The sequence below is a fragment of the Maricaulis sp. genome (genome assembly GCF_030149515.1).
GTDB lineage: Bacteria > Pseudomonadota > Alphaproteobacteria > Caulobacterales > Maricaulaceae > Maricaulis.
The window spans coordinates 111,109-168,779 of sequence record NZ_JASBRI010000001.1 but is presented as its reverse complement, the minus strand read 5'-3'; the positions used below and the strand labels follow the sequence as shown (position 1 = coordinate 168,779).

Sequence of the window (57,671 nt, the reverse complement as noted above, 5' to 3'; positions counted from 1 at the left end):
AGCCTGTGGCGAGACCCGGGCCCCGACCACGTCGACGACGCTGATGATGGCACTGGGCGATGCGCTGGCCGTGGCTCTTCTGGAATCGCGCGGCTTCACAGCAGCCGATTTCCGCACCTTCCATCCCGGCGGCGCGCTGGGCGCTGCGCTCGCTTCGGTGGGCGATGTGATGCATTCCGGTGAGGAGGTCCCTGTGATCGGCCAGGATGCGCTTATGAGCGAAGTGCTCATCGAAATGACCACCAAGAGCTTCGGTTGCGTTGGCCTGCTCGACGAGGCCGGCGTACTGGCCGGGATCATCACGGACGGCGATTTGCGCCGGCACATGGGGTCCGGTCTCGTCGAACGCCCGGCTCGAGATGTCATGACGCACGACCCGAAGACCGGGCGCCGTGATATGCTGGCCGCCGATGCCTTGCGGGAAATGACCGCCGGCCATCCCAAGATTACGCAGCTGTTCATTGTCGACGGTGACCGGCGTCCCGTCGGCATTCTCCATCTGCACGATCTTCTGCGCGTCGGCCTGACCTGAATCGCACAATCCGGCGGAACGCTCTGGTCGATGGCCCAGCTCGCAGCTATGTTTCCCGGGAGCCGGAGGCCTATGTACTGCCGGGCCGCAACGATCTCGAACCGGAGGCACGCGCGGCGGAGAGCCGGCGGGCTGGAGTGAGTATGCAGACACCCCTGACCCTGCAGGCGAGACGGCGGCTGCGGCCTTATCTGGTGACGCTGGCCGGGTTTTCACTCGCCTCCAGCCTGCTTCTCCTGGTGGCGCCGCTTTACATGCTGCAGGTCTATGATCGTGTCCTGTCGTCGGGCTCGCACGACACACTTATCTGGCTGACGGTACTCGCGGTCTTCCTGCTGGGTGTATACGGTGCGGCAGAGGCCGGCCGTCGCCGCGTCTGCGCGCTGGCAGGCGAGGAAATCGAGGCGCTGCTGTGCCCGAAGATCTTTGCCCGGTTCGAGCATGACACATCGGCTGTGCCTTCGCTGGGCAGGGATCTTGGCGCCGTCGGGCGCATTCAGACAGCGCTCCAAAACGGGTCGCCGCTTCCCTTCATCGATCTTCCCTTCACCCCGCTCTTTCTGATTGTCCTGTTCCTGATCCATCCGCTGCTGGGCGCGCTGGGGCTGGCGGGCGGCATCATCGTGTTCGGTGTGGCCGTCGCGGCCGAGCTGACCACGCGCCAGTCCTCCCAGGTTTCGCAGGCGGCGCTCGGCCAGGCGTCGGAATTTGCGGGCGGCCTGGAACGGCAACGCTCGGCAATGGCGGCGATGGGCCTGGTTCCGGCGGCCTATCAGCGCTGGAAGGTGCAGCAGCGGATAGGCCGGAGCCTGTCGATGGATGCGGCCAAGTCGGACGGCAAGTTCACCGCCATTTCCCGTTCTTCGCGCCAGGTCCTGCAGATCTTCGTGCTTGGCGTTGGTGCGGCTTTGGCGCTGAGCCAGCAAATTTCGCCCGGTGCGATCGTCGCCGCATCGATCATTCTGGCGCGCACACTCGGCCCCATCGACCAGATCGTCGGCGGCTGGCGCAGTTCGGTCCTGGCCTGGTCGGCCTGGATCCAACTGCGCGAGCGCCTGGACGGGATCGCCGACGATACCGCTTTCACCCCCTTGCCGAAGCCCGCGCCGGAGCTTGCGATGGACCGGGTCTCGGTCGTGGTGCCGGGTGGCGAGGAACCACTGATCCGGCCGTTCTCCTGGTCGGTATGCGGCGGCCAGCTCGTCGCCATTGCCGGAGCCAATGGCGCGGGCAAGACGACGCTGCTCCAGACCCTGTCCGGGGCCTGGTCTCCGGGGTCGGGCAGTGTGCGCCTGGGCGGGCGAAACCTGCATGAATGGATGTCTGCCGATCGTGGACAGCATATCGGCTATGTGCCCCAGGATGTCGAACTACTGCCTGCCTCCGTCGCCGAGAATATTGCCCGGCTGAAGGACGACGATCCGGAGGCCGTCATAGCGGCGGCCAGGACGGCAGGGGCGCACGAAGTGATCCTGTCCCTGCCAGACGGCTACGATACACGTGTCGGTCCGGGCGGCGTGCATGTGTCCGCCGGACAGCGTCAGCTGATCGGTTTGGCAAGAGCTATGTTCGGAACGCCGACCCTCCTGTTGCTCGACGAGCCCACAGCCAATCTCGACTCCGCCGCAGCGCCGCGCCTGATCCAGGCTCTCGCCAGGTCGGCGGAATCGGACACCATCGTCCTGGCCGCGACCCATGACCGGCGTCTGATCGAGCGCGCCAGGACGGTGCTCCTGGTGCGGAACGGTGATGTGATGGCCGCTCCGTCGGATCAATTTATCAAACTGGCGACCGGACCCGGCAGTTCAGCCCCTCCAGCCGGCCGGGGAGCGGCGGGATGACGGCAGGCACGGATCTTCCCCGCGGACCGTTGCGCGACCCGTTTGTCAGGCATGCGGCGGTGGCCTGCGCAATCGGTCTCGGCGGTTTCCTGGCCTGGGCCGGGCTGGCGCCACTGGCTGAAGGTGTGCCCGCGGCCGGGCAGATCGTGGTCGAAAACGACCGCCAGGTGGTACAGCACCTGGAAGGGGGGATCATCCAGGACCTCATGGTTCGCGACGGCGACCGCGTCGAGGCCGGCCAGCCCCTGTTGAGCCTGCAGGAAACGGCTTCGCAGGCGGCGCGCGACGAGGTGTTGCAGGAAATTGCCTCGCTGACCGGCTCGCTGGTGCGGCTTGATGCCCTGCGTGGCGGTGCGGAAGCTCCGGATTTCTCCGCGCTCGACGCGTTTGATCTCGGTGCGTCCGAACGGGCCGATATCGTGGCGCGGCAGCGCGACCTCTTCGAGCAGCAAAGACAGGCGTTTGAGGCCGATACTTCGGTACTGATCGCGCGGCGCGACGGGGCCCGGTCGTCGCAGCGCCTGCGCACCCAGCAAATCGTGGTCACCGAGCGTGCCCTCGCCGCGGCAGAAGACCAGCTGTCGCTGCTGCGGGAACGCTATGAGCGGCAGATGGCGCGGCTGGACGAATTGCGTGAACTGGAGCGGGAGGTGGCTGCGCTGGAGGCGGATATCGGCCGGCTTCGCACCGAAGTGGAAGACGCGGCCACGCTGGAGCGCGACCTGGATGGTCAGATCGAGCAGGTGGAGGCCGCCTTTTTCCGCCAGATCTCGGCGGATCAGCTTGAAGTGCGGACCCGTCTGGCGCAGGCCCAGGAACGGTTCAACGCCGCCCAGGACGTGCTCAACCGTTCGGTGATCCATGCTCCGCAATCGGGCGAAGTGCTCAATCTGCGCTTTGCGACCGAAGGCGGCGTGGTCCGTCCGGGTGAGCCGATTTTGGAGATCGTGCCCGACGCCGGGGAATTGACCGCGTCGGTGCGCATTCAGCCCGCAGACCGGGCAGCGGTCTATGAGGGGCAAGCCGTGCGTACACGGATGACCGCGTACAAGAGCTGGACGACACCGCGGCTGGATGGCGAAGTGGTGTCGGTGTCGGCGGACCTCAAGACGGATCAGGTCACCGGTGCGCCGTACTACGAGGTTCGGGTGCGCATTCCGGCTGAAGAAGCGGAACGTCTGGCCGGCCTCGATGTCACACCGGGCATGCCGGTGGAGGTGTTCATCTTTTCGGGCTCGCACAGGACCACGCTGGACTATCTGTTCGAACCGATCAGCGAGTCGCTGTTTCGCGGCGCTCGAACCGGTTGAGGCGTGTTCATGGGAGCTGGATATCGCGTTCTGGGCGTTGCCGCCGCCGTCTGTATTGCGACTGGCAGTCCGGCCTTTGCGCAGACGGATCCGGCTTGTCTCGGGTTTGCGGAGGCCATGCGTCTTTCCGCCCTGCGGGCGCCGGAAGTAGCTGCAGCCGAGGCGCGGCTCGACGAGGCAGAGGCCGAACGTCGCGAAGTGCGGGCCTTGCGCCGGCCCCAGGTTTCGACATTCGGACGCACGGCAAGCGGTGACAATGGCCTGACCAGCAACCGGCTGGAAAACCAGGTCGGTCTGCAGGTTTCCCAGCGCCTCTTTGACTTTGGCGATGCCCGGCTGGCCGAGACGGCGGCCGAGAACACGGTCGACCAGCGTGGGCACGAAATCGCGTCGCAACGCACCGATGCCGCATACACGCTCGCACAGGCCTATCTCACGCGGCTGGAAACGCTGGCGGTGCTCGAGGTGATTGCGGAGCGGCGCGACTATTTCGCCCGGCAGCGCGATGCCGTGACAGATCTGTTGAGCCGGGGCGGAGCCACCCGGGCGGACCGGGCACAGATCGAGGCGCAACTGGCCGGTGCGCAGGCCGATGCGATGGACCTGCACTTCGGTGCGGAGCGCGCGGCAACCCGGATCCGGGAATATACGGGCCGCCCGGCGGACACGTTGTGCGCCGGCGAGGCGGTTGCGGCGGATCTGGACGCGGCCCTCGCCGGGCTGGACACGCTGGACGCGGCGGTTGGCGATGCGCTCGCCGACAATCCGCAGGTGTCGGCCCGCCTGAGTGCGATCCGCAGCCTGGAAGCCCGTCTAGACCGGGAACGCCGGAGCCGTCTGCCTGTCATCGAGGCCGTGGGTATCGTATCCTATGTGTACGACGACCAGCGGGAAGACTGGGAGGGCCGCGACCGTATCGGTGTCGATGTTTCGGTTCCCCTCTATGCCGGCAATGCGCTCGGCGCCCGGCGGGACCGGGCTGCGGCGCGCCTGGCGCTGGAGGAAAGCGGATTGCGCGCCGTACAACGGGAATTGCGGGAACGGGCGGAAATCGCTTTCCGCCGCGCTATATCCCTTGAGGCACAGCTGGTCAGGCGCGAAGCCGTCGCACGAAGCCAGGCGGAGTATTTCGACGCCATTGCCGGCGAGTTCGAATACGGCTTGGGTACGCTGCCCGATCTTGTCGATGCGCGGCTGGATTTCGAACAGGCCCAGGTCGACGTCATATCGGCGCGCTATGAACTGTTGCGGCAGAAACTGGAATTGCTGCGCCTGACCGGGCGCATGCCGGGTGTGGACGGACGTCTTGGCCGTGAGTCCGCTCCGGGAATGGAAGGGGAGTGACATGAGCACGAACACCGATGCCCGCCGGCGCAATCTGCGCGGCAAGACGTTTTCTGCTGTTGCGCTGGCAACGGGCGGTGCGGCCATAATGGCCGGCGGGGCCCGTGCCCAAAGTGGCGAGGGCGGTGTTCCGGACGGCTACAGCGCGGCCGCCGAACTTCCCAATGTGTCGGAAATCGAACGCCTCGCCGACGGATCGGTGCGGATCACGCTGACCGACGGACGCACGCTGGTTTTCGAAGCCGCCGATGTCGCGATTGTGGATGGATATGTCTATCTCGCGGACCCGGCGATCGCCGCGGCCGACTTTGCCGTAGCAGGCGCGGCGGCGGGCGCCGGCGGGGGCGGTGCAGCGCTCGGTCTGCTCGGCGGCGCCGCCCTTCTGGGGGCGGCCGCCGGCGGAGGTGGCGGAGGTGGCGGTTCCAGCCCGCCCCCCCCGACCACGCCGCCGCCCGACCCGAACGAGGCGCCGTCCTTCACGTCGGGCAGTAGTGCCAGTGTCCCGGAAAACACGACCGGCACCGTCTACACGGCCACAGCGGACGATCCCGATGGCGACAGCCTCACCTTCTCCATTGTCGGCGGTGCCGATTCGAGCCTGTTTTCGATCAATTCATCGACGGGCGAGCTGACATTCAATACGCCGCCCGATTTCGAAAATCCCGGCGATGAAGATGGCGACAATGTCTACGAAGTCACTATCCGGGCTTCGGACGGCAGCGCATCGGTCGACCAGACTGTCTCAATCACGGTGACCGACGAGGACGAAGCGCCGGAATTCACGTCCGCATCGTCTGCGTCCGTGGATGAAGGCACGACCGGTACGGTCTATACGGCGGTCGCTGACGACCCCGAAGGCGAGACGGTGACCTATGCCCTGTCCGGCACGGATGCGGCGCACTTCGATATCGATTCCTCGACCGGCGCAGTCAGCTTCGTCACGCCGCCGGACTTCGAAAATCCGGACGATGCCGATTCGGACAACGTCTACGAGATCGTCGTCGAGGCCAGTGACGGGTCCAACACGTCCAGCCGGGCGGTTTCCATTACGGTGAATGATGTGGCCAGCGCCGGCACGCCGAGCTTCGTCTCCGGCTCGACATCGTCTGTCTCCGAAGGCCAGACCTCGGCCTATGTGGCTCTGGCGGAAGACCCGAACGACGATACGCTGAGCTATTCGATCGGCGGAGCGGATGCGGGCCTGTTCAGCATCGACAGCGAGACCGGCGAGATATCCTTCAACGCGACACCCGATTTCGAAGCGCCGGGCGATGCCGATGCGGACAATGTATACACCATCACGGTGACGGCCTCGAACGGGGCAAATACCGCCTCCCAGACCGTGAACGTGAGCGTGACGAATGTGTCTGACGAGGCCGGCGATGTGCCCGACAATGACACGACCGAGATTCACATGGTCTCCGGTGGGGCCTATGTGGGCGAGCTTGAGACGCCGGGTGACGAGGACTGGATCAGGGTCGAGCTGACCGCCGGGCAGCGCTATCAGTTCGATCTTTACGGATCGGGCTCGGAGGAAGTGGAAGACCCCTATATCCGTCTGTACGATGCCTCCGGCAATCTGATCGCCGAGAATGACGACATCTCCCTGGGGAGTATCCGGGATTCACGGCTGGGCTATACCGCCGAAACCAGCGGCGTCTACTACATTGAAGTGGATTCCTGGGAAGACGGTAGCGATGATGAGCGGACCGGCGAGTACACGCTGGAAGTCTCCCACACCGATCCGTTGCGGAACTGGTCCTACCAGGAAATCGCCGACTATCTGCAGACAGGGTTTGGCGGATTGCAGTGGGATGTCTCCTCCGGCGACACGATGACTGTGAATATCACCGGCCTGACCTCCGCAGGCCAGACCCTGGCGCGCGCGGCCCTGGAAATGTGGTCGGATGTTACGGGGCTGATTTTCAGCGAAGTGTCCGGTTCCGCGGACATTACCTTCGACGATGAGGAAGAAGGTGCCTTTGCCGGACCGGACTCGACGGCCGGCGGTTTCATTACCGCGGCAAGCGTCAATGTCGGGACGGAATGGCTCGATACCTACGGCACGTCGCTGGATACCTATTCCTTCCAGACATACATCCACGAAATCGGCCACGCGCTGGGCCTCGGGCATGCCGGTCCCTATGACGGATCGGCGACTTACGGAATCGAGAATATCTATCTCAACGATTCCTGGCAGGCGACGGTGATGTCCTATTTCTCCCAGAACGAGAACACGGAGGTCGATGCCTCGCTCGCTTTCGTGGTCGGTCTTCAGGTCGCCGATATCATCGCGGCGCATGAGATGTACGGCGCCTCGACCACGACCCGTGCCGGCGATACGACCTACGGGTTCAATTCCAATGCCGGAAATACGATCTTCAACGCCAATAACGGTTTCTCGAACGCCACGACCTTCACCATCTTCGACGCAGGCGGAACAGACACGCTCGACTATTCCGGCTCGGGCAGCGACCAGACGCTGGATCTGCGTGAGCAGGCCTATTCCAGCGTTCTGGGCCTGACCGGCAATGTCGGCATTGCCGCCGGAACGGTGATCGAGAACGGTATCGGCGGGTCCGGCGACGACAATCTGATCGGCAATGATGCCGACAACAGGCTGACCGGAAATGGCGGCAATGACCGCTTTTTCGCCTCCGGCGGCGATGACGTGTTCGTCGGCGGCACCGGTTCTGATACGGCCGTATTCTCCGGCTCGGCCGGCGACTACACCGTCACGACCAACGGGTCCGGCAATACCGTCGTCACGGATAACCGGGCCGGCTCACCGGACGGTGCCGTGGAACTGATCGGTGTGGAGACCATTGAGTATGACGGGCTGGACAACTATCCGGACTTCTTCGGCGACGCCGGACCGGACACGTCGGGCGAGGCCGTCGATATCGCTTCGCTTCCCATGGCCGGCAGCGATGCACCGGTGATGAGGCCTCTGGGCTCCGGCGCGCTCCAGGACCTGGTGTCGAACGATGCGGTGTACATCGAATTGCCGTTCGATCTGTCTCCGGCGATCTGGCCGGCCGGCGGACGGCCGGTCATGGAATGGCTCGGCGACGACGATCATACGGATCTGACTGACGGTCACGGCAAGCATGACGATCACCGGCATGTCTACCCGCATCTCGATCCGGCAGACCGGGCAGCCTTCGGGTTGGCGGATGTAGGGGATGGTATCGGGGATGTGGTCCTGGACGATGCCATCGCCTCGAACGGCCGCGATACCTGGCTGCACCTGACCCACGATGCTGACGGTTCGGCCCATGGACCGGCCGCCGCAGCGGTGCCGTACGCTCCGGCCAGCGCCTCGCATTTGCCGCCGGTCGAAATGGCGATCATTGCCGATGAAGGCGACATGCCGCCGAGTGTCGAAGAGGGCTGGCTCTAGCCGGTCTTTGCCCAGTCGCGCAGATCCCGGGCTATTGCGGCCTCGAACGATGGACGTTCGAGGCCGTAGGCATCGGCGATGGCCCGGCAGTCGAGCACGGAATAGGCGGGGCGGGGTGTGTCGGGATCGAATTCGGCCGACGTTGTTTGCCCGACTTGGTGTATGGCCGCCGGACCGCCGACATGCGCAAATATGCGTTCGGCAAATCCGTGCCAGGTGATCGCAGTGTTGCCGCAATAGTGGAACAGGCCACGCACCAGGTCCCGCGTGCCGGCGCGGCGTGCAATCGCCAGAAGGACATCGGCAAGATCGAGCGCGCTTGTCGGACAGCTGATCTGGTCGGTGACGACGCGCGGCGAGCGGCCTTCGGCGGCCATGCGTGCCATCGTCTTCAGGAAATTGTGCCCGAACGGAGAGAACAGGCCCGAGGTCCGCACGATCACATGGTCGTGCAGGCTTGCGCGGATCCGGTTCTCGCCATTCAGTTTGGTCTGGCCATAGACCGTAGCCGGCGCGGCGCGGTCGCTCTCCCTGTAGGGGCGGTCGGCGCGGCCGGAGAACACATAGTCGGTCGAGATATGAATCATCGTGACGCCACAGTCGGTGCATAGCCGGGCAAGCTCGCCCGGGGCGTCGGCATTGAGACGGCGGGCGGTATCGGGGTCGCGTTCGGCGCCCGAGACGTCGGTGAAGGCGGCGGTGTTCACAAGGACCGGTTCGGCCCCGGCTTCGCGGGCGCGATCGAATTCGCGCGTCAGGACTGCCCGGTCGGTGCGAGCGGCGAGGTCGAATTCCGGGCGTCCGAGACTGTGACAATCGATGCCTTCGCCAGCCGCACGAAGCGCCAGTGACCGGGCCAGCTGACCCGACCGGCCGACAATGATCACGACCGGTTTGGTCATGGTGTTGCCAGCCCGCGCCTGGCCAGGCGTTGCTCGTCCGGCAGGCGCGCCAGCGAGGCCTCGACCCAGACCTCATTCTCCAGATACCAGCGAACGGTTTGTGCCAGCCCGGACTCCAGGGACGCGGAGGGAGACCAGCCCAGCTCGCCGTGCAGTTTCGAGGCGTTTATCGCATAGCGGAAATCGTGACCGGGCCGGTCGGTGACAAACTCGATCAGGCGCTCGTGCGGAGCGCGGTCCGGCAGCAGGGCGTCCATTTCCCGGCAAATGGCCCGGACCAGTTCGATGTTGGAGCGTTCCGCATTGCCCCCGACATTATAGGTCTCGCCGAGCCGGCCGCGTTCGAGGATCGTGAACAGGGCGTCTGCATGATCGTCGACATGCAGCCAGTCGCGCACATTCGATCCGTCGCCGTAAACCGGTATCGCGCGGCCCCTCAGCGCATTGAGCGTCACCGTGGGGATCAGTTTTTCGGGGTTCTGGAAGGGGCCGTAATTGTTCGAGCAGTTCGAGATCAGAGTGGGCAGGCCGTAGGTCTTGTTCCACGCGCGCACCATCATGTCGGCCGACGCCTTGGAGGCCGCGTACGGGGAGTTCGGGCGGTAGGCATTGTCTTCGGTAAAGCCTGAATCTTCCGGTTCCAGCGAGCCGTATACTTCATCCGTCGAGACGTGCAGGACACGAAACCTCTCCGCCCGGGCGGCATTGCCATCGGCGAGAAACCTGCGGGCTGCCGCCAGAAGATTGGCAGTACCCTCGACATTGGTCTCGATGAAGACGCCCGGCTCGTCGATGGAACGGTCGACATGTGTTTCCGCAGCCAGATGGATGACCGCGTCCGGCGCATGGTCGGCGAAGACCTGGTTCACGGCCTCGCGATCGACCAGATCGGCGTGCACGAACGTGTAGGCGTTCGACGTCTCGACCGATGCCAGATTGGCCCGGTTGGCGGCATAGGTCAGCGCATCGAGATTGATGACGCGATGGCCACGGGAAATGGCAGTCCGCACCACTGCTGACCCGATAAAACCGTATCCTCCCGTCACCAGCAGTTTCATTGTTTCGCGGTCCCGTTGCTTCGGCCTCGGCCGGTCAATCCTGATAGCTGAAGGGCGAAGCGAAGTCCGCCCAGCTGCCGGCAGCCCGATCCTTGTCCGACAGGACCGCTTCACCGGCGGAGATGCCCCAGTCGATATTCAGGTCGGGATCGTTCCAGACTAGGCTGCGGTCATGCCCCGGAGCGTAATCATTGTCGACCTTGTAGAGAACCACGGTATCGGGTTCACGGGTGACGAAGCCGTGCAGGAAACCGCGCGGCACGAAGACCTGGGTCCCGTCCTCGGCGTCGAGCTCGATGGCACAGTGCTGCCCATAGGTCGGTGAACCGGTGCGGGCATCCACCATGACGTCGAGTATGCGTCCGGTGAGAACACGGACAAGCTTGGCCTGTTGGAAGGGAGGCAGCTGGTAGTGAAGGCCGCGCACCGTGCCGGTCTCTCGCGAAAGCGACTGGTTGTCCTGGATGAAATCCGTCGACAGGCCGGCGGCCGCCAAGTCCCTGCGGTTGTATGCAACCTCGAAATACCCCCGCGCGTCGGAAAAGCGAGGGGCCAGAATGCGAAATGCGCCCGGAAGGGCCAGCGGGTCCAGATGCAGGCTGCGTTTTGTCATGGGCCTGCTATGTCGTCATTTGGCGCTGGGCTCAAGATGAATTGCGGTATCGCGATCACACAGGGGGAGGCCCTTGAGGAGGAATGAGTTTGGGGCTTGCCCTCGTTTCTGGTCCTGTCCAAGTTCCTCCACCGGATTAACGGTGAGCCGGAACGGCTTGCCCGCCGAGTGGGAGCTTCGTTGTGAAGGGAATTATTCTGGCTGGGGGCAGCGGTACACGCCTTGGTCCGTTGACCGTCAGCACCTCGAAACAGCTCCTGCCTGTTTATGACAAGCCGATGGTTTACTACCCGCTGTCGGTGCTCATGCTGGCGGGTATCCGCGAAATCCTCATCATTACCACGCCGAAGGACCAGTCGCGTTTTCAGGAATTGCTGGGCGATGGCAGCCAGTACGGCATTTCGATCTCCTATGCCGAGCAGGCAGAACCGCGGGGCCTCGCGGAGGCCTTCCTGATCGGGCGGGATTTTGTCGGCGACGACCGGGTGACACTGATCCTGGGCGACAATCTCTTTTACGGCCACGGCCTGACGGACACTTTGAGGTCCGCGGTTGCGGAGCCCGGACCGGGGGCGACGATTTTCGCCTATCATGTCAACAAGCCGCAGCGCTATGGCGTGGTCACGATGGACAAGTCGGGGCGGGCAGTGGAGATCGAGGAAAAGCCCGAAAATCCGAAGTCCAACCGCGCTGTGACCGGGCTCTATATCTATGACAACAGCGTGTTGGATATCGCTCGGGAGATCCGGCCCTCATCCCGGGGCGAGCTCGAGATCACGGATGTGAACCGGACGTATCTGGAACGGGGCGAGCTGAAGGTGATCGAGCTTGGGCGCGGAATTGCGTGGCTCGACACCGGTACTTGTCAGGCCCTCCTTGAGGCCTCCGAATTCGTCCGGTCCCTGCAACGCCGGCAGGGTCTGCAGATCGCCTGTCTCGAAGAAATCGCCTTCCTCAACCGGTGGATTTCGCGTTCAGCCCTGGAACAGGTGGAGACCCGCTTTCGCAATTCCGAATATGGCAGGTATATCGGTCAGTTGTTGAGACGGAACCGGCCCTAATCGGATCGGTGCCGGTATTCCGGCAGCCTCAGGGAGATCGCATCTTGTCCGTATTGGTGACCGGTGCTGCCGGCTTCATAGGCTTTCACGCCGCCCGGGCGTTGCTGGAGGCGGGAGAGCGTGTCGTCGGCCTGGACAATCTCAACGCCTACTACGATCCCGTTCTGAAAAAGGCGCGTCTGGCCCAGCTGTCTGCCTGTCCCGATTTCCTGTTCGAAGCAGTGGACCTGGCCGACCATGACGCCGTTCTCGACCTTGTCCTTTCGGAAGCTCCGTCGCGGATCCTCCATCTTGGTGCCCAGGCCGGAGTGAGATATTCGCTCGAACATCCTTTCGCTTACGCCCAGTCCAACCTTGTTGGCCACCTGTCCGTACTCGAAGCGGCACGTGCGCTCGGAGAGCGCCTGGACCATCTGGTCTATGCGTCATCCAGTTCTGTTTATGGAGAGCGGTCGGCGGTGCCGTTCAATGAAACGGACTGTGCCGGCACGCCGGCCTCGCTCTATGCCGCCACCAAACGCGCCGACGAACTGATGTCGTCGGCCTACAGCTCGCTGTATGGAATTCCGGCTACGGGCTTGAGGTTCTTTACCGTTTACGGGCCGTGGGGCCGGCCGGACATGGCCTACTGGCTGTTTGCCGAACGCATGCTTGAAGGCCGGCCGATCGAGGTCTTCAACAATGGCGATATGGAACGCGACTTCACCTATATCGACGATGTCGTGGAGCCGCTGGACCGTGTGTTGAAGGACAATCCGGAGCGGGGGCGGCATGCCGTCTACAATATCGGGGGATCTTCACCGGTCCGCCTCATGGACATGATCGAGGCGCTGGAACGTGCCATCGGTGTTAAGGCCGAGAAAGTCATGCTGCCGATGCAGCCCGGCGATGTGACGCGAACCTATGCGGATACAAGTCGGTTGCAGGCCGACTATGGCTATGAACCCAAGGTGGGACTGGATGAGGGGCTTGCCTTGTTCGCGCGCTGGTTCCGGGCCTGGCGGGATGGCAAGGCGGGCTGAGGCCGGTCACGACGGCCCGGCGAATTCCCGGACCAGTTCAGCCGCCGCCGGGCCATGCTCCGGGTCGATGAGCGCATAGGCCATATTGGCACGCAGATAGCCCAGCTTGCTGCCGCAGTCGTAGGACTGGCCGGCATATTCCAGCGCATGGAAATCCTGGGACGCCATCAGGCGGACCATGGCGTCGGTGAGCTGGATTTCGCCGCCGGCGCCGGCGCCCTGATCGGCCAGCAGGTCGAAGATGTCCGGTTGCAGGATATAGCGCCCGGTGATGAAGAGATTGGACGGGGCACTCTCGCGCGGGGGCTTTTCCACCATGCCTTTCATCTTCATCAGTGGGCCGGAGCGGTCGACCGGATCGATAATGCCGTAGCCGGACGGATCTTCGCAGGGTTCGACGGCGATCAGATTGCCGCCGACCCGGTCGTACGCCTCGACCATCTGTGCCAGGCAGCTGGGCTGTGCCTGGACCAGCATGTCGGGCAGGAGAATGGCGAAGGCTTCATCGCCGACAATGTCGCGGGCACACCAGATCGCGTGGCCAAGGCCCAGCGGAGCCTGCTGGCGAACGAAGCTCATTGAACCGGGAACCGGCTTGTTGCGCTCCAGCTCGGCCAGGATCGCCGACTTGTTCTTGCCTTGCAGAGTGGATTCGAGTTCGTAGGCGGTGTCGAAATAATCCTCGATCGCACTTTTGTTGCGGCCGGTTACGAAGACGAAATGCTCGATTCCGGCTGCGCGGGCCTCGTCGACGACGTACTGGATGGCCGGACGGTCAAAAACGGGGAGCATCTCCTTGGGGATCGATTTGGTGGCGGGCAACACTCGTGTGCCCAGTCCTGCCACCGGGAGAACCGCTTTGCGTATTGGCTTCATCCTCAACCCCCTCGCTCAGAGAACCGAACGCCTACCCGATCGCTCCCCGAGCGTCCACCGCCGCGATTCACTTCGCGTAAGCCGATGAGTCGTATATAGGGATGCGGATCCAAAGCGGGTGTGGAAATGGGCAAGAAATACTTCGGCACGGACGGCGTCCGCGGGCTGACCAACAGCTTTCCGATGACTGCGGAAACGGCGCTTCGTCTGGGAATGGCGGCCGGCAAGCATTTCGTGCGGCACTCCGGTCGTCATTCCGTCGTGATCGGCAAGGATACCCGGCTGTCCGGCTACATGATCGAATCCGCCCTTGTGGCCGGGTTCACATCGGTTGGCATGGACGTGTTCCAGTTCGGCCCGCTGCCGACACCGGCCGTCGCCCTGATGACACGATCCCTGCGTGCCGATCTCGGGGTGATGATTACGGCGTCGCACAATCCCTATCATGACAATGGCATCAAACTCTTTGGTCCGGACGGCAAGAAGCTGGACGACAAGACCGAACTGAAGATCGAAAAGCGCATGGACGGCGGTCTGACCGAGAAACTCGCCGCGCCCGCGGATCTCGGACGGGCCAAGCGGATCGACGATGCCCAGGCGCGCTATGTCGAGATCGTCAAATCCACCTTTCCCCGCAGTCAGCGCCTTTCGGGGCTCAGGATCGTGGTCGATTGCGCCAATGGCGCTGCCTACAAGGTAGCGCCCACCGTGTTCTGGGAGTTGGGGGCCGATGTCATCCCGATCGGCGTCGAGCCCAATGGATTCAATGTGAACGAGGAGTGCGGATCCACGGCGCCGGGCCGCATGTGCAAGGAAGTGGTTAAATACCGGGCCGATCTGGGCATTGCGCTGGATGGCGATGGCGACCGGCTGGTCCTCTGCGACGAGAAGGGACGCGTGATCGATGGTGACCAGATCCTCGCCCTGCTGGCGCAGCACTGGAAGAAGACCGGTGAATTGCGGCACGATGCGATCGTCGGGACCGTCATGTCCAATCTGGGCCTGGAACAATTCCTGGATAGCCAGGGTATCGGGCTCGAACGCACCAAGGTCGGCGATCGCTATGTTTCCGAACGCATGACGGAGACGGGCATCAATCTCGGAGGAGAATCGTCCGGACATGTTGTGATGCCGGATTTCGCGCCGACGGGCGATGGCCTGATCGCCGCGCTGCAGGTGCTTCGTGTGCTCGGCGATCGCCGCAAGCCGGCGAGCGATGTGCTCCAGGTTTTCCAACCGGCGCCGCAATTGCTGGAAAATGTCCGTATCAAGCGTGGTGTTGCCCCGCTTGAAACCGAGGCAGTCCGTTCGGCCATTTGTGCGGGGGAAAAACAACTGGGTGATGCGGGCCGCCTGGTCGTGCGGGCATCGGGGACCGAACCCGTCATTCGCGTGATGGCCGAGGGCGACCGGAAAGTGATCAGCGCCGTGGTTGGCAGCATACGCTCGGCCATTGAAGCCACAGTGGCCTGACCGGCTGTCTTTCAGTGCGCCGGCGTGCTTTTGTTCCTGTGACCGGAAATGACAGGCCTCGCCCGGCGCGTCGCCGCATGCCGGGTGGCGCACTGTCATCCACTGTAGCAAACGCCCGCCGGGTCTTGCGTCGGGGCACAGCCTCGGCGATACCGGGCCGATCCATGGATGGGAGTGTCGGGCGATGCGCGTCGCAATGATCGGAACCGGTTACGTTGGGCTTGTCTCGGGAGCCTGTTTCGCAGACTTCGGTCATGAGGTGATTTGCGTCGACAAGGATGCCGGCAAGGTCGAGACGCTGAATTCGGGCGGCATCCCGATCTACGAGCCCGGTCTTGATCTTCTGGTCAATCGCAATGTTCGCGAAGGCCGTCTCAGCTTTACCCAGGACCTCGCCGAAGCGGTACGTACGGCCGAAGCCGTGTTCATCGCCGTGGGCACGCCTTCGCGCCGGGGCGACGGCTATGCGGATCTGTCCTACGTGTATGCCGCGGCCAAGGAAGTGGCCGAGGTGATGGATGGCTATACGGTGGTGGTGACCAAATCGACCGTGCCGGTTGGCACGGGCGACGAGGTCGAACGCATCATCCGCGATGCGCGGCCGAACGCCGAATTCGCCGTTGTGTCGAACCCGGAATTCCTGAGGGAAGGGGCCGCGATCGATGACTTCAAGCGTCCCGACCGGGTCGTCGTGGGAACCGATGATGACCGCGCCCGCACCGTGATGAGCGAGCTTTACCGCCCGCTTTTCCTGAACGAGACGCCGATCGTGTTTACCTCGCGTCGCACGTCAGAACTCATCAAGTACGCCGCCAATGCCTTTCTCGCCATGAAGATCACCTTCATCAACGAGATCGCCGATCTCTGCGAGAAGGTGGGCGCGAATGTGCAGGAAGTGGCTCGCGGCGTCGGTCTTGACAACCGGATCGGCGGCAAGTTCCTGCACGCCGGGCCGGGCTATGGCGGCTCCTGTTTTCCGAAGGATACGCTGGCGCTGACGCGCACTGCCCAGGATGCCGGCTCGCCGCTGCGCCTGATCGAGACGGTTGTTGATGTGAACGATACGCGTAAGCGGGCCATGGCCGACAAAGTGATCGAAGCATGCGATGGTGATGTCGGCGGCAAGACGATCGCCGTGTTGGGCGTAACCTTCAAGCCGAACACGGATGACATGCGCGAAGCGCCGAGTTTGCAAATTATTCCAGCGCTGCAGAAGGCAGGTGCGAAAATTCGCGCTTTCGATCCCGCCGGGACTGTCGAGGCGGAGAAATTGTTGGAGAATGTCGAGTTCGTGTCGGGCCCCTATCTGTGTGCCGAGAAGGCCGACGCTGTAGTGATCATCACCGAGTGGAACGAATTTCGGGCGTTGGACTTGAAACGGCTCAAGCAGCTAATGAGCCGGCCCGTGCTAATCGACCTTCGCAACATCTATACGCCCGAAGAAGCTCGTAATGTGGGCTTCTCTTATACCAGTGTGGGCCGTAGTGATGCCTAGGGACGGTGGTCCGAACGCTGATGTCCGCATCTACTCCAGGGGACGATATGACCAAGCCGCATGCAACGCTCCACCCCAACACTTGGATGTTCGAAAATGAAGCCCTAATCAAGCCGACAGGGTTTCGCGAGTACGATGCACGCTGGTGGTTCGGCCATTCCGGCTCGGACGTGCCGCCCGACCTCAACCTCTACGGCGTACAGGCTCTGGGCCTGGGGCTAGGCACTCTGATCCATGAACTCGGTGTCGAGCCGAAAATCGTGACTGGTCATGATTTTCGCAGCTATTCGCTGGGGGTCAAACAGGCGCTGGAAGTCGGACTGATGGCGGCGGGTGTCGAAGTGCACGATATCGGGCTGGCCTTGTCTCCTGTGGCCTATTTCGCGCAGTTTGATCTCGACATTCCGTGCGTCGCCATGGTCACGGCCAGCCATAATTCCAACGGCTGGACGGGAGTGAAGATGGGCGTGGAGCGACCGCTTACGTTTGGGCCTGCCGAGATGGGCCGGCTGCGCGAGATCGTGCTTGGCGGCGAGGGTCGGGCGCGCAGTGGTGGCGGTTACGTGCGCGAGGCGGGCGTCGCCGAACGTTATCTCGCTGACGTAGCGAAAGATGTGGATCTGAAGCGGCCGCTGAAAGTAGTGGCGGCTTGCGGCAACGGCACGGCGGGGGCCTTCGCGCCACAAGCGCTGCGGGCAATGGGTGCCGAGGTGATCGAGATGGATTGCGGTCTTGATCACACATTTCCGCGCTACAACCCCAATCCGGAAGACATGAAAATGTTGCACGCAATGCGTGATGCGGTGCTCGAGCATGGAGCCGATGTCGGGCTGGGCTTCGACGGTGATGGCGACCGTTGCGGCGTGATCGACAATGAGGGGCAGGAGATCTTCGCGGACAAGATCGGCCTCATGCTGGCGCGCGATCTGGCACCGTTGCACCCGGGTTCAACTTTCGTGGTCGACGTAAAGTCCACCGGTCTATTCACCATCGATCCGGTGCTGGCGGAACACGGATGCAAGACCGACTATTTCAAGACCGGCCATTCCTACATCAAGCGACGCTCGCGTGAGCTGGGAGCGCTGGCCGGTTTCGAGAAGTCTGGCCATTTCTTCCTGCAACCGCCGATCGGTCGCGGTTATGACGACGGGCTCGTGGCGGGGCGTGCCATTATGCAAATGCTCGACCGCAACCCGGAAAAGTCGATGGCCGATTTGCGCCGCGACTTGCCTGTCAGCTACGGCTCCCCAACCATGTCGCCGGCTTGTGCCGATGAGGAGAAATATGACGTGGTCGAGCAGATCGCCTCCACCTACAAGGCCAAGGCAGAACGGGGCGATCGTGTCGCCGGACGTCATATCGTTGCGGTGAACACGGTGAATGGTGTGCGCTTCGCTCTAGAAGACGGATCGTGGGGGTTGGTGCGTGCGTCCTCGAACACGCCCAATCTTGTTGTGGTTGTGGAAAGCTCTTCTAGCGCAGAAGACGTGAAATCCATCTTCCGCGAAATCAAGGCCGAGTTAGACAACTACCCGGAAATCGGGGCCTTCGATCAAGAAGTCTGAGGCCGGTGCGCGCTTTGGCAGCATGAAACGTCCGGCAGGATTTGTTGAGCGCCGAGCGAACAAACGAGGCGTGCGTCACTTCGCCATTATGGTTAGCTTCGCTTAACTCGGGTTGGCGCAAAGTTTCGCTACCCATCGGACAGGAGCCAGGAATGTGCGGGATCGTTGGCATCGTTGGAGCGAATCAGGTTGCGACCAGACTCGTTGATGGGCTGCGGCGGCTGGAATACCGGGGCTATGACTCTGCTGGTGTAGCGGTCTTAACGGAGACGGGGGACCTCAAGCGACGACGCGCCCGTGGGAAAATCGCTGAACTGGAAGCCCGACTGGCCGCGGATCCGCTCGACGGGGGTGTAGGCATTGCCCACACCCGCTGGGCGACCCACGGGGCCCCTACAGAAGACAACGCGCATCCACATGCGTCGGGCCCGGTGGCAATAGTCCACAACGGCATCATCGAGAACTACCAGATTTTGCGAGATGAGCTGCTTGCCGCGGGTTTCATCTTTCAAAGCCAAACTGATTCTGAGGTCATTGCCCATCTGATTGCGTCCGGCATCAAATCGGGCCTGAATATGGATGAGGCCTTCTCTGCAGCAGTGGAGCGTTTGCGCGGGGCCTACGCCTTGGCGGCGGTCAATGCCGAAGAACCCGGTCGAATCTGGGCAGCCCGTGCCGGTAGCCCGTTGGTCGTCGGTATCGGTGATGGGGAGGGGTTTGTTGGCTCCGACTCTCTTGCACTTGCAGGATGGACCAACAGGGTGATCTATCTTGAGGAGGGAGACCGGGCGGTCGTGACCTCCCAGGGCGCCCGGGTATTCGACTCGGATGGCAGGGAAGTAGTTCGGCCGGTTCAGATTTCGCGCGCTGTGGCGGGTTTTGCGGACAAAGGCGAATACCGGCACTTCATGGAAAAAGAAATCCATGAACAGCCGGACGCGGTGGCTCGAACGCTTGCGCGGTATGTTGACATTGATGCTGGCCGGTTCCGGACAGACGCACTGTTGGACTGGGCCAATGTCGATCGGCTTGTGGCAACCGCTTGCGGTACAGCCTACTACGCGACCGCCGTCGCGAAGTTCTGGTTCGAACGGCAGGCCCGGCTTGCGGTGGAAATCGATGTGGCTTCGGAGTTCCGCTATCGCGATCCTGTGATTTCGAAACGCGATGCCGCATTGCTCGTGTCGCAATCAGGCGAGACAGCCGATACGCTGGCCGCTTTGCGTTACTGTCGGCAGATGGGGTCCCGCACACTGGCGGTCGTCAATGTGGCAGAATCCTCCATCGCGCGTGAAGCGGATGCGGTCGCCATGACCGAGGCTGGGCCGGAGATCGGCGTGGCGTCCACCAAGGCCTTCACGGCTCAACTCGCTGCGCTCGTCTGTTTGGCTGTAGGAGCTGGCAGGGCGCGGGGTGTTTTGGACGAGCGGGCCGAACGGGAGCTGGCCCGTGTCGTGCTTGAGACGCCACGCCTGATCAATATGGCGCTAGCCGCCGAGCCGGAAATCGAGCGGATCGCGCATCGGCTTACAGCGGCCCGGGACGTGCTCTATGTCGGGCGTGGAGTTTTCCATCCGCTTGCGCTGGAAGGCGCGCTCAAGCTTAAGGAGATCAGCTATATCCATGCCGAAGGCTACGCTGCAGGCGAACTCAAGCATGGCCCCATAGCGTTGATCGAGGAAGGAACACCGGTGGTCGTTACAGCGCCCTATGACGGCCTTTTTTCCAAGACCCTGTCGAACATCCAAGAGGTATCCGCGCGAGGTGCTGAGGTTATACTGATCACTGATTCAAGAGGGGCTGAAGAAGCGGACAATACGGCGGCGCAGACGGTGATGATGCCGGAATGCCCTGAAATTGTCCGTCCGTTGGTGGCGGCCGTTCCGGTCCAGATGCTTGCGTATCACATCGCCGCCCTGAAGGGGACGGATGTGGACCAACCCCGCAATCTTGCCAAGTCTGTCACCGTGGAATGACTTGGCAACGCCGGGCGACGTTAAGTGTGGGCGAAGTGTCTGCAGTGGTGGAAACGCTCGGTCCGTTGCGGCCGTTTGCGGCACGCGTTCCGCACGAGGCTGGCAAATCAGCAAGATACCGTGCAACAGGATGGACACTCAGAAGCGGCTCATTTACCCCAACGTCGACCCTTTCCGAACCCAGAGACCGTAATCAGCTGTCATGACAAACCAGATCCGACAGTATGACCCACATGCGGCGCAAGGCGTCCGTGGCTTCTGGAATGATATTTGGACCGGTCTCACAATGGTGGAGTTGTGGCGTACCTTCGCCTGGGATGAGATTAAGCAGCGCTATCGCCGAAGCGTCTTGGGCGTATCCTGGATCGTCGTCTCCTTTCTGATGTTCGTAGCCGGCGTTTCGTTTTTCTTTTCGGGGTTTTCGGGCCGTGAGTTAGACAGCTTTATTGTCTATGTAGCGCTCGGCTATGCGGCCTTTATTTTTATAACTGGCAATTTTATTGACGGATGCCAGGTCTTTACGTCGTCCCACGTCTGGATCAAGGCGATGCCATTGCCGTATTCGGTTCATGTCTACCGCAGTCTGTTTAGGTCGTTTCTGATCTTTGCCCTGCAGATGGCGGTGGTGGTCCCCATTATGATGTGGATGGGATGGCGACCTAGTTTCCTGTCCCTACTGGCTGTTCCGGCCTTGTTGGTCTACGTGCTCAATGCGGTGGCGGTTCAATACATGCTGGGACTGGTTTCAGCGCGATTTGAGGATGTCGGTCATTTGGTAACATCTATCACGCGCCTACTGATTTTTGTCACGCCTATCCTATGGGTGCGCGAGGGACTGGACGGAACGCGCGCATTTGCGGCGGACCTGAACCCGTTGACGCACTATGTTGAAATTTTCAGATCTCCCCTCTTGGGAGAAATGCCGAGAACGACGAGCTGGCTGGTCGTATGTATCTTGACCCTGGCGGTTTGGGGAGCAGCAACCGGTTTTGCCGCTGCGTTCCGTCGCCGATTGCCATACTGGTTGTAAGACTCGGTCATGTCTCGAATCCTCGTACAGCAACTCGCCGTTACTTACCCGATATTCAATCGGGCGCGCAGCTCGCTCGATACGCAGACTGCAGCGCTCGATCCCGGGGAAGATTTCGGGGGCATTCAGAGACTGGTGCGCGACAAGCACGGTTACATCAAAGGTGTTCGGGCGTTGGAAGATGTGTCGTTCGAGGTAAACGAAGGCGAGCGCATCGGGCTGGTTGGAGCCAACGGTTCCGGCAAGACCACATTGTTGCAGGTCCTCGCGGGTATATATCCACCGGACAATGGATGTGTTCTTGTAGATGGGCGGACAACCAGCCTGGTAAACATTAATCTGGGCATGCGCAGTGAGGCGACAGGCAACCAGAACATCACTCTAAGGGGGCTCGCGTCCGGACGGACCCGGGCGGAAATCGAGGAACGCCGGAGCGAAATTGCAGCTTTTGCAGGGCTGGGCGAGTTCATCGACCTCCCGGTGGAGACCTATTCGGCCGGTATGCGTATGCGCCTGAATTTTGCGATCGCGACAGCATTTGAACCGGATATTCTTATTCTGGACGAATGGCTGTCGGCGGGCGATGCAAAGTTCCGTAAATTGGCGAGCGAACGGATGGCAACATTTGTTGGTCAGGCCGGCATTCTAGTTCTCGCTTCTCACAGCCAGAGCCTGCTGCTCAGCAATTGCACCCGTGGTCTGTGGCTTCATGACGGACGAATTCGGATGGACGCACCGATGAATGAGGTGCTGTCCGCCTATGAGGAGAGTGGTCACAAGCTGTCCCTAACGCGGCAGTGAGGGCGGAGCGGCGAATAGATGTGGCGGCACCCCGTCGGGATAGGAAACTTGTCGGAGCACATGTGATCGCCAAGTTACGTGATTTTATTCAAAAGCTCACGGCCCTCATGAAACGGCTTGGTCGACAGTGGCGACGTGGCGGGCGAGCGCGCTCGCCCAAGAAGCTGGAAGCGTTTCGGATCTTAAAGAAGCGAGGCGTGGCGGTCGGTGCGGTGATTGATGTCGGCGTCCTTCAAGGCACGCCCGAATTGATCGACAATTTTCGCGACGTTCATCATTTCCTGTTCGAGCCGGTCGATGAGTGCGCCCGGCCGATCCGGCGGGCGTATGAAGGGCTGAATTTCACGCTGATCCAGAAAGCAGTTGGGTGTAGCGACGGGGAAGCGTCTTTGCGGATTCTAGGCGAGGCGGGATCAATGAATTCCAGTGCGCATCTGGACGGAGTCGCAACGCAAACCCCCGCTCGCCAGATCGATGTTGTGTCGCTCGATTCCTTTGCGGAGCATCTTGGTTCCGTGGAAAATTGCTTGCTCAAGATCGATACGGATGGCCACGAACTGAGCGTCTTGCGAGGCGCGAGCGTATTTCTGAACAGTTGCAGTATTGTCGTGGTCGAGGTAACTCAGGTCAATATGGCGGATGTTGTATATTTTATGTCTGAGCATTGTTTCAATATTTTTGATATAGTTGAGCCATGTTATTTTGACGAATCTTTATGGCAGGTGGATATAATTTTTCTGCGAAATAGCATTCACGATAATATATTCGATAGCATCTCGGATAATAATTTTGATAAATCTAAATACGAAATATATAGATAAATATCACATATTGCTAAATATCGCTTCGTCCTCTGTATTATATATCGGATCGAGTGAAATTTTCTGATATTGTGCTTCCATGATAAATCCGTTTTTTTGGATGGATATATTGTAGTTATCGAGCGAAAGCATAAAGTATTGCCCTCCGAGGTATCCATCGACCGCTTCTGGTGAGCTGCTCTGATCCTTCGTGACAAGCACCGACCATCCCTGGACTTCTTCCGGTATATCAAGACCGGTATCAACGAGGCTGATCACAGTCGACCTGATCTCCCGGGCCTCAACAAAATTCCTTGTGCGTGCAGTAGCGTCGGATATTTGCTGAAGCATCGAATACAGCGGCGCGAGAGCCACGGCGAGCAAAGCGATGGCGGCGAGTGCCTCGATGACACTGAAGCCGGCCCGAAGATGTTTGGCTTTTGCGATGGAGTCCATGTCAAACAATCTGTGCGCCCACAGCCGCGATACCGTATCCTAGGGCTAGGCCCGGTACAAACGCGATCCGTACCGAAGCGTCGCTTCTCCAAGGGCGTTCGATGACTACACTAGCCGCTACTGACATCAGCAGAGCGGGTGCCAAAAGGGCCGGATTGACCCAAAGACCGCACGCGCAAGCGAAGAGAATATCACCCAGCCCAAGAGCGGTTGATCCACGCCGCACGGTTGTTACGAGACCTGCCAGCCCCAATATGGCCATCGAACCGGCGGACGCTACAAGCGAGGACATCAAGGTCGACGTAAGCGCGGCGTGGGCAAGGCCCGCAAGCGCCACGGCAAAAGTGCCGAGATCGTGCACGCGGCGGATCGCAAGGTCCAACGCTGCTGCCGATGCAGCGGTACCGCAGGCCCCTGCAAAAATAAGGCTGGAAACCGGCTGGCGTGCAACCCAGCCGAAAGTCATTGCCATGGCGATGGCGATCGCCAGGGCCAGGAGGAATACGTTTCTGCGCCGCCGTCGCCGCCAGATACTCATAGACGACGCGGTTGCCAGACCGGTAAGTGTTGCCATCACTCCTGACGCGATACCGACGAGTGCAAGGAACGCTGTTTCGTCCATCACTCGTCAGCAGTTCGGACCTGCATCGGGTGCTCATGTTGCAGGAACGTGTCGCCCGCGCCGATCCGGGAAACGAAGGCGTCGTTTATTTCACCGCGGAATGCATCCACAATGCGTTGTCGGTCGGTCCGGTCGTTCAAGATGAACGGCGTGACGAGAACGAGCAGGACGCGTTGATCGTTGTTGAATGTTTCGGTCTTGAAGAGGTTCCCCAGCAGAGGCAGATCCTGGAGCAGCGGCGCTCCGGTGGAACCGCGATTGACCGTCTCGCTGATCAAACCGCCGAGAACCGCGGTCTGGCCATCTTGCAGTGTGATAGCCGACGTCATCCGACGATTGGAAATGATCGGACTACCGATTGCCTGATTGGGGTTTTCGTCGGCAGAACTGACTTCCTGGGTGATAGCTAGATCGATGCGATCATTGCTGAACACCCGGGGTTCCACCGTCAGAAGTACGCCGGTCGACCGGTACTGAATCGATTGCAGAATGTCCGTGGAGCCGGAATCCTGCGTGTTGGCCGCACGCTGAGACGTGATGATGGGAACATCGGTGCCCACCTGAACTTCGGCCGACTCACCAGAGCGGGCTACAACACGCGGTGTTGAGAGGATGTTGATGCGGGAATTGGTGGCGTTAGCGGCTGCTTCCACATCGACCTGACCTGATGTGACCACCGCAGACAGGCCGCCGCTGGATAAGCCAAGTCCGTCACGGGTACCCAGCTGCACATCGCCGCCCATCGTATTGAGAAAGAACTCCAGGCCGAAACGCGTGCTGTCGCTGAACACCACTTCGGCGATTGTCACTTCGACAAGAACTTCCGCCACCGGTGTGTCCAGCTGCTCTAGTATGCGCACCAGATTGTCGTATTCATCGCGTGCGCCGGTAAAAATGAGCCGGTTGCCAAACGTATCGACCGCAAGTCGGGAATTGAGCGAGCTCGTCGAGGATGCGGTGCCGCCCGCTTCGGTCTCGGGCCCAGCCGTCTGGCGCGAAGCTTCACCGAGTACGGCGCGGACAACACCGGCGATATCCTCGGCGTCGGTGTTGCGCACCTGGTAGACATAGGAACGGGTAGCGTCTTCCCGCTCCGCTGCCTGCTCAAGGCGCCGCGCAGTGGCAATCAGATGGGCCAGATTGTCTTCATTGTGGGCAAAGATCAGGATCTGGTTGGTTTGTTCCAGCGCCAGCATCGACAGCGGCCGGACCTGCCGGGTGCCCAAGCCGACCTGATAGCCTTCCAGGGTAAGGATATCGACCAGCGATTGGGCCAGTTCCGAAGCTTCCCAATTTCTAGGCGACAGCGTCACCACGGCAGCGCCGGCGAAACGCGCGCGATCCAGCTGTTCAATCAGCTGAAGAGCACTGTCGACCACATCGGACAGGCCAGTGAGTGTCATCGAGTTGATGTCGCGCCGGACTTGGATCGATAATTCCTGCTGGTCTGGGAAGGCCTGGCGGAGAATCGCATCCATTTCCGCTGCGTCGATGAACTCGAATTCCACGAACTGGATCACGGGACGAAGGGGGGCAGAGACGCTTGCCCGTGCACGGGCCCGGATGACCTGCGGCATATTGCTGCGCAGATCGCTGCGTTCGATCACCAAGGCCATTCCGTCCTGCACGTCGATCGCCAGGCCATACTCGGCGATGGCGGCTTCGAACAGGCCGAGAAAGGTCTGCGGCGTCATATCCTGAACGCTGCGCAGCGAGACGATGTCGCTGCGGTCTGCAACGCCCGGCCCGAGAGCGTAGGGCACGCCAAGGATTTCGCCGAGAGCCGTATCTATGAAGGCGGCCAGCGGCTGGGCCGGCAGTGTGGCGTTGATCGTCGGTCCCGAGGGCGTCAGCGTATCGCCGAGCGCCCCGGATCCCGAGCTGCGCGAACCGCCCGGCACAGTGCGGCGGCCGGTAACGATCTCGTCAGAGCCGGCTTGTTCGAGCGCGGCCACGTCCTGGCCCTCGGTGGCGTCGTCTGCGGCTCGCGCTGCCTGCTCTGCGCGGCGCGCTTCGAAGACTGGGTTCAGCCGGGAATCCGGCGTAAAGGTTGCGGCGGTGCACCCCGAGAGCGCCACAAGGCCCAGCGAGCCGAGTGTGAATTGCCTGATTCGAGTCATCACTGCCCTACATCATTGGATACAAATACATCAATTATCTGATAGTCCCCGTTCCGCTCCAGCCGGAGCGTTCTCGGGCTTATCTCGGCAATCACCCAGCCGTCAAACAGTTCCTCCCCAGGCACGAATACGTCGGTGAGGCTCGCTTCGCCGGCCGCATACAGCCGCCACTCGGCCTCCCGCCGGACAAGCGCGCGGATCGCGGGACTGCGCGCAGCCGCATCCGCTTCGCTGCCTGCGCCCGGTTGAGCCACACCCGTTCCGGCCTCCGGGTCCGTCTCGCCCCGGATCTCGGCGACCGTCCGGGCTGCGGGAAAGAGATTGGTCCGGCCGAGCCGTTCGACGAAGGCCTGAACGTCGGCGCCGTCGGGACCGGCAAGCGCGGTGAGGGAACTGGCCTGTCCGCTCGAGCCGGCCGACGGGGTGGCGGGCGGCAGGAGCAGCCCGGCAAGGGCTGCGAGCGCGCAGAGCACGCCCGCGGCGGCGAATCGGAGCTGCATGAGTGGCATCACGAATCCGCCCCGTCGATGATGGCGGGCGCGACCAGACGGATCGTGACGGGCCGATTGCGGCCCTCCCACACCAATTCTGCAGGGCGCAACTCGCCTTCGGCCTCCGTAATCGCCTCCAGGAAGGTGGCGAAGCCGCCATCGTTGCTGCGCGCGGTGAGTTCGACCTCGAAAAGAATCGCCCGGTCGGACAGGGCGTCGCTGCGCAGCACCTGAACCCGCGGAGAGTTAAGCCGGGCCAGCCGGGCCGCGGTTTCCACCGCGCCGAGAATCTGGGCGCTGGCCAGACCGGTTGTGGCGCCGCGCCAGAAGCGGGCCTCGACGGCGGCGACCTCTGTATCTGCTTCGCTGAGCACGCTGTTCCAGTCGCGCTGGTCGAGCGCCGCTTCCCGGCCCGCCAGTTCGGTGCGCACGGTGGTCAGTTGTTGGCGCAGCGCAGCATTGCGGGCCGACATATCCATAACGGCGACGAAGCCGACCAGGGCCAGCAGCACGATGAGACCCAGTTGGGCCCGTACGGTAAGGGAGGTGGACAGGCGCTGAATCAGGACATTCAGGGCGTTCATGCCGCATCCTCCTGCACGCCGGCCAGTTGAACGAGCTCCGCCCGCACCTCCCACTGTCCTTGCGTGCGTGCCCGGCGGATTTCCACATTCGCCAGCGACGGTGCATTCTCGAGACGGCGTACGATCTCGGCCGGATCGGCGTCATTGCCGGCGCCGAGAATCGCTTCGACGCGGCCGGGTGCGATCTGGAATCGCTCGAGCCGGCCGCCCACAGCCTGGGCCGCCTCGGCGAGATCGGCCGCCGGGGCGAGGGGATGCGCGAGATCGAGCGCCGCCCGGTAGCTTTCCAGAAGTCGGGTATTGGCCTGGTATTGCCGCAGTGCATCGAATTGCGCCGAACTTTCGGCCACGACGCCCTGCAACTGGCTGCGGGCGCCGTGGAGATCGAAGCTCAGCCGGGCCTGCGAGCCGGCGGCGTAAAGCAGCGGTACGCCGACCAGCAGCAAGACAGCCAGTCCGGTATGCAAGGGCGTCAGCCGCGAGGTCCAGTCCCGCACCCGGATGCGCAGCGTGTCCACAGTCCCGGCGGGCGCGGTGTCGGCATCGTCAGTGGCCACGCCGCAGGCGCGCACGAACAGGTCGATATCCTGTTGCGAGGGGCGGCGCGGCCAGAAGCGGCTGGCGAACAGTTCGCCCTGGCGCACCAGCTGACCTTCATAACCGTCATGCAGTTCGCGCAGGCGGAACCCGTCCTCCCGGGGCGGCGCGGCGAGGGCCGGTTCGGGCATCACCCACGCGCCCTCGGGAACACCCAGGCGGGCCAGAAGGGTGCGGTCCCAGGACCAGGCTGCGGCGTGGCGCTGGCCCCAGACGATGTGCAGGCCGGGATCGGCAAAGGGGGCGCGGTTGCGCGCGGCGAGCTCGACTGCACGGCGCACGCGGTCGTCCACGCGTCCGGCCGGCCGTTCCACCCGTTCGAAATGCAGCAGGGCGCGGCTCACAACGAAGCGCTCGCCGAACAGGACCGCGCGCGGCAGGGCCCCGGCAGGCCGCGGCGCGGCCCCCCCGGCGGTGATGCGGCGATCAATCGGCCTGAGGAAGTTGGTCAAGCGCGTCGACCTCTTCGACATGGAACGCCCCCTCGACAATCGATCCGCCCACAACATACGAAAACGCGATTTCATAGGGTTTGTACAGGTTTGCCATCGTCAGGTCGATCCGCGTGAGCTGTACGAACTCCGCCGCGGGCCGGTGCGTGACGATCAGGAAGCTGGGACCGGGTATGGCGGAATTGTCGGCCAGCGCATCCAGTCCTTCAATCCCCAGATCCTCGTACAGGACCAGCCGGTCCCGATCTTCCAGCGCATCCATGGCGCGCTCCACGGCAGGCGTGTCGTCGCCCAGCAGCAGGTGAAGCCAGTATTCCGGCACCAGCCGGGCGCTCATGGCTGACGGGCCGCCGGCAAAGGCAAACAGGTCCATCATCCGCGGATCGGCGCACAGCGCCACCTCCTCGGCCCAGCCCAGCGCCCCGCAGGCATCCGAGGCGGTGCCCAGCGGCGCATTGCGCGGCCGGCGCCCCTCGGGATAATCGTCCGCTTCGGCCCCGCCCAGCTGGCGCAGATCGTCCTCGTCCACGAAATCGGCCAGGCGGGCCGCCAGCCGCCGGGCGTCGGGCCGCGACCGGCCGAGCGCCAGCAGCAGGGCTTCCGCCGCCGGGCCGGGATCGTCGGTCAGGCTGAGCAGCCCGTTGGCCGCCACCAGGCGCACAATCACCGGGCCGTTTTCGCCGTCGACGCGGTAGGGGGCGCCGGTGGCCGAAACGCCGTCGCCGCCGATGCCGAACCCGCCGGAGATCGGATCGGGGTCCAGCATGCCGCCGACACGCAGATCCGACAGCCCCATCGGCTCGGTCAGCAACAGGCGCAGCATCTGCGTTTCCACCGCCCGGAAATCGGCCAGCGCCGCCTCGCGCTCGACCATGCGGGCCAGCGTGGCATTGGCCGCACTCATCACTGTATAGGCCGCGCCCAGCAGCACGGCGACGATGGCGATCGTCCACAGCGCCAGCGGGAAGACATAGCCGCGGCGCAGCCGCCCGGCCGCGTGGAGGCGCCGGCGCCTCACAGGATATCGTCCAGATCGCTGCCGCGCAGCGGGGCCTCGGCCCCGCCTTTCACGGCGACGGCCCACAGCGTCCGGCCCTCGCCATCGACCACCATCACCAGTTCGGGCGGCGGACGGAAATAGACATGACTCCTGTCATAGTGCGCGTCGGGCGGCCAGGTCTCCAGCACCGCCGGCGGTTCGCCCGCATAGAGCGCCCCGGTACTGCGGTAGGCATAGCGGAACTCGGCCTCCGCCGCCTCGAATCGCATCGCCTCGATCTCGCGGCCGCCTTCCGAATAGACCAGCACCGTGCCCCGGGCCGCTGACCGCAGCTCCAGGGCAAACTCCGCCGGCGTGCCGTGCGGCGCAAGGACCGGGCGCCGGGTGGCGCCGGCAAGCGTCTGCGCCGTGCCGGCAAACACGCCGGGCGCGTCGAGATAGTCGGCCACCGATCCGGCCAGCGCATCGGCGGTGGCGCTGTGCGAAAACTCGCTCTCCAGCGCCCGCGCCAGCGCCGCATCCACACCGGACGTACCGCGGGCAACCGCCATGATCGACTGCAGCAGCACCAGCGCCGTGATCGAGGCGATCACCAGCGCGATCAGGGTCTCCAGAAGGGTGAAGCCGCGTGCCATCATGTCCTAGAATGAAAACGAGCCATGTGGTAGTTTCATGTGCTAAGTGAAGGACAAGCGCCGCGCATGCAAGCCCCCGGTCCGGGCGCGGCGGCGTGGCGCGTGTCTGCGGCCTTCCATGCCGGGGCAGGCCGGAAGCGTGGCGCCCGGGATAGCGCAGCGCCTGGGCAAACGAAGCGCGGCGCCTGGGCAAACGGAGCGCAGCGCCTGGGCAAAACGGAGCGCGGCGCGTAAGAAAACGGAGCGCGGCGCTCTGGAAAGTGTCCCCGCCGGGTGCGCCGGCGTCGGAAGTGGCAGGGGTTAGGTTGTAGGGGTTGAAACGGGTTTGACCATGCGGATTTCAGAACTTGCGTCCCGGACAGTCGGTGGCATCGGGGCTTTTTGCGGTATCCCGCCGCGTCCGGCCGGGCGTTCCCCGCGGGGGCGCGTCCTGCGTCTGCGCGCGGGCTATTCGCTGATGGAAGTGCTGATCGCCGTCGCCATCATCGCCACCCTGGCGGCCCTGGTGGCGCCGCGCCTGTTCGGCCAGCTCGACAGCTCCAGACAGGCCGCCGCCCTCACCCAGATCCGCATGGTCGAGACCGCGCTCGACACGATGCGCCTCGATCTCGGCCGCTATCCCACCCAGGACGAGGGCCTGGCCCTGCTCGTCGCCCCCAGCGCCGATGCCGGCGCGGTCTGGAACGGGCCCTATATGGATGGCGGCCTGCCGGAAGATCCCTGGGGCACGCCCTTCCAGTATGAGGCCGGTGACGATCTCTCCCGCCGCGGCCGGGTGTTCAGCCTGGGCGCCGACGGCGCACCGGGCGGCGAGGGCCTCAATGCCGATATCGATCCGCGCCGTGCCGGCCAGCCGGGCGACGATATCGGCTAGGGGCAGGCCCATGGCGAGCAATCCGGCGCGCTGGATCCGGCCGGGCGATAGCGCGTCCGGCAAGGGGCGTCGGCGCCGCACCGGCCGGCAATCCGGCTACAGCCTGCTCGAAGTGCTGATCGCCCTGGCCATCCTCGCCCTGGCCGTCGCCATGTCCATTCCCTCCATGTCCGCCATGCACGAACGCCACCAGGTGCGCCAGGCCTTCGCCGGGCTCAATGCCTGGATCCTGGACCAGCGCACCGGCGCACGCCTGGCCGGCGCGCCGGCCCGCTTCGAACCCGGCCCGCTCGCCCTCCCGTCCGGGGCGATGCCCCGGGGCTGGCAGGCCGAACTGCTCGAACCCTGGCGGGTCTTCCCCTCCGGCGCCTGTGCCCCCGGACGGGTCCGCATACACTCGCCCCGCCAGCGCATCTGGGAACGCCCGCTGGCCGTCCCGCAATGCCGCGCCCGGCTGCGCGTGCCCCCGGAAGGCGGCTGACGGGGCAGGCGGATGACGGGCCAGGCGGATGACGGGGCGGCTGACGGACGGCTGAACGGGCCGGCCCCGGCCGCGTGCCGTGCGGCCGCCGGACTCTGAACGGATAGGTAGCATGGCAATCCGGACACAGGTGGCCGCCAATCGGGCCGCCCCCTGACGGCCCCGGCCGGGCCGGGCCGGGCGGAAACTGTTGCGAAACTGTTTATTTCTCAACCATATGACAATGAAGCCTTAAGCCTGCGAAACCCCGGCATCGCCGCCCCCTTTTTGCCCGATTCACAGTTGACAGCTTCCGGGGGATAAGCTTTTCTCCTGCTCAGCGTCGCGAGGGTTCTCGGGCGCGAAAGGTCTTAAGGGGAGGAGTTGTCGTTAAGGCTTCCGCTTTGGCGAGGGCTGTCGAACTTGGACCCGGATCGTTTGAAAACCGTCGTGGCAGCTGTCATGGCCATGACTTTTATGTGTAGGAAAGAGGGGGACTCCCTATGAAAATGGTAAAACTTCTCACTGGCGCGGCGGCTATCGCCCTTCTCGCCGGTGCGGCTCAGGCCCAAGAATATTCGTCCGTTGACGGCACAGCGGGAACGGATTTCGTTAAAGACGATATCTTGGCGAACGAGTGGGATGGTGATCTTGCGGGTAACGTCATCATCGGGTTTAGTTCTGGTGGTGACGACCTGTTCTCTACTGTCGGTGGGGGTGAAGTCGTTTCGTTTGACGTTACGCTGACCAATGCTCGTTTCTCGACCTCGGTTGCTGCTGGTGTGTGGAACACCAACGTGGGTGCCGGTGGCGAGTGCGAATTTGGTAATGTCGCCCGCGGCGGCGGTTCCGGCCAGTCCTTCATCGGCTGGGACAGCCAGGAAGCTAACCTCAACGCTTGCGACAACGCCGATTTTGACGCAGACGTTGGCGATCTGACTCTGCCGATCGAGCGTATCGACCCGTCGCTGCCGGTCTCGATCGAAATGTCGTTCGCGCCGGTTGGCAGTGCTAACTTCACGGAAAACACGGTCAATGAAGACCTTGTTACTCTGAAAGACGCCTACACGCCGTCTGTTACGGCTGGCACCGAGGCGGACAACCTGCTGTCGATCGACGGTTCTGCCACGGCCGGCGGTTTCACCGGCGATCTCGGCAACCTGACGCTCGGTTTCGACGGCACCGGCCCGATCCGGACGGATGCCTTCGCTGCAATCGCCGCGGGCAATGGCGTGGACTCCGTCGAAGTGGTCATCCAGTTCGACGACATCACCGGTGTCGCTTCGGTCACCGTCGACAATGCTTGCGTTCTCGACGATGTTGCCAACACCGCGACTTGTGACGTGGACGTTGCCGATGTTGACGATGGTGACGTTGACGTGACCTGGACCCACAATGGCACCGACATTGTCGCCGAACAGACTCCGACCGCCACGATCGATGTGACGTCCGCCACCGATTACGATGTCGCGGGCTTGGCCGCTACGGCTCTGGCCCCGATCACGTATGATGACGGCCTGGAAAGCATCACTCTGCAGGATCGCAATGGTGACACTGCGGAGTTCGCCTGGGTTAACCTGCGCGCTTCCGGCGGTACCTCCAACGCGTTCCGCGTGACGGGTATCGAGTCCGATCTGGCGACGGTCACCGGCGAGTGCGTCATGGTGCACGTTGGCGCCACGAGCGCTGCGCTGCCGGGCGACTCCGAAGCCTGCATCGGCGGTGCCACCGTCTCGGCAAGTGAAGACGGCACCTGGACGGCCACCTTCCAGTCGGCCGATCTGGCCGCGGCTCTGGGCATCACCACGGAAGCCATCAATGGCGACGTGACCTTCTCGGTCAAGATCGACGACTCGATCGGTGCTGGTGCTCCGCAGGTGGAGCGTCTCCTGTCCCGTAACGGTATCGTGACGGGTACGGGTTTCGACCTGAACCAATAAGCCGAGCTTCAGCTCTGCGAATTGGGAAGGGCGGCTTCGGCCGCCCTTCTTTTTTGTGCGCGGCCGTCCGGTGCGTGCTTCAGTGGCGGGGCTTGCCAGCGGGGCGGTGGCGCGGTCTAACTCGACGGGTGGAACCGCCGGGCGTTTTCCGGCGGGCGCGAGCGTGAAGGCCATGGCGGGGGAGACGGTCATGGCAGGGGTCGGGATCATGGATCAACGCCGCATCGGTGAATTGCTGCAGGAGGCGGGCGCCATCTCGGCGTCCGATATCGAGCAGGCGCTGGCCTATCAGCGCGAGACACCGGTCCTGTTCGGCCAGGCGCTGCTGCGTCTCGGCGCCGTCGCCGAGGAGCGCCTGCTCGCCGCGCTCTCCGATCAGCTCGGCCTGCCGCTCGTCCCGCCCGGCGACCTGCCGCGCGAGGAGGCCGCCTACGCCCTCGCCCCCGCGGCGCTGGGCCTGCCCCTGCGCTGGCTCGGCGAAAAGGGGGCCGTCCTGTGGTGGGCCGCGCCCGGCGGCAACGATACCGGTTTCGCTCCCCTCGATGGTGAGGCCGCCGCCTCCGCCTCTTCGGACACCGCACAGCTCGTGGTCTTCGCCCGCAATCCGCTCGATCCGGGCCTCAACGAACGCCTCGGCGCCGCCTGGTCCGGCCAGACCCGCATGGTCCTCGGCCCCAACCGTCTGCTGGAAAGCGCCCTGGCTCGCCTGCAATCGGCCGGCGCGCGCACCCGCGAAAACGCGCTGACCGATGTCGAACGCCTGCGCGAAATGGCCGAGGAGGCGCCGGTCATCGATTTCGTCAATGCCGTGTTCGAGGACGCCCTGCGCGACGGCGCCAGCGACATTCATATCGAACCCTTCGAGCATGAATTCCAGGTCCGCTTTCGCGTCGACGGGGTGCTGCGTCTGGTCCAGACCCAGCCCAAATCCCGTTTCGACGCCGTCGCCTCGCGCATCAAGCTGGTCTCGGCCATGGACATCGCCGAGCGCCGCCTGCCCCAGGACGGCCGCCAGACCGTGCGCTTTGCCGGCCAGGACATCGACCTGCGCGTGTCCTCCCTGCCCGGCGCCTGGGGCGAAAGCCTGGTCCTGCGCCTCCTGCGCAAGCGCCAGGAACTGCCCTCGCTGGACGGTCTGGGCCTGATGGGGGCCCAGCGCCAGGTCTTCAACCGCGTAATCCGCGAGCCCAACGGCGTCATTCTCGTTACCGGCCCGACCGGCTCGGGCAAATCCACCACGCTCTACCGGGCGCTGGAACTGGTCAATGACGGCCAGCGCAAGATCATCACCATCGAGGATCCGGTGGAATACGACATGGACGGGGTGACCCAGGTGCAGGCGCGCGCCGATATCGGCTATGACTTTGCCCGCGGCCTGCGCGCCATCCTGCGCCAGGATCCCGACGTCATCATGATCGGCGAAATCCGCGACGGCGAGACGGCGCGCATCGCCATCCAGGCCGCGCTCACCGGCCATCTCGTCTTTTCCACACTGCACACCAACACCGCGCTCGGCGCCATCGAACGCCTCACCGATCTGGGCGTGGAACCGTTCCTGGTCTCCGCCTCGTTGCGCGGCCTGCTGGCCCAGCGCCTCCTGCGCCGCCTGTGCACCGAATGCGCCGCTCCCGCCCCGCCCGACGCGGTGAGCGCCGCCGAACGCCTGATCGACCAGGCCGCGGCACGCGGCGTGCGCTGGCCGGCGGGCGCGCTGTCCGAACCCGCCGCCTGGCGCGTTCCGGCCGGCTGCGACGCCTGCCGCGGCCAGGGCTATACCGGCCGGATCGCCGTCTACGAGGCGGCCGCTATTGACGGCGCCGTCAAGGAAGCCATCGCCCAGAATGCCGGCCAGGAAGCCATTCTCGACGCCGCCCGCCGCGCCGGCTTCCTCTCCATGCTTGAGGACGGCCTGCTGAAGGCGCGCGCCGGCACCACCTCTATCTCCGAAGCGATGCGTGTGCTCGGCGGTGCCGGCGAGGACCCCGGCCTGGCCGGCGCGCCGCACGCGGCGCGGGCCTAGGCTCCAGGGGAGGCGGCACGTCATGGCCAGTTTCGCCTATAAGGGCCTGAAGAAGGACGGGGCACCGGTCGAGGGGCGGATCAGCGCCACGGATCAGCCCGGGGCGATCAGCCAGCTGCGCGCCCAGGGCATTCTCGCCTATGAGGTGCGCGCCGTCGACGGCGAGGGCCGCCGCTTCGACCGCCGCCGGGCCCGCCCCAAGGACCGTCACCGTTTCATCCGCCAGCTTGCCACCCTGTTGCGTGCGGGATCGCCGCTGCTGGCCTCCTTCGACAGCCTGCTCGAAGAGGAGCCCTGCCGCGAACTCAACGAGCAGATGCGCGCCATCCGGTCCGATCTGCGCGGCGGCGGGCGCCTGTCCCAGGCGCTCACCCGGCACATGCCGGAACTGCCCGACTACGCCCCCCGCCTGGTGGAACTGGGCGAGGCGACGGGCTCGCTCGATGCGCGGCTCAACGAGGTTGCCGCCCAGATGGAGCGCGATCTTGCCTCGGTCGAGGAAGTGCGCAACGCGCTGGCCTATCCCGCCTTCCTCGCCGTGGCGGGTGTGGGTGCGGTGATCTTCATCTTCATGTTCGTGGTGCCGCGCTTTTCCGCCCTGATGGACAATGCCCAGGCCGAAATCCCGGCGATCTCACGCATCGTGCTGGGCATCGGCCAGTTCTTCAACGCCAACATGCCGCTGGTGCTGGGCGGGGCTGTCGTGCTGATCATTCTCGCCGTGCAGGTCTGGCGCACCCCCGCCATGCGCCGCGCCGCCACCGCGATCGCCTTCCGCACGCCGGTTCTGGGGCGTTTTCTCGAGGCCAGCGACACGGCGCGCTGGGCCCGCGTCACCGGTACCGCGCTCTCCGCCGGGGCCGGGCTGATCGACGCGCTTGCCCTGGCCGAACGCGGCGTACTTTCGCCGCGCCGGCGCGAAGGGCTGGAACAGGTGCGCCGCGCCGTGCGCTCGGGCGAGATGCTGGAAGTGGCCCTGCGTGCCCACACCACGACCGATGCCATGACGCTCAACCTGGTGCGCACGGGCCGCCTGTCCGGCGCGCTTGCGGAAATGCTGATCTTCGTGGCCGAGGCCGGCGAACAGGATGCCCGCAATCTGGCCAAACGCCTCACATCGATGGCAGAACCGCTGGCCATCGCCTTCATCGCCTCGATCATCGGCCTGATCGTGATCAGCCTCGTTCTGGCGATGTCCAGCCTCTATAGTTTCGACATCACCTGACTTCCGGGCTCACAGCCAGCCGTGGTCCGCGCAGAACTCGCGCTGGGCGGCGGTGAATTGCGACAGGTCCGCCTCGCGCCAGCGTCCGCGGCTTTGCGGCACGAACACGCCCTGGCAGGCCCGGTCCAGCCGGTCCGGGTCGGCTCCGCCGCCCAAGGCCGACCAGACCTCGCCCAGTATGGCGGACGGTGTCTCCACGAAGCGTTCATAGTCCAGCATCGCCGTGCGTCCGGGATAGCGCACCTGGCGTTCCATCTGCGCCTTGTAGGCGCGGATCCACACTTCCAGCTGCGCCGCGGGCACCGAATCGAAGCGTTCCGGCGCAATCCCCATGTCCGGTCCCCACCGTTTCAGCTGATTCAGATTGGCGCTGAAGGCCATGTCCAGCGGGTGGCGGTGCACGAACAGGAAGCCCGCATCCGGCCAGGACTCCAGGATGGCGTCGGCGAACATGTGGCTGTTGGGCTCCTTGATCATGAAGGGTGCGCTGCCGGCCGGTCCGCTCCGCTCCACGATCGCATCCGTCAGGGCATCCAGCGGCGGCGCCAGCCGGTGGTCCCCGGTCTGTGCGATGGCCCGCATCGCCGCCAGCCGTTCGGCCGGGGCGGGCAGGGGGGTGCCCATCCAGCCGGTGCGCACAAACAGATAGGTGAAGGCCAGGCAGTCGCGCGACCGGTTCAATGCCGGACCATGTCTGTAGCCGAGCTTTTCGAACGCTTCCGCCACGGCACGCGTTCCCGAACCGCCCAGGGCGCCGATCGCGAGCACGTGCGGTCTCAGGGCTTGGACGGATGTTGTCATCGGCGGGCTCCGGTGATCTGTAGCGATGGCTCGTCGCCGCGCGCCGCTTCCGCTAACCTCGCGCGGCGCCGTGACGGGGATGGACCGAGGGGATGTCCGGAAATGAGTAAAGGCACCTGCTATATCGTACTGGGGATGCATCGCAGCGGCACGAGTGCCCTGACAGGAACCCTGCTCGAGGCCGGAGTTTATCTTGGACGTGTGCTCGATCAAAGTATCAAGCGGAACCCCAAAGGGCTGCAGGAAGCGCCGGCCGTGCTCTACATGCAGGAGGACCTGCTCAAGGCCAATGGCGGCTGCTGGCACGAGCCACCGGACGTCATAGAATGGGGGCCCCTGCACACCGCAGTGCGCGACCTGTTCATCGAATCGCGCGCGGATATGGCCTGCTGGGCCTTCAAGGATCCGCGCACTCTCATCACCCTGGACGGCTGGCTGGAGGCCCTGCCCGAGGCCAGGCCGCTTGGCATATTCCGGCACCCCATGGCCGTCGCCCGATCGCTGGAGAGCCGCAACGGCTTTCCGATCGAAAAGGGACTGGCGGTCTGGCTCGCCTACAATTCACGCCTGCTGGACTGGCAGCAGCGTCTGCATTTTCCAGTCGTGCAATGCCTGAGCGATACCGTGGCCATGCAGAACAAGCTGCGTGATCTGCTTGCCGCGCTGGACCTGGAGACACGGGCTCCGCTCGATTTCTTCGATGCCAACCTGCAGACCGTTCGCGAATCCGAAGAGGACAGACTTCCCGATCCGGTCCGGAGCGTATGGGATGGCCTGCTTGCCCATGCACTCTGACACCACCATACGACCACTATCGACCCGGCTGTTCCCCAAGTTCAAAGGGGCCAGCGCCTACGCCCTGAGCGGAATTGCCGCCCGCTGCGACTGGATCGTTCTCTCGGACCGTAGCGAACCCTTCGTGGAAGACCGGTTGCAGACGGATGTCGCGACTGTACGCACCATCTTTGTTTCCTTGCGCTCGCACGAAGCGGCGCTGCGGCACCTGTTCGACACCGTTGTTCCCCGTCTGACCGCGCCCTTTGTACTGGTCACAGGGTCCGAGGATGTCACGCTACCCAACCAGACTGACAAGCGCTGGCCGCCCCTGTCCGAAGAGCTCCGCAACAAGTTGGTGCAATTGCTCGATAATCCGCTTCTCATACGGTGGTTCTGTGAGAACATGGATGCGCGGATCCATAGCAAGCAGGAAGCCCTACCACTGGGCCTGGTATTTCCCGATGCAGAGCAGGATGTTGAGCTGCCAGTGCCCGATTGGGGTGATATCGGACAGCGTTACCGGCGGGTATTGTGTGCCCACCGCGTTCGTGACGGCGCACAATGGGAGACACGCAAGACAGTCACAGAGCTGGCCAAGGCACATTGGCGCAGCTTCGCGACGATCCTGGAGGAACCCGTGAGCGAAGCTGCGTTTGAAGCGCTAATCCGCTCCCACGCTTTCGTGTTGTGCGTGGAAGGTGGCGGGCTCGATCCGTCCCCCAAAGCCTGGCAAACCCTGCTCCACGGTGCCATCCCGATCGTCCGCCGAACGCCGCTGACGGAGGCCTATGACGGGTTCCCGATAGCGATTGTGGATGACTGGCGAGGTTCCGCTCTCAACGCGGACAAGTTGGAATACTGGTTTGAAAAACACTTCCGCAGCGGACGGTTGATGGCGCAGCGCGATCAGGTCATCGAAAAACTTGGCCTGGACTATTGGTGGCGTCGGATCCGGTCGTGCTTGCCAGGAACTTGAACCTGCTCAGCTTTCCTGCAGGATCGCCTCCTCATGGGTGAGGAACCAGTTGTACGCGTCGGCCAGCCCGTCCCGCAGACCGATCGAAGGTTGCCAACCCAGGGCGCGGATTTTATCGGCGCTCATCAATTTTCGGGGCGTGCCGTCCGGCTTGCTCAGATCTTTTGTCAATTCTCCCTCGAAACCGACGACATTCATGACCTGGCGCGCCAGCTCCTCGATGGGCAGGTCTTCCCCCGAACCCACATTCACATGGCCGGCGTCAGAATAGACCTTCATCAGGTGCACAAGCGCATCGGCGCAGTCATCGACATGGAGAAATTCACGTCTCGGCGTGCCGGTGCCCCAGATCTCCATCGATGGTGCGCCCAGCCGCTTGGCTTCATGAGCTTTTCGAAGAAGCGCCGGAATGACGTGCGAATTCGTCGGATGATAGTTGTCGCCGGGGCCATAGAGGTTTGTCGGCATGGCGGAAATGAAGTCCGCCTTATATTGTCGCCGATAGGATTGGCAAAGCTTGATTCCGGCGATCTTGGCGATCGCGTACCACTCATTCGTCGGCTCGAGCGCACCGGTAAGCAGCGCATCTTCCACGATAGGCTGTTCGGCAAATTTGGGGTATATGCAGGACGATCCGAGAAACAACAACTTCTCCACGCCCACCTGGTGTGAGGCATGGATAATGTTCGAGGCGATCATCAGGTTCTCGAACAAAAATTCTGCTGGATACGTGTCGTTGGCCAGGATACCTCCGACCTTAGCCGCAGGGACGAATACCGCGTCCGGCCTCTGGTCACGCATCCACCGTGCCGTGGACGCTTGGTCCGTCAGATCCAGCTCCTGACGCGAAACCGTTAGTATTTCACTCGGCCGCTCGCGGTGCAGGCGCCGGACCAATGCCGAGCCGACCATGCCCCGATGACCGGCGACCCAGATCCGCTTGCCTTCCAGCGTGTACATCGGGCTATACCTCACCGTGATTGGAACGGTAGGCCGCTTCGGTTTCGATCACCTTGAGATCGCTTTGCACCATCTCGCTGACGAGGTTCGGGAATGAGGTGTGATGTTGCCAGCCCAATACGTCCTTGGCTTTCTTCGGATCGCCGATCAACAAATCAACTTCCGTTGGCCTGTAATAGCGAGGGTCAACCGCAACCAGTTCACGGCCCGTCTTCGTACAGCGACCGATCTCGTCCACGCCCGAGCCATTCCATTCAATCGTGACGCCCACTTCGTTAAACGCCAGTTCGACGAACTCCCGAACCGTGTGGGTTTCGCCAGTGGCCAGGACGAAATCGTCCGCCTTGTCCTGCTGAAGAATTCGCCACATTCCCTCAACATAATCGCGGGCATGACCCCAATCCCGTTTCGCGTCCAGATTGCCCAGATAGAGCTTGCTCTGACGGTTCTGGTGTATGGCCGCAACGCCGCGCGTGATCTTCCGGGTCACGAAGGTTTCTCCCCGGGTCGGGCCTTCGTGATTGAACAATATCCCGTTAGAAGCGTGCATATTATAGGCTTCTCGGTAGTTCACCGTGATCCAGTAGGCATAGAGTTTTGCCGCTGCATAGGGGCTGCGGGGGTAAAAGGGCGTAGTTTCGCTCTGCGGTACTTCCTGAACCAGCCCATAGAGCTCCGAGGTTGACGCCTGGTAGAAGCGTGCCTTCTCCTCGAGGCCGAGAATACGGATGGCTTCGAGAAGGCGCAGGGTGCCAATGGCGTCAGCATTGGCTGTGTATTCGGGTGTCTCGAAGCTAACCATCACGTGGCTCTGAGCGGCCAGATTGTAAATTTCGTCTGGCTGTATCTGCTGAACCAACCTGATCAGGTTGGTCGAGTCTGTCATGTCGCCGTAATGCATGAAGAAGCGCGTACTTGCTTCATGTGGGTCGACATACAGGTGGTCGACCCGCTGGGAATTGAACGAAGATGCCCTGCGCTTTAGCCCGTGGACTTCATATCCTTTGTCCAGCAGGAGTTCGGCAAGGTAAGCTCCATCCTGTCCGGTGACGCCGGTAATCAGTGCACGCTTCGTCATGAAAATCTCGGTACTCGAAAGATGGGAACCCAGTGTGAGCTGCCCTGTTAGACTGTCGCTCAACCGATGACAAGTTTTCGCCTGACCCTGCCGGACGCCCATATGTCGCGGGCAGACGGGCGCTGGTGACGCGAACTTGTTGCCCGATCCCTTGTGGGTTATCGGAGAGTATAGAGACGGCAGGAAAAGGGGTGTGAACTTGTTTCATACGATTGCGCATTCGGATCTGGCGCTTGGGAGCGATGCCGGCTCAGCGCTGGACGGTGCGGCCGAGCCGTTCGATCTCGAGGCCCTGCTAAAGCGCTTGCGGAGCGATGCGAAATCGCAGTTAATCGTCTGGGCGGCGCCCCTGCAGGAACTGATCGCAATCAGCCTCATGGCAGGGACGAAAGCCACCAAGGCGCTGGATGGCGTTCAGGCGCGGGCCGAAGACGTTCTGAAACTTTATAGGCAAGCGCGCCGCCAGGTTCTGATCTTACCCGCCGATGTCAGCCGATTGTCGTCGAATGAGGTATCGCGCGCTGCAGCGAGCTATTTCGAGAGCCGGACACGGCTCGTGTTCAAGGTCGGGCCGGAAGAAGCACCCGAGATCACCCCTGCATTCCTTCTGTACCGATTGGCAGCAGGAGCCGCTGTAGACGCTAACCCGTCACTCAAACGGCTGGACCAGGAACTTACGGCCAGTATGGCCCAGCTGGTGACGGATCCTGGTGTCACGAAGCGGGACGCGGACACTGTCTTGGAAATTCTGCCGGACCTGCTCCGCAGTGCGCCGGCCGCCGAAATCCTGCCAGCTGGTGTGGATGAGGGCCCAGTGGGGCCACTCGATTCCGTGCGCGCGCTTGTCGCGGAGCTGCAGAGTGCCCTACTGGCCTGCCAGCAGGAACTTGAATGGTATCACCGCTTGTCTACGCAGAAGACCGGGGGGCTGGAACAAAGACGGCTGGAGCGAGAGCTGGCCGCGACCCGCGCAGACCGGAACGGGCTGCGTGACCGGCTGGCAGAACTGGAAAAACAACACGCATTGGCGCTGGAGGACGCCGGCCAGCTTCGAGCGGCTCTTCACGAAACCCGAAGCTCCACATCGTGGAAATTGACGGCGCCCCTACGCAAGTTGCGCGGTAGTGGCGTGTCCAGCGAGGCTCGTGAGTAATGGAACAGCTACTCAATCCTGCAGGCGGTCGCTACGGGCTGATCGTGCATATCGGTTGCGGCGAGGATGCGGGGCGCTTCTGGGAAGAGCGGGCGGATGACCTGGTGCTCGTCGAACCGGATCCTGACCGGGCGCTTGCCGTGCGTGATTGGGTCGAGCGTAGCGGCAAGGGCACTTTTGTCCAAGCTGCAGTGGCCGAAGGGGCTGGGGAGGCGGCGTTTCTGCGGACAAGCTTCAGCGATATGAACAGTCTTCGAGCCATGACTGGCGCGATGACACTCTTCCCCGGCCTCCAGTCTCTAGAGTCGGTGCCAGTCAAAACGATCCCCCCCCGGGGCGTGCTCGCCGGCCGGGATCTGGAGAGGATCGCCGGTGCTACTGCACTGGTTGTCGATGCCCCATCGGAGGCGTGCCTGGTGCTTGCCGACCTCGATGATGCCGAGCTCCTTGATTTCTTTGACGACATCGTCGTGCACGTACCGGAATCGCCTTTACATCAGGGCGGAGCGGACAGGGCGGCGCTGGAGGGCTGGCTGAACCAGACGGAGCGTCGGATTGAATGGGAAGCCAATCCCAGCGATCCCGAACTCCGCTATGGTCGTATCCGCCGGGATTGGGTGGCGCGGAACAAGCGGCAGGAGCGACAGATCGCAGACTTGAAGCGCGCCCTGGAAGGTATGCGCAGCGAACGCGACGGCTTCAAGGACGAGTTGGAGGCGCTTCGAAAGGAAATCGGGACCTGCAAGCAGGCGCGTGACAAGGCTGCGCAGGACGCCAAGGCGAATCTCGATGCCCTGGAGGCGAAGCGGCAGCAGCAAGAGGCGCTGAAGCAGGAACTCGAATCGGTCAGGGAGGCACGTGCCAAGGCCGCGGAAGAGGCTCAGGCCGCCATTGACACCTTGGAAGGCATGCGCAGCGAACGCGACGGCTTCAAGGACGAGTTGGAGGCGCTTCGAAAGGAAATAGTGACCTGCAAGCAGGCGCGTGACAAGGCTGCGCAGGACGCCAAGGCGAATCTCGATGCCCTGGAGGAAATGCGCAGGCAGCGTGACAGCTTGAAGATTGAATTGACGGCCGCCCAGGCTCGTGCAGACGAGCAGAGCCAGGCCGTCCAAAGGCTGGGGTCCGAGCTGGAAGGCCTGCGCGACGACAACCGTCTGTCGCTGCGGATACAGAGAATAGCTCAAGCCGATCTGGCCGATCTACAGGAGCGTCATTCCGCACTGGCAGACGAGAAACGGCAATTGGAGAACTTTCTCGACGAGCTTGCCCACAAAGTAATGTTGGCCTCCTCGACGGAGGACCGCGCAGTGTCCGATACACGGGCCAAGAAAACGGGCTCGGCGTCCAGAACGTCTGCAAGACGAACGACGAAGGCTGCTACCAAGCGCCAGGCCAAACCGTCATGAGCGCACTTACCCCGGGGTCTGCGGCAAACTCGCTGGTGGCCGACGGTCAGTTGGCCAGGCCGACTGTCGACGCGATCGACCGGTTGAGCAAAAGCGATCTCAACCGGCTGGCCGGTCTTTTGAAGCAGCGTCCTCCTCGAGAGGCGGTGCCGATCCGCACCATACACCATTTTGCTTGCACCGGCGGAACGTTGATTGCCAAGGGCCTGCAATCGCAACCGAACACGCTTTTGCTGAGCGAAATGGACCCGCTCAGCACCATTCAGTTAACGACCCAGAGATCGCGCTTCGCTCCGACGGACCCGATCCTGCTGGCGCGCAGTGCGCTCAGTCCGATCAGCGATATCACCGCAGTGGAAATGTTCGTTGCTGCCATGAAGGTGCTCCACGATCGCATGAATGGTATCGGGCGAAGGCTTATCCTTCGCGATCATGCGCACTCACAGTTCTGCACCGACGTTGACTGGCGTCAGCGTCCAAGCCTCGCGGATATGCTCACTGAAGTGGCCCCGCTCCGGTCGATCGTCACGGTACGGCATCCGATCGATTCATTTCTTGCGCTAGACCGGAACCAGTGGTGTCATTTCTCTCCGCCAACGCTCGACGAGTATGCAAGGCGCTATCTGGCTTTCCTGTCCACCTATGAAAATGTCCCGATCGTGCGGTATGAAACTTTTGTTTCCGACCCCGACGAGACTATGCGCGGTATTTGCAAACAGCTGGATCTGCCCTACAACTCAGACTGGAAGGCATTAATATCAGTGATGAGGCTGTCGGGGGACAGCGGCCGCCGGGGAAACAAGATCGCACCGCGCGTTCGCAGGGAATATTCGGAAGAACTGGTCCAAGAGGCTCAAATGAGCACCTCCTATCAGGAGTTGTGCGTCAGATTGGGTTATGACGCCGAAATTGATAGGTTTGGCGGCGGTGCCGAGGGCTAGTCAGTGAAATCGATAGTGAACGACCCGTTGCCACAAGAAATTAAGAAGGTGAGCGTGTGACGATTTCTCTTTTCATGCCGTATTTCAGTCCTGCTGAGGAGGGCAGGCGGAAAGAGCTTGAGTTTTGTCTTGAAAGAAACAGAGGCAATGACCGCATTGCGCACATTTATCTGATGGTCGACGATGAATCGGTCGTGGATACTGCAGGTGGGCACGTAAGCGTCATCAGGATGGACCGGCGCCCCACCTACCAGGATTGGACGCAGCTCGCCGAGGCATGCTGTCCCGATCACATCTCGATTTTGGCTAATGCCGACATTTATTTTGACGAGACTGTCAGCCGGCTGGAAGAGGTGTTTGAGGCCGATCCGACGGGCTTCGTGGCGCTAAGTCGGTATGAGCTTCAGGGCAATGAAACCAGACTCCATCCGAACCCGCACTGGTCCCAGGATACGTGGGCCTATTTACCCGCCAAGGCGTCCAATCCCGACCGCGATCGCTGTCTCAATTTCCCGCTTGGCGTGCCACGCTGCGATAACAAGGTGGCGTATGTCTTCGCGGTCTATGGCCATGCAATCTACAATCCATGCCGCGAGGTCCGCAGTATACACGTACATGAGACGGGATTGAGGACCTATGACAAGAAGGGCGATATGCGCATCGTTGGTGGTGTCGCCATGGTTCATGCAAGCGATGGGATAAAGGATCCGGCAAAGCTGGATTTGGAGATGTGGCCGATCAAGAGCGAGCAGTTCGAGGCGGTCAAGATCAACAAGTCACTGGAGCGCTGGGCTCAGGAACGCGGCACACCGCTGCCGCCGGTCAAGCGGCCCCAGCCCATATCGGACGACGATCCGCTTAGGGCGCTCTCCCGTACAGCGTTTACCAACATAGAAGCGTCGCCGCGCCCAGCACGCAGCGATGATCTCTATGTCGACCGGAACATTGTGGCTTACGATACGCATTGGCAGCATCCCGCGATCACCGAACAGCATGCGTTCAATCAGGTTCGTCTCCTAGCGCTACGCCAGGGCGGCGCGGCCTATCTTGGCTTTCCTTGGGCGACGCTAATTGATGTGAGCAATCACAATTTGACAGACAATGACCGGCTGAACGAGTTGCGGGATGGTTTGGAGCGTGCCGCTAAGGCTGTTGCTGGATATGAGCGGGTTGTCACGGTCTGCCAGCATATCCACATGCTGAAATTTCCGGAACTGTTCGATGCGGCGGGAGTGACGGATGTTTTCTGGTCCCACGCCACCCACGCGCAGGTCCGGTTCGGGGCGGATGACAGTATCGCCATCCATCCTTTCCCATTGTATCCCGTGCAGGTCGCGGATGGGTCGGACGAGCCCATCGAACAGCGGAAGTATCTATTCTCCTTCGTAGGGGCAAAGGCCACGCCGATCTATCTGACGCAATCCAGGACCTATCTTCTGGAAGAGTTGAAGGATCACCCCCGTGGTCTGGTTCGTGACCGCGATACGTGGCATTACAACAAGATCGTCTACGATCACCAGATTCTCAAGCGGACCGACAATCACCTCGGTCTTGTAGATTCCAAGGCCTCGGACGAGTTCAGAGAGATTATGGGGCAGACCCAGTTTGCCTTATGCCCATCCGGAACGGGGCCGAACTCCATCCGGTTGTGGGAGGCCATTGCGAGCGGGGCCATTCCTGTGGTCTTGGCCGATACTTACAAATCCCCCGGCTCACAAACAATCTGGGAGCAGGCTGTCATTCATTGCGCAGAGGACCGCAACAGTATCCGGTCCCTGCCGGAGCGGCTCGAGGCGCTTTCCTCCGATGTGGAAGCCCTGCGGCGTAGGCGGGCGGCCCTGAAGATGCTAGCCGCTCGGTACGGCCGTGCGAACTTCGTCCCAGATGTCCTGAACACGCTACAGAAGTGACGAAACCTGGCAGCGGATCGGCCGGCGCAATTGCGTTGGCTCGATGGCGTTAGAAAGTGAATATGACAATGGTGAGCCACGACCCGATCTTCTCCGAATTCCAACCCGTCAAAGTCGAAGCCGATGGTGCTTCGGTTTATGATTTTCTGGGAGTGGCGACCCAGGCCCGCTTCAAGAAGGGGTGGGAGAGGTTCGCGCCGTCGGCGGGCACGATCTATCAGCCGAATCTGCCTGTTCTCAACGAACATTATCTCGACTGGGTCGTCGTGCTGGAAAGCGTTGCACGTGCCCATGACACCTACCGGGTCGTTGAACTCGGGGCAGGCTGGGGGACCTGGGCATCTGCTGCACTTGCCGCCTGCCGCCAGAACTCGCGGATTGGCTCTGTGGAGGCTGTTGCAGTTGAAGCGGATCTCACACATTGGAACTGGATGAAAGACCATTTTGCCCAGAACGATTTCCCGTCCGACGGCGTCCACCTGATCCACGGCGCGGTTGGTGCGAGATCAGGCAAAGTGTCGTTCCCAGTAATCGATAACCCGGACGAGGACTATGGCGCTTCGACGCGCAACCAGTCTGCGGCTGAATATGTCAGTGTGCGGGCCTACACGATCCGGGAGGTGCTCGACCTGTTGTCGGGGCCTGCCGACTTCATGCATGTCGATATCCAGGGCGCGGAGTATGATGTCCTCCCGACTGCGATGGGCCAGATGAATGACAAGGTGAAAGCGGCTCTCGTCGGCACTCATATTTCCTCGGAGCATCACCATTCCATGGTGAAACTGTTCAAGGATGCCGGCTGGCGCATCCGCATGAATTACGAACGCGGACAGTATTGTGAGACGCCGTATGGCCGAATCCAGCTCGGCGACGGTGTCGTCGTTGCGGAAAATGCAAGGTTCGTTTAGAGGACAGGCCGGGAGTCAACGGAAGTGCCCGTGGCCTAGTTGAATATGGGCCGCTCTCACGTTGACGAGCCGGAGAGCGCCTGTCAGAGGCACGGGTTATACGGTTGGGATAGTTGCTAGAGGGGGCCGGTATGGATCGGGCCGAATTCGATCAATACGCCGATGCGTACGACGCGCAACATGCCGCCAATATTGCGATAACCGGAGAAGCTCCGGACTATTTTGCGGAATACAAAGTTAGAGAGACCAGTCGGGTCGCGCGTCAACACGGTACAGAGCCCAAAATCATCGTCGATTTTGGATCTGGCATCGGAAATACGCTCCCGCACATGAATACATACTTTCCCGATGCGCAAACATATGCCGCAGACGTTTCGGAAAAAAGCCTTCAAATTTCGGAAAGACGATTTCCCGGTGTTGCGGAAAACCTGCTGATAGATCGATCAATTCCACTTCCGGACGAGAGTGTCGACCTGGCATTTACCGCTTGTGTTTTTCATCATATTTCTCCTGAAGAACACGGGTATTGGCTAACGGAAGTCCGCAGAGTCTTGAGAAAGGGTGGTTTGTTTGTATTGTTCGAACACAACCCGCTCAATCCGCTGACAGTTCACGCAGTAAATACGTGTCCTTTTGATGAAAATGCTGTTCTGATCCGCAGCGAGCTGATGAAGGCACGCTTCCAGTCGGCTGGATGGGAAACCATCGAAACCAGATTTCACGTCTTCTTTCCGGGGGTTCTAAAATGGATGCGACCCGTTGAGGCGCTCCTGAAGTGGCTGCCGCTCGGAGGTCAATATTCCATAGCCGCTCGGAAGTAGAAGGGTGCTTATATTAAATCAAATGTTTAAATATATATCCACCGGTGTATTGAACACTGGATTGGGCGCGATCTCCATATTTTCATTGCAGTTTATCGGCGTCAATTACGTTCTCTCAAACATGCTAGGCTATTCCGCCGGTTTGGCGGCAAGCTTTATTGTGAATAGAGCGTGGACGTTTCGGAGGCGCGATGCCGTTTCAGCGTTCGAAATAGCGAAGTTCATGATTGTATTTTTTATATCATATACCATAAACATAAGTGTTGTAATTGTATTTGTTGAGATCTTGAAGGTAAATTCTTATTTGGCTCAAATGGCGGGAATTGTTTCCTACGGCGCCATAAATTTTGTCGGATTACGTTACGTCTTCATGCGGGTTGATTCAGCGGAGAAGGGGGAAGGTGATGCTGCCTAGGCTTGTGGTCGTGGTTCCCTGCTACAATGAGCAAGAGGTCATTCCCGTCAGTGGCCCAGTATTTATCGACGCTATTTCGGAACTTGTTGAAAAGGGGTTGGTGTCGGACGACAGCTATGCCCTTCTTGTCGATGATGGCTCTCGTGACGAGACTTGGAGCCTCATTGCTCAATTGGCCGCGAGCTCAAGCCGAGTTCAGGGGGTCAAATTGTCCAGGAACCGCGGTCACCAGATTGCCGTGTATGCGGGCATTGCGAATGCACAGGGAGATCTCGTGGTCACCATTGATGCGGACCTGCAAGACGACCCTGCTGTCATTGAGCTCATGGTGCGGAGGCATCTGAAAGATGGTTGTGACGTCGTTTATGGGGTGCGGGCCGATAGAGAAACCGACACGGTATTCAAGCGAACAACGGCGGAATGGTACTACAAGCTTCTGAAAAAAATGGGCGTGGAAGTTGTGCACAACCACGCCGACTTTAGGCTGATGAGCCGGCGAGCCGTGGACAGCTTTCTCGAGTACAAGGAGGTTAACTTATTCTTGCGCGGTTTGGTGCCGATGCTGGGTTATAAATCCGGTATCGTGGAGTACTCCCGGTCTGAACGGTCGGCAGGTGAATCGAAGTATCCACTTGCTAAAATGCTGTCGCTCGCCTGGGAGGGAATAACATCACTGTCAATCAGGCCATTGCGGTTTATAACCGCTCTCGGTGTAGTGATATCAATGCTCGCCTTCGCCACGTCGATTTTTGCGTTCGGAGCAGCAATAGCGGGTGTGAGCGTTGAGGGCTGGGCATCCGTGATCATCGCGATCACCTTCTTCGGCGGCGTGCAATTGTTCGCATTGGGCCTTATAGGTGAGTACATCGGAAAGTTGTACCTCGAGGCCAAGCACAGGCCCAAATATTTTGTCGAGGAAAGGACGTAGGCGATGAAGGCGAACGTATTCGCCCGGGCAATCTTGCTTGACGCTGAAAAATTTCTAATTGAGATTGGACGTGGCGCCCGAGATGAATTGGTCGATCGGCGCGGCACAATTATTTATTTCTTGGTGTTGGGTATATTTACCTACTTTATTTTCTTATCTCAATTCTTATTGGACAACCACGCGTTTCGAATGCCCTGGCTGGCGGAGAACGAGCAAGTCCAAAATGGCCGATGGATGGGACCGGTGATCGGCTGGATTCACTATGGCGCAAATGTTCCCGTAGTGATGCCGATGCTATCTATTTCCGCAACAATTTTATCAACGTTAATCGTTATTAGAATATACAATAATAATATAAAAACCAGCGCGCTATTGATATTTGGGTCTTTAATTATTGTTTGCCCCATAAATTTGGCGTTTTTTTATTATGGTTTTATGTCGCCGATATTTTTCTTCGCTAACGCATTTGCTTGTGCATCCGCTCTGTTGCTGAGTAGGTTGAGCCTGTGGAGATTTGTCATAGCGGTCGCAATGATCGTCTTCATGTTCGCGACTTATCAGGCGGCAGTCGGTGTCTTAGCCGTATTAGTACTGACAGGGGTAATATGGCGATCCTGCGCCAATGAAGGCACCGGCCGCCAAGCCGACGCAAACATCATATCCCGAGTTGTTGTGGTGTGGGCACCCGCTTTGGGTGCGCTTTGCGCGACGATTTTGGGTCTGACTGTATATATGCTTAGCATTCAGTACCTGCCGGACAACGGGAAGGCGATCGATATTTCTGACTTCGGGGCGTTGGCCAATCGTGTCAGGCAGGTGTCATTTGTAGCGTTTCGGCACTTGCTGGCGACGCAACCAGACATGCTTGATGCGTCGAAGGCGGCGTTTGGTATGCTTGTTGTCGCGGCGGTCATGACGTCACTTGTTTCTGCTCGCACCAACCTTGTCTCGCTGTTCAGCCTCGTTGTGGCTTGGCCATTGGCAGTGCTGGCAACAAAGGCGATATTTTTTATATCTGATCCGGGAGGTATATATCAATATAGGTACAATTCTGGCCTTATTTATTTTTACGCCTTTTGCGCCTTATTTACCCTCGAGCGCCTCCCCCGGGGGGTGGTGCGTAAAGCAATGCTGGCGCTGTCTCTTTTCGTGATCATCGTCTCCGTGCAAGCTGATCTTGTCCGGCAACATGTCCTGCTGCGCGGCCAGCAGCGTGACCTGGCTACCTTCAATCGAATTCTGTACCGAATTGAATCACTTGAAGAGTTCGATCCCAATCAACGCTACGATCTGGTGCGGGTGGGGCATCTTCCGCGATACCGGCTTCAGCTGCTTCGATCGAGGGGCCGGGACTGGGATGAGATCGCCGACGGGCACATGGACTATGGCGAGATTTCCGACCTTTGGGTCGACGATCACGTCTTTGGACTTCTGGGGTCGGCCGTCAAACTAACCTACGGGCCCACGCAGACGGCTCAACAGATCCGGGAAGAAGGGCTGTTGGAAGGTCGTACGCCTTGGCCCGCGCCCTCTTCCGTCTTCATCGATGGGGACAGGATTGTCATTTACATCGGCTAAGTGCCTATTTTGTAACCGAAAAGCATGGGGCGCGAAATGAAGCGCATTCTGGTTGTAGGGGGTGCCGGCTATATTGGCTCGCATGTTTGCAGGATGATCGCGGCACGGGGAATCGAGCCGATTGTTTTCGACAACTTGTCTTCGGGTCACAGGCACGCGGTGAAATGGGGGCCTCTGGAAGTCGGTGATATCCGGGTTCAGGGTGATATTGAACGGGTACTGGCGCGGTACAAGCCTGACGCCGTCATGCATTTTGCAGCGTGTATTGAAGTGGGCGAAGGCGAGCGGTCTCCGCTGAGGTTCTGGACGAACAACACAGGCGGTGCGTTGAACCTGTTGAATGCAATGGCGACGACCGGTGTTGAAAATCTGGTCTTTTCGTCAACATGTGCCGTCTACGGACAGCCCGAGTTTGTCCCAATTTCGGAGCGACAAGCGTGCCACCCCCTGAGCGTTTATGGACGTAGCAAGCGGGCGGTCGAACAGATCCTGTCAGATGTAGCCAATGTTGGTGGTGTGAGGTGTGCGATTTTGCGCTACTTCAACGCAGCAGGCGCCAGTCCGGACGGGGATATCGGTGAAGAACACGATCCGGAAACCCATTTGATTCCGAACGCCCTTAAGGCTGCTGCAGGTATCGGGCCGAAAATGAAATTGTTCGGGACCGATTATCCGACCCGTGACGGCACGTGCATCCGCGATTACGTCCATGTTCTGGACTTAGCAGATGCGCATCTCGCGGCCCTGGACATGCTCAAAATGGGCGAGCGGAAGATCGTGGCCAATTTGGGGACTGGCGATGGTGTGTCAGTCCTCGAGATCCTCGGCGCGATCGAACGCATCACAGGGCTGACACCAAAGTACGAGGTTTGTGAACGCCGGCCGGGCGACGCTCCGGTGTTGTCTGCTGACACGGCCTACGCGGAAGAGCTACTTGGGTTCAATCCGGTCAGGTCGGATATTGACACAATCATTGAAGATGCCTGGCGTTTTCACCGACGCCAATGGGGCATCTAGCTGGGAGCTCTCAATAGGTCGTCCTTCCGGTCGACTTTTACCTTGCTACTTACCTCGACATCCGCTCGCTGAGTTCATCCAGCTCCAGTTCGACCATGTGCCGACTATAGGCGGAATGGGCGATGGATACATGGCTTTCTTCGATGGCCGTGAGTAGAGAGTGGGCGATCCGCCGCGTCTTGATCGCCATGGCAGCGATCATGCTAAATGAGGCGCCCAAGCCCAGCGCCAGGACGATCCAGATCGTTGCCGATGGCATGATTGCGGCCATCGTCGCGCCCATCGTTAGAAGGCCGAGGCCTGCGGTTAGGAAGCGCCAGTTCCGGCGAGCGACACTGACCCATCCGGCTGCGTCAGAGACGGTGTGTGGACGTGGACGATTCCGCGTTTCGACCCCGGTCTGGGCGTGCAGTGGTATCTGGTCACGCAGCCCCTTCCGTGTGATGACCGGAGGGTCGTCTTGCGCAAGTTCCGTTTCCAGGCCGGCGTGTGAGCCGGGGTCAAGCCGGCGAGGCACTAGCGGGACCAAAGTGCCGAAGCGGGCCCGGAACTCCGGCTCGACCTCCGACAACTCGCGCCTCAATACGCTGTCGACCTCGCGCATGTAGACGGCGCGATTGGCAACAGAGCGCTGCCCCTCTCGAACCCGAAAACATCCGAGCATCGAATCTACTGAATATAGGTCGGCATGCCGGAAGAAACGGGCCCAGAGTTCGAAATCGTTTGCGACTTTCAACTTCGTATCTAGCCCGCCACCCGCCTCCTCCCATAGGCTACGCCGCCAGAAGGTGGATTCTTGCTGAATCCAGAGATGGTCTCCGGAGAGGAAGCGGAGCCTGGACCAGCGCTTGAGTGGGCCGACATAGGAGAGCTTCCCGGCCTCATCGCATGTAGACGGTAGCCCTGTGATCCACGACACTTCCGGGTAGCGGGCAAAAATTCGACTCACAATGGAAAGGCAGCCCGGCAGCAACACGTCATCCGAATTGATCCAGCCCATGATCTCGCCATGTGCATGGGCAAACCCCTTGTTGATGGCGTCGGCATGGCCATCGTCCCGCTCAATGATCACCGAGGCGACGCTGTCCCGGTAGCGATCGAGGATTTCAATCGAGCCGTCCGTGCTGGCCCCGTCTACAAGTATGTAATCCAGCTCGGCGTAAGCCTGCCGCTGCACCGACTGAATCGTCGCTTCGAGAAAATCGGCGCCATTGTAGTTCGGCGTTACTAGGCTGATGGTAGGCCGCCGGAAATAGGTCATGGTCGCTGCCGACGGTGTCTTAGGGTGTGCGCCCACAGGGAGACTGTGGACTTAATGGCCGGCCAGTGGCCGGCGTAACGCCGCACAACCGTGTAGACTTCCCGCAGCCTCTGAAGCGAGACCTCGCCTGTCTTGGTGTCATCGCCGACGTAAACATCTGAAAGTCTCTGTTCCGTATGAAAGAAGCGGGCGCCGCAAGCATAGAGGCGAATCCATAGCTCCCAGTCCATCACGTAGTGCAGACTGGTGTCGATACCATTCGCTGCCTCCAGCGCTTTACGCCGAACGAAGCAGGAGGGCTGCGAAATGATATTCGATCGATACAGCAAATCCGATACGGCCTCGACTTGGTCATGCATTCCGATGTGGCGACCGTTTGCGTCTATAAATCCGGATCGACCGTAGATGACGTCAACATCGGGATTCGCATCGAAGATCTCGCCGATTGTCTTCAACGCTCCCGAGGCCAGCCGGTCGTCGCCATTCAGCCAGAAGACGATATCGCCGCGGGTGTGACGCCATCCCTCGTCGATCGCATCTGCCTGGCCCTTGTCCGGACCGTGACGGCGATAAGCAAAGGACAGGTTGCTGCGGTCAGCGGCTTCTGCCACGCGAGGATCGCCGGAGGCGTCCACAAGCGCCACTTCCAGATTGACCCCCTGCGCAGCCAAGCTCGCGAACGCTGCCGGTATGAACGCGTGCCAGCTTCCAACTGGAATTGCGGCCGCAAAGGAAACTGTCGGTGTCATAGCCTCGGCCACCCCAACCCATTCGCGAAGCCGATGGCCTCGAAGGCCCGATCCGCGCCAGTCACTTCTCTAGCCCGAAATCGAATGCAATCCAAAGTGCAGGTGCATCCCTTCGCTGCGAACGGAATCATGATCTTGTCCATTGATCGCAGTCGCGTCTTTTCCGAGTGGCTAAAGCAGGAACGTCTCACGGGCCAACGAATGGTCGTCGCTCGAACGACAGTCTGGAAAACCGAAATGCTTCGTGAATTTATCCTTCTGAAGTCAGCGCTTATAGGTCGGTCAATAGCAAGCGCACGGCGCAACGAAGGCAGGAACGGATCGAACCGATGACCGACATGATTCCCTTTATCGATCTCAAGGCACAGCGAGCCCGCATTAGGGAGCGCATTGATATCGCAGTTGCGAAGGTGCTCGATGAGGGGCGTTACGTTCTCGGCCCAGAAGTGTCGGAGCTCGAAGCGAAACTCGCGGATTTTGCCGGGATAGGCCGGGCGCTCAGCTGCGCCAATGGGACAGACGCAATCCTGATCCCGTTGATGGCCTGGGGAATCGGTCCGGGTGATGCCGTCTTTGTTCCAAGTTTCACCTTTGCTTCGACCGCCGAGGTGGTCGTGCTTGCCGGCGCGTCGCCGGTCTTCGTCGATATCGACCCGGACACATACAATATGGCCCCGGCCAGCTTGGAATCCGCCATTGCGCGTGTAAAGGCGGATGGCAAGCTGAATCCGCGCGCCGTTATCGCCGTCGACCTGTTCGGACAGCCGGCCGACTATCCGGCCTTGGCGCCCGTCGCACGGGAGCATGGATTGAAGCTGGTTTCCGACTGCGCCCAGGGTTTTGGCTGCACATTGAACGGGCAGTCGCCGCTCCATTGGGCCGACGTCCTGACGATCTCGTTCTATCCAGCCAAACCGTTGGGCGCTTATGGTGATGGCGGAGCTGTCCTGTGCAAGGACGATGACCTGTTCGACGTGATGAAATCCGTCCGCGTCCACGGCGAGGGGGCGACGCGATACGAGTACGCACGCATTGGCCTGAATTCGCGTCTCGATACCATCCAAGCTGCCATCCTGTTGGCCAAGCTTGATGTGTTCGCCGGGGAAATTGAGGCGCGCCAGCGGGTGGCGGACGCGTATCAGGCCGGTTTCGGCAATGCAGTGAAATGCCCCCGGACAATTGCCGGGGCGCAATCGACCTGGGCGCAGTACACGATCGAATCCGGTAATCGGGATGCTTTCCGCACGCACCTTGCGGACAAGGGCGTTCCGAGCGCAATCTACTATCCCATTCCGCTGCACAAGCATGCGCCTTATGCCGGATTTCCGGTTGCTCCGGGCGGGCTGCCGGTCACCGAGGCGGCGGCCGATAGGGTGGTATCGCTTCCCATGCATCCGGACATGCCGGCGGATCATATCGACCGCGTCATTGATGCGGTGACGGGGTTTGTGGCCTAGAACCCGCGTCGTCGCTGATGTGCGGGTGCACAAGATGCGGTAACGCCCGGGTGGTTTTCTGCGTCCGTCTATCCTAAATGCGTCGGGGAAAGCTTCCCGGTGTCGGGGGGCTGGACACCGATAGCACCGGGGATGACATGGGTGGTATAGCGCAAACCGTGCGTTCGTACGCGGAGCGGTTTAGATCGACGCAAGCCGGCACGCGCGAGCGTCCGCTGTCGGCGCACCTCAAAACGCTCGAGGCCGAGAGCATGCATATCATGCGCGAGGTGGCGGCCGAATTCTCTAATCCGGTCATGCTCTATTCGATCGGCAAGGACAGTGCCGTCATGCTGCATCTGGCGCTGAAGGCCTTCTACCCCTCGCGTCCGCCCTTTCCGCTCCAGCATGTCGACTCGACATTCAAGTTCAGGGACATGATTGCGTTCCGCGATGCCATCGCCAAGGAGCTTGGCCTGGAGGTGCGGGTCGAGATCAATGAGGAAGGCCGGGCCAAGGGTATCAATCCCTTCGACCACGGCTCGCAAGTGCACACCCAGATCATGAAGACCGAGGCCCTGCGCAACGCGATGACGCGGCACGGCTATGATGCGGCCTTTGGCGGTGCGCGGCGCGACGAAGAGAAATCTCGCGCCAAGGAACGCATATTCTCCTTCCGGGACAGCAATCACAGCTGGGATCCGAAGAACCAGCGTCCCGAACTCTGGCGCAACTACAACACCAAGATCCGCAAGGGCGAATCGATCCGGGTCTTTCCGCTGTCGAACTGGACCGAGCTGGATATCTGGCAGTACATCCTCGAAGAGGACATTCCGATTGTGCCCCTGTATTTCGCGGCCCGCCGCCCGGTCGTGGAGCGCGACGGCCAGCTGATCATGGTCGACGATGAACGCCTGCCCCTGAAGAATGGCGAGACGCCGGAGCTGAAGATGGTGCGCTTCAGGACGCTCGGTTGCTACCCGCTCACCGGCGCGATCGAATCCAGCGCGCAATCCCTTGAGGAGATTGTTCTGGAGATGCTGACAGCGCGGACTTCCGAGCGTTCCGGCCGTCTCATCGACCATGACGAAGCCGGGTCGATGGAGAAGAAAAAGCGCGAGGGCTATTTCTAATGAATGTTCAGACCACCCGCGCCGAAGTCATCGAACGCCTCACCCATTCCGGGCAGCGCGGCGTCCTGCGCTTTCTGACTTGCGGATCCGTCGACGACGGAAAATCGACCCTGATCGGCCGCCTGCTTTACGATTCCAAACTTCTGTTCGAAGACCAGATCAACGTTCTTGAAAAGGACAGCCGCAAGCACGGCACCACCGGCGACGAAATCGATTTCGCGCTTCTTCTCGATGGCTTGGAAGCCGAGCGCGAACAGGGCATCACAATCGATGTGGCCTACCGCTTCTTCGCAACGGAGAAGCGGAAATTTGTCGTGGCCGATACTCCCGGCCACGAACAGTATACCCGCAACATGGCGACCGGTGCCTCGACCGCGGATGCTGCGGTCATGATGATCGATGCGCGCAAGGGCGTCCTCGTCCAGACGCTGCGCCACACCTATATCGCCAGGATGATGGGCATCCGGCATATCGTGCTGGCGGTCAACAAGATGGACCTGGCCGATCACAGCCGCGGCCGTTTCCATGAAATTGTTGCGGAATACCTCAAGAGCGCGGACGATCTCGGCTTCGAGACTATCACGCCGATCCCGATGTCGGCGCGCTATGGTGACAATGTCACCAGGCGTTCCGAGGCGATGGCCTGGTATGACGGGCCGACCCTGATCGAATATCTGGAAGACCTGGACATCGATACGGAGATCCAGAACGAGCCCTTCCGGATGCCGGTCCAGTGGGTCAATCGTCCCAATCTGAATTTCCGCGGCTATTCCGGCACCATAGTGTCGGGCACGATTCGGCCCGGCGATGCCATTGTTGTGGCCCATTCCGGCGTTGGCGCG

General features: G+C 61.6%; 51 protein-coding genes (2 of these 51 only partly in view). 34 read left to right on the top strand and 17 right to left on the bottom strand.

Annotated features, from left to right (window positions below; translation table 11 throughout):
• The 5 genes from Q1U94_RS00820 to Q1U94_RS00800 all read left to right on the top strand — a co-directional run.
• A protein-coding gene (locus tag Q1U94_RS00820) for a KpsF/GutQ family sugar-phosphate isomerase (RefSeq protein WP_300540938.1) crosses the window boundary here: on the top strand, window positions 1-532 show its 3' portion. 437 nt of this gene lie to the left of the window's left edge; only the last 532 of its 969 coding nucleotides appear in the window; its start codon lies beyond the left edge, outside the window; the stop codon is at window positions 530-532.
• A gap of 143 nt (window positions 533-675) precedes the next feature.
• Window positions 676-2,373, top strand: coding sequence for an ATP-binding cassette domain-containing protein (locus Q1U94_RS00815; protein WP_300540936.1), 1,698 nt, complete (start codon window positions 676-678; stop codon window positions 2,371-2,373).
• Entirely contained in the window at window positions 2,370-3,683 is a 1,314-nt protein-coding gene (locus Q1U94_RS00810) for an HlyD family type I secretion periplasmic adaptor subunit (RefSeq protein WP_300540934.1), read from the top strand. The genes Q1U94_RS00815 and Q1U94_RS00810 overlap by 4 nt, the downstream gene beginning before the upstream one ends.
• A gap of 9 nt (window positions 3,684-3,692) precedes the next feature.
• The gene (locus tag Q1U94_RS00805; RefSeq protein ID WP_300540932.1) at window positions 3,693-5,027 is read left to right on the top strand and encodes a TolC family protein; all 1,335 of its coding nucleotides are present in this window, start codon (window positions 3,693-3,695) and stop codon (window positions 5,025-5,027) included.
• A gap of 1 nt (window position 5,028) precedes the next feature.
• The gene (locus Q1U94_RS00800) at window positions 5,029-8,430 is read left to right on the top strand and encodes a M10 family metallopeptidase C-terminal domain-containing protein (RefSeq protein WP_300540930.1); all 3,402 of its coding nucleotides are present in this window, start codon (window positions 5,029-5,031) and stop codon (window positions 8,428-8,430) included.
• Here Q1U94_RS00800 and rfbD read toward each other — a convergent pair.
• Genes rfbD through rfbC form a run of 3 tightly spaced genes read right to left on the bottom strand, consistent with a single transcriptional unit; the run spans window position 8,427 to window position 11,003 of the window.
• The gene (rfbD, locus tag Q1U94_RS00795) at window positions 8,427-9,332 is read right to left on the bottom strand and encodes a dTDP-4-dehydrorhamnose reductase (protein WP_300540928.1); all 906 of its coding nucleotides are present in this window, start codon (window positions 9,330-9,332) and stop codon (window positions 8,427-8,429) included. The two genes, Q1U94_RS00800 and rfbD, sit on opposite strands and share 4 nt — an antisense overlap.
• Complete coding sequence (gene rfbB, locus Q1U94_RS00790) at window positions 9,329-10,390, bottom strand: dTDP-glucose 4,6-dehydratase (RefSeq protein ID WP_300540926.1); 1,062 nt, start codon at window positions 10,388-10,390, stop codon at window positions 9,329-9,331. Before rfbB ends, rfbD begins: the two co-directional genes overlap by 4 nt.
• A gap of 34 nt (window positions 10,391-10,424) precedes the next feature.
• A complete protein-coding gene (gene rfbC / locus Q1U94_RS00785; protein WP_300540924.1) occupies window positions 10,425-11,003 on the bottom strand; it encodes a dTDP-4-dehydrorhamnose 3,5-epimerase in 579 nt (192 codons plus the stop codon).
• Window positions 11,004-11,185: 182 nt separating this feature from the next.
• Here rfbC and rfbA point away from each other — a divergent pair, with 182 nt between their 5' ends.
• Both rfbA and Q1U94_RS00775 read left to right on the top strand, forming a co-directional pair.
• The gene (gene rfbA, locus Q1U94_RS00780; RefSeq protein ID WP_300540922.1) at window positions 11,186-12,064 is read left to right on the top strand and encodes a glucose-1-phosphate thymidylyltransferase RfbA; all 879 of its coding nucleotides are present in this window, start codon (window positions 11,186-11,188) and stop codon (window positions 12,062-12,064) included.
• Window positions 12,065-12,108: 44 nt separating this feature from the next.
• Complete coding sequence (locus Q1U94_RS00775; protein WP_300540919.1) at window positions 12,109-13,086, top strand: NAD-dependent epimerase/dehydratase family protein; 978 nt, start codon at window positions 12,109-12,111, stop codon at window positions 13,084-13,086.
• Window positions 13,087-13,092: 6 nt separating this feature from the next.
• Here the strand turns inward: Q1U94_RS00775 and galU are convergent, their stop codons facing one another.
• Window positions 13,093-13,962: a UTP--glucose-1-phosphate uridylyltransferase GalU gene (gene galU, locus Q1U94_RS00770; RefSeq protein WP_300540917.1), complete on the bottom strand. Its 870-nt coding sequence runs from the start codon at window positions 13,960-13,962 to the stop codon at window positions 13,093-13,095.
• Between the two features lie 126 nt (window positions 13,963-14,088).
• Here galU and glmM point away from each other — a divergent pair, with 126 nt between their 5' ends.
• The 7 genes from glmM (at window position 14,089) to Q1U94_RS00735 (ending at window position 23,123) form a co-directional block, all read left to right on the top strand.
• Complete coding sequence (gene glmM, locus Q1U94_RS00765) at window positions 14,089-15,435, top strand: phosphoglucosamine mutase (protein ID WP_300540915.1); 1,347 nt, start codon at window positions 14,089-14,091, stop codon at window positions 15,433-15,435.
• Window positions 15,436-15,619: 184 nt separating this feature from the next.
• Entirely contained in the window at window positions 15,620-16,930 is a 1,311-nt protein-coding gene (locus tag Q1U94_RS00760) for a UDP-glucose/GDP-mannose dehydrogenase family protein (RefSeq protein ID WP_300540913.1), read from the top strand.
• 47 nt (window positions 16,931-16,977) lie between these two features.
• Window positions 16,978-18,495 carry a phosphomannomutase/phosphoglucomutase gene (locus tag Q1U94_RS00755; RefSeq protein WP_300540911.1) on the top strand — a complete coding sequence of 506 codons (1,518 nt, stop codon included), beginning with the start codon at window positions 16,978-16,980 and terminating at the stop codon, window positions 18,493-18,495.
• Between the two features lie 152 nt (window positions 18,496-18,647).
• Window positions 18,648-20,471: a glutamine--fructose-6-phosphate transaminase (isomerizing) gene (gene glmS, locus Q1U94_RS00750; RefSeq protein WP_300540909.1), complete on the top strand. Its 1,824-nt coding sequence runs from the start codon at window positions 18,648-18,650 to the stop codon at window positions 20,469-20,471.
• Window positions 20,472-20,673: 202 nt separating this feature from the next.
• A complete protein-coding gene (locus Q1U94_RS00745; protein ID WP_300540907.1) occupies window positions 20,674-21,501 on the top strand; it encodes an ABC transporter permease in 828 nt (275 codons plus the stop codon).
• A 9-nt stretch (window positions 21,502-21,510) separates the two neighbouring features.
• The gene (locus Q1U94_RS00740; RefSeq protein ID WP_300540905.1) at window positions 21,511-22,302 is read left to right on the top strand and encodes an ABC transporter ATP-binding protein; all 792 of its coding nucleotides are present in this window, start codon (window positions 21,511-21,513) and stop codon (window positions 22,300-22,302) included.
• 62 nt (window positions 22,303-22,364) lie between these two features.
• A complete protein-coding gene (locus Q1U94_RS00735) occupies window positions 22,365-23,123 on the top strand; it encodes an FkbM family methyltransferase (protein ID WP_300540904.1) in 759 nt (252 codons plus the stop codon).
• 3 nt (window positions 23,124-23,126) lie between these two features.
• On the opposite strand, the gene Q1U94_RS00730 is transcribed toward Q1U94_RS00735, so the two are convergent.
• Genes Q1U94_RS00730 through Q1U94_RS00695 form a run of 8 tightly spaced genes read right to left on the bottom strand, consistent with a single transcriptional unit; the run spans window position 23,127 to window position 30,062 of the window.
• Window positions 23,127-23,558 (bottom strand): hypothetical protein, encoded by a 432-nt coding sequence (locus Q1U94_RS00730; protein ID WP_300540903.1) that lies wholly within the window; start codon window positions 23,556-23,558, stop codon window positions 23,127-23,129.
• A gap of 1 nt (window position 23,559) precedes the next feature.
• Window positions 23,560-24,180 carry a prepilin peptidase gene (locus Q1U94_RS00725; RefSeq protein ID WP_300540902.1) on the bottom strand — a complete coding sequence of 207 codons (621 nt, stop codon included), beginning with the start codon at window positions 24,178-24,180 and terminating at the stop codon, window positions 23,560-23,562.
• A complete protein-coding gene (locus Q1U94_RS00720) occupies window positions 24,180-26,300 on the bottom strand; it encodes a secretin N-terminal domain-containing protein (protein ID WP_300541050.1) in 2,121 nt (706 codons plus the stop codon). Before Q1U94_RS00720 ends, Q1U94_RS00725 begins: the two co-directional genes overlap by 1 nt.
• Window positions 26,300-26,800: a hypothetical protein gene (locus Q1U94_RS00715; protein ID WP_300540900.1), complete on the bottom strand. Its 501-nt coding sequence runs from the start codon at window positions 26,798-26,800 to the stop codon at window positions 26,300-26,302. The genes Q1U94_RS00720 and Q1U94_RS00715 overlap by 1 nt, the downstream gene beginning before the upstream one ends.
• An 8-nt stretch (window positions 26,801-26,808) precedes the next feature.
• A complete protein-coding gene (locus Q1U94_RS00710; protein WP_300540898.1) occupies window positions 26,809-27,375 on the bottom strand; it encodes a hypothetical protein in 567 nt (188 codons plus the stop codon).
• Window positions 27,372-28,445 (bottom strand): hypothetical protein, encoded by a 1,074-nt coding sequence (locus Q1U94_RS00705; protein WP_300540896.1) that lies wholly within the window; start codon window positions 28,443-28,445, stop codon window positions 27,372-27,374. Before Q1U94_RS00705 ends, Q1U94_RS00710 begins: the two co-directional genes overlap by 4 nt.
• A complete protein-coding gene (locus Q1U94_RS00700; RefSeq protein WP_300540894.1) occupies window positions 28,399-29,442 on the bottom strand; it encodes a type II secretion system protein GspK in 1,044 nt (347 codons plus the stop codon). Before Q1U94_RS00700 ends, Q1U94_RS00705 begins: the two co-directional genes overlap by 47 nt.
• Window positions 29,439-30,062, bottom strand: a complete 624-nt coding sequence (locus Q1U94_RS00695; protein WP_300540892.1) for a type II secretion system protein — start codon at window positions 30,060-30,062, stop codon at window positions 29,439-29,441. Before Q1U94_RS00695 ends, Q1U94_RS00700 begins: the two co-directional genes overlap by 4 nt.
• A gap of 385 nt (window positions 30,063-30,447) precedes the next feature.
• On the opposite strand from Q1U94_RS00695, the gene gspG reads away from it, so the two are divergent.
• The 5 genes from gspG (at window position 30,448) to Q1U94_RS00670 (ending at window position 36,578) form a co-directional block, all read left to right on the top strand.
• Window positions 30,448-30,933 carry a type II secretion system major pseudopilin GspG gene (gspG, locus tag Q1U94_RS00690; RefSeq protein ID WP_366917241.1) on the top strand — a complete coding sequence of 162 codons (486 nt, stop codon included), beginning with the start codon at window positions 30,448-30,450 and terminating at the stop codon, window positions 30,931-30,933.
• Between the two features lie 10 nt (window positions 30,934-30,943).
• Window positions 30,944-31,414, top strand: coding sequence for a prepilin-type N-terminal cleavage/methylation domain-containing protein (locus Q1U94_RS00685; RefSeq protein WP_300540888.1), 471 nt, complete (start codon window positions 30,944-30,946; stop codon window positions 31,412-31,414).
• A 482-nt stretch (window positions 31,415-31,896) separates the two neighbouring features.
• The gene (locus Q1U94_RS00680; RefSeq protein WP_300540886.1) at window positions 31,897-33,333 is read left to right on the top strand and encodes a hypothetical protein; all 1,437 of its coding nucleotides are present in this window, start codon (window positions 31,897-31,899) and stop codon (window positions 33,331-33,333) included.
• 208 nt (window positions 33,334-33,541) lie between these two features.
• The gene (locus Q1U94_RS00675; protein ID WP_300540884.1) at window positions 33,542-35,353 is read left to right on the top strand and encodes a GspE/PulE family protein; all 1,812 of its coding nucleotides are present in this window, start codon (window positions 33,542-33,544) and stop codon (window positions 35,351-35,353) included.
• A gap of 22 nt (window positions 35,354-35,375) precedes the next feature.
• Window positions 35,376-36,578 (top strand): type II secretion system F family protein, encoded by a 1,203-nt coding sequence (locus tag Q1U94_RS00670; protein ID WP_300540882.1) that lies wholly within the window; start codon window positions 35,376-35,378, stop codon window positions 36,576-36,578.
• A 9-nt stretch (window positions 36,579-36,587) separates the two neighbouring features.
• Here the strand turns inward: Q1U94_RS00670 and Q1U94_RS00665 are convergent, their stop codons facing one another.
• Window positions 36,588-37,520 carry a sulfotransferase gene (locus tag Q1U94_RS00665; RefSeq protein WP_366917237.1) on the bottom strand — a complete coding sequence of 311 codons (933 nt, stop codon included), beginning with the start codon at window positions 37,518-37,520 and terminating at the stop codon, window positions 36,588-36,590.
• Between Q1U94_RS00665 and Q1U94_RS00660 the strand changes: the two genes are divergently transcribed.
• On the top strand, window positions 37,482-38,174 hold the full coding sequence (locus Q1U94_RS00660; RefSeq protein ID WP_300540877.1) for a hypothetical protein: 693 nt from the start codon (window positions 37,482-37,484) through the stop codon (window positions 38,172-38,174). The genes Q1U94_RS00665 and Q1U94_RS00660 overlap by 39 nt on opposite strands.
• Entirely contained in the window at window positions 38,164-39,132 is a 969-nt protein-coding gene (locus Q1U94_RS00655) for a hypothetical protein (RefSeq protein ID WP_300540874.1), read from the top strand. Before Q1U94_RS00660 ends, Q1U94_RS00655 begins: the two co-directional genes overlap by 11 nt.
• A gap of 6 nt (window positions 39,133-39,138) precedes the next feature.
• Here Q1U94_RS00655 and Q1U94_RS00650 read toward each other — a convergent pair whose 3' ends face one another.
• A complete protein-coding gene (locus Q1U94_RS00650; RefSeq protein ID WP_300540871.1) occupies window positions 39,139-40,092 on the bottom strand; it encodes a GDP-L-fucose synthase in 954 nt (317 codons plus the stop codon).
• A gap of 4 nt (window positions 40,093-40,096) precedes the next feature.
• Window positions 40,097-41,170, bottom strand: a complete 1,074-nt coding sequence (gene gmd / locus Q1U94_RS00645; protein WP_300540869.1) for a GDP-mannose 4,6-dehydratase — start codon at window positions 41,168-41,170, stop codon at window positions 40,097-40,099.
• A 199-nt stretch (window positions 41,171-41,369) separates the two neighbouring features.
• Between gmd and Q1U94_RS00640 the strand changes: the two genes are divergently transcribed.
• The 10 genes from Q1U94_RS00640 to galE all read left to right on the top strand — a co-directional run bounded on the left by Q1U94_RS00640 (window position 41,370) and on the right by galE (window position 52,250).
• Window positions 41,370-42,323, top strand: a complete 954-nt coding sequence (locus tag Q1U94_RS00640; RefSeq protein WP_300540867.1) for a hypothetical protein — start codon at window positions 41,370-41,372, stop codon at window positions 42,321-42,323.
• Window positions 42,323-43,732, top strand: a complete 1,410-nt coding sequence (locus Q1U94_RS00635; RefSeq protein WP_300540864.1) for a hypothetical protein — start codon at window positions 42,323-42,325, stop codon at window positions 43,730-43,732. Before Q1U94_RS00640 ends, Q1U94_RS00635 begins: the two co-directional genes overlap by 1 nt.
• Window positions 43,729-44,673, top strand: coding sequence for a sulfotransferase (locus Q1U94_RS00630; RefSeq protein ID WP_300540861.1), 945 nt, complete (start codon window positions 43,729-43,731; stop codon window positions 44,671-44,673). The genes Q1U94_RS00635 and Q1U94_RS00630 overlap by 4 nt, the downstream gene beginning before the upstream one ends.
• A 56-nt stretch (window positions 44,674-44,729) precedes the next feature.
• Window positions 44,730-46,583, top strand: coding sequence for an exostosin family protein (locus Q1U94_RS00625; protein ID WP_300540858.1), 1,854 nt, complete (start codon window positions 44,730-44,732; stop codon window positions 46,581-46,583).
• A gap of 68 nt (window positions 46,584-46,651) precedes the next feature.
• Window positions 46,652-47,491, top strand: coding sequence for an FkbM family methyltransferase (locus Q1U94_RS00620; protein WP_300540855.1), 840 nt, complete (start codon window positions 46,652-46,654; stop codon window positions 47,489-47,491).
• A 131-nt stretch (window positions 47,492-47,622) separates the two neighbouring features.
• Window positions 47,623-48,312, top strand: coding sequence for a class I SAM-dependent methyltransferase (locus tag Q1U94_RS00615; RefSeq protein WP_300540852.1), 690 nt, complete (start codon window positions 47,623-47,625; stop codon window positions 48,310-48,312).
• A 22-nt stretch (window positions 48,313-48,334) separates the two neighbouring features.
• Window positions 48,335-48,727, top strand: a complete 393-nt coding sequence (locus Q1U94_RS14100) for a GtrA family protein (RefSeq protein ID WP_366917236.1) — start codon at window positions 48,335-48,337, stop codon at window positions 48,725-48,727.
• Entirely contained in the window at window positions 48,717-49,655 is a 939-nt protein-coding gene (locus Q1U94_RS00610; protein WP_300540850.1) for a glycosyltransferase family 2 protein, read from the top strand. The genes Q1U94_RS14100 and Q1U94_RS00610 overlap by 11 nt, the downstream gene beginning before the upstream one ends.
• A 3-nt stretch (window positions 49,656-49,658) precedes the next feature.
• The gene (locus Q1U94_RS00605) at window positions 49,659-51,233 is read left to right on the top strand and encodes a glucosyltransferase domain-containing protein (RefSeq protein ID WP_300540847.1); all 1,575 of its coding nucleotides are present in this window, start codon (window positions 49,659-49,661) and stop codon (window positions 51,231-51,233) included.
• A 36-nt stretch (window positions 51,234-51,269) separates the two neighbouring features.
• Window positions 51,270-52,250 carry a UDP-glucose 4-epimerase GalE gene (galE, locus tag Q1U94_RS00600; RefSeq protein WP_300540844.1) on the top strand — a complete coding sequence of 327 codons (981 nt, stop codon included), beginning with the start codon at window positions 51,270-51,272 and terminating at the stop codon, window positions 52,248-52,250.
• 49 nt (window positions 52,251-52,299) lie between these two features.
• On the opposite strand, the gene Q1U94_RS00595 is transcribed toward galE, so the two are convergent.
• Window positions 52,300-53,511, bottom strand: coding sequence for a glycosyltransferase family 2 protein (locus tag Q1U94_RS00595; RefSeq protein ID WP_300540841.1), 1,212 nt, complete (start codon window positions 53,509-53,511; stop codon window positions 52,300-52,302).
• Complete coding sequence (locus Q1U94_RS00590; protein ID WP_300540837.1) at window positions 53,508-54,260, bottom strand: glycosyltransferase; 753 nt, start codon at window positions 54,258-54,260, stop codon at window positions 53,508-53,510. Before Q1U94_RS00590 ends, Q1U94_RS00595 begins: the two co-directional genes overlap by 4 nt.
• Before the next feature lie 329 nt (window positions 54,261-54,589).
• Here Q1U94_RS00590 and Q1U94_RS00585 point away from each other — a divergent pair, with 329 nt between their 5' ends.
• From Q1U94_RS00585 to cysN, 3 genes are all read left to right on the top strand, one after another.
• On the top strand, window positions 54,590-55,717 hold the full coding sequence (locus Q1U94_RS00585) for a DegT/DnrJ/EryC1/StrS aminotransferase family protein (RefSeq protein WP_300540834.1): 1,128 nt from the start codon (window positions 54,590-54,592) through the stop codon (window positions 55,715-55,717).
• Window positions 55,718-55,854: 137 nt separating this feature from the next.
• Window positions 55,855-56,829 (top strand): sulfate adenylyltransferase subunit CysD, encoded by a 975-nt coding sequence (gene cysD, locus Q1U94_RS00580; RefSeq protein ID WP_366917235.1) that lies wholly within the window; start codon window positions 55,855-55,857, stop codon window positions 56,827-56,829.
• Window positions 56,829-57,671 carry the start of a sulfate adenylyltransferase subunit CysN gene (gene cysN, locus Q1U94_RS00575; RefSeq protein ID WP_300540828.1) on the top strand. It continues 1,053 nt past the right edge of the window, so the window shows 843 of its 1,896 coding nt (coding positions 1-843); it begins with the start codon at window positions 56,829-56,831; its stop codon lies off the right edge, out of view. Before cysD ends, cysN begins: the two co-directional genes overlap by 1 nt.

Excerpts from the sequence above, each read along its gene's own strand:
- Q1U94_RS00590 (WP_300540837.1), bottom strand. The coding sequence starts at position 54,260 with ATGACACCGACAGTTTCCTTTGCGGCCGCAATTCCAGTTGGAAGCTGG.
- cysD (WP_366917235.1), top strand. The coding sequence starts at position 55,855 with ATGGGTGGTATAGCGCAAACCGTGCGTTCGTACGCGGAGCGGTTTAGA.
- Q1U94_RS00665 (WP_366917237.1), bottom strand. The coding sequence starts at position 37,520 with ATGCATCCCCAGTACGATATAGCAGGTGCCTTTACTCATTTCCGGACA.
- Q1U94_RS00660 (WP_300540877.1), top strand. The coding sequence starts at position 37,482 with ATGAGTAAAGGCACCTGCTATATCGTACTGGGGATGCATCGCAGCGGC.
- rfbB (WP_300540926.1), bottom strand. The coding sequence starts at position 10,390 with ATGAAACTGCTGGTGACGGGAGGATACGGTTTTATCGGGTCAGCAGTG.
- Q1U94_RS00705 (WP_300540896.1), bottom strand. The coding sequence starts at position 28,445 with ATGTCGAAGAGGTCGACGCGCTTGACCAACTTCCTCAGGCCGATTGAT.
- Q1U94_RS00635 (WP_300540864.1), top strand. The coding sequence starts at position 42,323 with ATGGAACAGCTACTCAATCCTGCAGGCGGTCGCTACGGGCTGATCGTG.
- Q1U94_RS00670 (WP_300540882.1), top strand. The coding sequence starts at position 35,376 with ATGGCCAGTTTCGCCTATAAGGGCCTGAAGAAGGACGGGGCACCGGTC.
- Q1U94_RS00585 (WP_300540834.1), top strand. The coding sequence starts at position 54,590 with ATGACCGACATGATTCCCTTTATCGATCTCAAGGCACAGCGAGCCCGC.
- galE (WP_300540844.1), top strand. The coding sequence starts at position 51,270 with ATGAAGCGCATTCTGGTTGTAGGGGGTGCCGGCTATATTGGCTCGCAT.
- glmM (WP_300540915.1), top strand. The coding sequence starts at position 14,089 with ATGGGCAAGAAATACTTCGGCACGGACGGCGTCCGCGGGCTGACCAAC.
- Q1U94_RS00810 (WP_300540934.1), top strand. The coding sequence starts at position 2,370 with ATGACGGCAGGCACGGATCTTCCCCGCGGACCGTTGCGCGACCCGTTT.
- Q1U94_RS00805 (WP_300540932.1), top strand. The coding sequence starts at position 3,693 with ATGGGAGCTGGATATCGCGTTCTGGGCGTTGCCGCCGCCGTCTGTATT.
- Q1U94_RS00710 (WP_300540898.1), bottom strand. The coding sequence starts at position 27,375 with ATGAACGCCCTGAATGTCCTGATTCAGCGCCTGTCCACCTCCCTTACC.
- Q1U94_RS00615 (WP_300540852.1), top strand. The coding sequence starts at position 47,623 with ATGGATCGGGCCGAATTCGATCAATACGCCGATGCGTACGACGCGCAA.
- rfbC (WP_300540924.1), bottom strand. The coding sequence starts at position 11,003 with ATGACAAAACGCAGCCTGCATCTGGACCCGCTGGCCCTTCCGGGCGCA.
- Q1U94_RS00725 (WP_300540902.1), bottom strand. The coding sequence starts at position 24,180 with ATGGACGAAACAGCGTTCCTTGCACTCGTCGGTATCGCGTCAGGAGTG.
- galU (WP_300540917.1), bottom strand. The coding sequence starts at position 13,962 with ATGAAGCCAATACGCAAAGCGGTTCTCCCGGTGGCAGGACTGGGCACA.
- Q1U94_RS00800 (WP_300540930.1), top strand. The coding sequence starts at position 5,029 with ATGAGCACGAACACCGATGCCCGCCGGCGCAATCTGCGCGGCAAGACG.
- Q1U94_RS00720 (WP_300541050.1), bottom strand. The coding sequence starts at position 26,300 with ATGACTCGAATCAGGCAATTCACACTCGGCTCGCTGGGCCTTGTGGCG.
- Q1U94_RS00745 (WP_300540907.1), top strand. The coding sequence starts at position 20,674 with ATGACAAACCAGATCCGACAGTATGACCCACATGCGGCGCAAGGCGTC.
- Q1U94_RS00620 (WP_300540855.1), top strand. The coding sequence starts at position 46,652 with ATGGTGAGCCACGACCCGATCTTCTCCGAATTCCAACCCGTCAAAGTC.
- Q1U94_RS00675 (WP_300540884.1), top strand. The coding sequence starts at position 33,542 with ATGGATCAACGCCGCATCGGTGAATTGCTGCAGGAGGCGGGCGCCATC.
- Q1U94_RS00650 (WP_300540871.1), bottom strand. The coding sequence starts at position 40,092 with ATGTACACGCTGGAAGGCAAGCGGATCTGGGTCGCCGGTCATCGGGGC.
- Q1U94_RS00760 (WP_300540913.1), top strand. The coding sequence starts at position 15,620 with ATGCGCGTCGCAATGATCGGAACCGGTTACGTTGGGCTTGTCTCGGGA.
- Q1U94_RS00595 (WP_300540841.1), bottom strand. The coding sequence starts at position 53,511 with ATGACCTATTTCCGGCGGCCTACCATCAGCCTAGTAACGCCGAACTAC.
- Q1U94_RS00815 (WP_300540936.1), top strand. The coding sequence starts at position 676 with ATGCAGACACCCCTGACCCTGCAGGCGAGACGGCGGCTGCGGCCTTAT.
- Q1U94_RS00605 (WP_300540847.1), top strand. The coding sequence starts at position 49,659 with ATGAAGGCGAACGTATTCGCCCGGGCAATCTTGCTTGACGCTGAAAAA.
- Q1U94_RS00755 (WP_300540911.1), top strand. The coding sequence starts at position 16,978 with ATGACCAAGCCGCATGCAACGCTCCACCCCAACACTTGGATGTTCGAA.
- rfbD (WP_300540928.1), bottom strand. The coding sequence starts at position 9,332 with ATGACCAAACCGGTCGTGATCATTGTCGGCCGGTCGGGTCAGCTGGCC.
- Q1U94_RS00610 (WP_300540850.1), top strand. The coding sequence starts at position 48,717 with ATGCTGCCTAGGCTTGTGGTCGTGGTTCCCTGCTACAATGAGCAAGAG.
- glmS (WP_300540909.1), top strand. The coding sequence starts at position 18,648 with ATGTGCGGGATCGTTGGCATCGTTGGAGCGAATCAGGTTGCGACCAGA.
- Q1U94_RS00685 (WP_300540888.1), top strand. The coding sequence starts at position 30,944 with ATGGCGAGCAATCCGGCGCGCTGGATCCGGCCGGGCGATAGCGCGTCC.
- gmd (WP_300540869.1), bottom strand. The coding sequence starts at position 41,170 with ATGACGAAGCGTGCACTGATTACCGGCGTCACCGGACAGGATGGAGCT.
- Q1U94_RS00715 (WP_300540900.1), bottom strand. The coding sequence starts at position 26,800 with ATGCAGCTCCGATTCGCCGCCGCGGGCGTGCTCTGCGCGCTCGCAGCC.
- Q1U94_RS00730 (WP_300540903.1), bottom strand. The coding sequence starts at position 23,558 with ATGGACTCCATCGCAAAAGCCAAACATCTTCGGGCCGGCTTCAGTGTC.
- Q1U94_RS00695 (WP_300540892.1), bottom strand. The coding sequence starts at position 30,062 with ATGATGGCACGCGGCTTCACCCTTCTGGAGACCCTGATCGCGCTGGTG.
- Q1U94_RS00630 (WP_300540861.1), top strand. The coding sequence starts at position 43,729 with ATGAGCGCACTTACCCCGGGGTCTGCGGCAAACTCGCTGGTGGCCGAC.
- Q1U94_RS00680 (WP_300540886.1), top strand. The coding sequence starts at position 31,897 with ATGAAAATGGTAAAACTTCTCACTGGCGCGGCGGCTATCGCCCTTCTC.
- Q1U94_RS14100 (WP_366917236.1), top strand. The coding sequence starts at position 48,335 with ATGTTTAAATATATATCCACCGGTGTATTGAACACTGGATTGGGCGCG.
- Q1U94_RS00655 (WP_300540874.1), top strand. The coding sequence starts at position 38,164 with ATGCACTCTGACACCACCATACGACCACTATCGACCCGGCTGTTCCCC.
- Q1U94_RS00740 (WP_300540905.1), top strand. The coding sequence starts at position 21,511 with ATGTCTCGAATCCTCGTACAGCAACTCGCCGTTACTTACCCGATATTC.